We start from the raw sequence: 57671 nt of genomic DNA, 5'->3' as shown, positions 1-57671 counted from the left end.
AGGATGAGTTGATTGATTTTTGGATTAACTATTTAACGATGTTTGTGATTGTTGTCGTTTTGTATTGGTTGATGAAAAAGAGTGCCAAGCGTTGGTGGCTTTATGCCTGGTGCTTATCCGTGCCATTTACCTTGTTTTTAATGTTTTTGCAACCGGTTGTTATCGATCCGCTTTATAATGATTTTTACCCATTAAAGGATAAGGAACTGGAAGCGAAAATTCTTGCTTTGGCCGACAAAGCCAATATTCCTGCAGAGCATGTTTTTGAAGTGAATATGGCGGAAAAAACGAACGCTCTCAATGCATACGTTACTGGGATTGGTGGCAATTCGCGGATTGTGTTGTGGGATACGACATTAAAACGTCTTGATGATAATCAAATTTTATTTATTATGGCTCATGAAATGGCACATTACGTCGAGAAGCATATTTATATCGGTATAGCTGGGTATCTTTTGCTTAGTCTAGCCGGCTTATATATCGTTTACCGGATTATGAATTGGGCTATTCCGAAGTATGGCAAAGCGCTAAAAATTGAGGCTGTTCATGATGTTCGTTCACTCCCATTTTTCTTAATGGTTCTGTCGATGCTCATGTTTGCTGCCAGCCCATTAAGTAATTTGGTATCGCGCTATCAAGAAACACGAGCGGACCGTTATGCCATTGAAATGACGCAAAATCCTGAGGCTGCGATTGATTCGTTCCAGGAACTTACAAGAGCCGGGCTTAGCCAGGTCAATCCGCCCCTACTGGTGAAAATTTTCCGTTACGGTCATCCGACGATGCTAGAGCGGATTTCGCGTCTCGAGGAATACGAAATTAAGCAACATAATCAAAATCAATAACAAAACAAAACAAAACCCCTGTGGAAGCAGGGGTTTTGTTTTATGGTTTAACTACCAAATTGTTTATTAAGTTCTCGATACTGTGTTGATAAATGAACGAATGCTTCCTGGTTGCGGTCATCAATGGCCTGATCGATAAGGGTTAACAGTTTTTCTTTTTTCGAAGTTAAAAGCACCTCTGACAGTAACATCTCAATGTATAACTCCAAAACAAAGGACTCGCTAGACTTTTGTCTATTCATGGCACCGGACTTCATTAACTCTGAATAAGATCTCTCTTTCATCGTAATCACCCCTGCAACCTTTTTACTATTATATGGAGTTTCAATAAAAGAATCAATAAAATATTTAGAAAATTAGAATTATTATTTACCCAATTTATGAATAAATTAGCAATTTTGATAAAATTTCTCTTATTAGGGAAACGTTATGCTATGATAATTTTAGATTTTATTATAAGGAGATGAATGCAATTGAATCAAGACAAAACATGGATTGAGGAATACGAAATTAATCGTTTTACGATGCTGATTAGGCCAGTTAAGCGAGGAAAAAAGGTCTATTCAGAGGTTTTTGAACTTCAGGATGAATTTATTGCCCCCGATCGACCGACAGTGATTGTTGACAAAAGCTGCAAATACTTTGGCTCTAGCTTTCAAGGCAGAGTGACTGGGACTAAGCAAGTAACTCGCTATAATAAGAAAGTTCCAATTACAATTGATCCCACCTACAAAATTCTCTTCATGCCAACATCTTCGCCTACTAGCCATGATTGCACTTGGATATCTCTTGAACATGTTATAGATCATAAACGTGAAGAATCCGATAGCACACGTGTGCTCTTCAGAAATCATTCAACCCATATCATTCCAATGTCACATAGTTCTTTTATTACTCAATTAGAACGAACTTCCCATTTACAAATAAAATTAAAACAACGGCATGATCCCGATTATCGGTAATCATGAAGAAGAGCTCCACATGATAATTGAGGATGACTCAAAGTCATCCTCAATTTGGGGTGCTGTCTAGGTGGCGGCGATATAAATAATACTCCAGTAGCTCTTGTACCTTGTTGCGAATGCGCGGATTGAAATAATTATGATGCTCCTCATAGCCTTTATAAAGGAACATAAACATCGTGAACGCTTCGTCGCGGTGGATTTCTTCAACCTTTAGCTGCTCTTGCTTCATTGTTCGTTTGACCTCAGCTAACTCCCTTTGAATCACCTTTAATGTTTCCTCAACTAATACGGAGTAGGGTTTTTTAAGCTTAAATGGGCTTTTATCAATGACGTTTAAATCGCGGTTTAACACAGTTATCACCATTGGTAAATAAATAGCCTTCTCCATCAAGTCCCGCTCTTGTTCAGGAATTCTAGTCATATCCCATCCTTCTTTCGAAAAAATAGAACATTTGTTCGTTTTTTATTTTACTGAAAAACATCATTCAAATCAAGATACTCTCATTATTTATTTTTCGACTAAAAAAATTCTCCAAAAAATAGGAAACCTGATGTAGGATAAAAGAAGTCATATTGATAAAAAAATGAAAGGGCTAGGATGATGAGAGCAGAGAAGACAAAGAGGAGAAAATTAAGATTGAAGAAAAAGTGGAAGATCACCTTCAATCTTTTATTTGCTTTGATACTGGGAATAACGGTTTATTCCTACTATCAATACAAACAGGGTTTGCTAGTTTCCAAGGGCAAGGGCGAAGGAGAGCAGAAAACGTATCATTTTAACGGGAAGGTAGATCAGTTTGGTGGTACGAATATTTTGCTAATCGGTAGTGATGCTCGCGAAAAAGAGACTTCACGTTCCGATACGATTATGGTTGTGAACTATCATCCAGATAAAAAAACGTTTAAATTGATCTCAATTATGAGGGATACGTATGTGGATATTCCTGGACATGGAAAAAATAAAATTAATACCGCATTTGCCTATGGCGGCCCAGAGCTATTACGAAAAACGATAAAAGAAAACTTTGATTTGGACGTACAATATTATTCAATTGTTGATTTCCAGGGGTTCATACATGTGATTGATGAGGCATTTCCTGAGGGAGTTAAGATAAATGTTGAAAAGCGTATGGAAGAATACATCGATGTTAAGCTAGAGCCTGGCGAGCAAATGATGGATGGAAAGCATTTGTTGAACTATGTGAGATTCCGCCACGATGCAATCGGTGATTTTGGTAGGGTACAGCGCCAACAAAAGGTAGTGAATGCCTTGGCAAATCAATTTGCTTCGTTGGAGACGATTCCAAAGTTGCCAAAGCTGATTGGAGTAGTACAACCATATATTAGTACAAATTTATCAACAGGGAATATGATCTCGATTACAACAGATTATATGAGGAAAAAAGAAAAAATTGAAACATTAAGGATACCGGTTGATGGTGGCTACGAGGATCAGAGCATTAGTGGAGTAGGTGCTGTGTTGCGGCTAGATTTCGAAAAAAATAATCAGGCAATTTATAATTTTCTAAAGAAGTAATTGCTGTGATCAAAATTTTTATTTAATAGAAAAAAGTGTAGAATAGATTTATTGAGGGATGCAATCGGTAGATATTGCCAACCTCCCTATTTGAGTTGTTGTAATCAAGGAGAGGCATCGAATGGACTTTGATACATTAAAAGAATGGTTTACGATCGAAAATATTATGACGTTAATCAATGAATATCGATTGCTAGGACCACTACCAGGAATTTTACTTCCGATGTTGGAAGCTTTCCTTCCATTTTTGCCATTATTTTTGTTTGTGATGGCAAATGCCAATGCGTTTGGATTGTGGCTGGGATTCCTGTTTTCCTGGGTTGGAGCATGCTGTGGGGCTGTATTAGTATTTTTGTTTTTTAGGAAGTTTGGTCAACAAAAATTTTTGCATTTTTTACATCGGCATCCTGCAGTGGAAAAATTAATGAAATGGGTGGAGCAGCACGGATTTGGCCCGATTTTCCTATTATTGTGTTTTCCGTTTACACCATCAGCGGTTGTAAATATTGTTGCTGGGCTATCAAATGTCAGTATTGCTCAATACTTGCTGGCCGTTATTGCCGGAAAAATGGTAATGATTTTCACAATAAGCTTTGTAGGATATGACCTCAATGCACTGATTACTCAGCCAATACGGACAATCATTGTAACGATTGTGATATTTTTGCTATGGTTTGTCGGAAAACGGATCGAAATCCGATTGAATAAGGGCATTAAACGTGAACATAGTCGTGGATAAAAACAAAATCTTTCGAGGGTAATAGAGGAGGAGATGTCGTGAAGGAAGAATTAAAGCAAGAAAGCATTGAATGGCTTAAAGCACTAGTAGTCGGAATCATGATTTTTGCCTTCATCCGGACTTTTTTCTTCTCTAACTATGTAGTAGAAGGCGAGTCAATGAAGCCAACACTCGAGGATGGGAATAAGCTGGTTGTTAATAAAATTGGTTATCAGATTGGCGATTTTGATCATTTCGATGTAATTGTTTTTCATGCTAATAAAACTGAGGACTATGTTAAACGAATAGTCGGATTGCCGGGCGATGAAATTGAGTATAAAGATGATCATCTCTATATTAATAGCGAGAAAATTTCAGAGCCTTTCTTAGATATTTATCGTAGTCAGGCAATCGGCGGGCGGCTCACTGGTGATTTTACGTTATTGGAAATTACTGGAGAGAAAAAAGTTCCGGACGGAAAGTTATTCGTATTAGGTGATAACAGATTGGGGAGTTGGGATAGTCGCCACTTTGGGTTTATCTCCATTGACCAAGTGGTTGGAAAGGTAGATCTATGCTACTGGCCTCTAAACGAAGTCGCCGTAAAATTTTAAAAGTATTTTAGCGTTAAAAGCTTTGTTATTTGGAGCGGAAATCAACATACTTGATAAAAAGAGTCAGGATTATTTCGTAATACGACATAATCCTGACTCTTTTTTCGACCATATTTTTACAGGGGACATGATAAAGTGAAGGAAGATTCTGAAAAATGAAAGAGGGATTAGAATTGAATTCAATTCCACTCATCCAAACAAAACTCATGATACCTGCAACTAAACATACTGACTTACGTCGCGCAAAACTAACGAGAAAATTAAAAACGATTATCCGACATCCGTTAACGCTCATTCATGCCGGAGCAGGCTATGGTAAAAGCACAGCGATGGCTTTATATGTAGTCGATGAACAATGTAGCTGCTCATGGTATTCCATTTCGGCAATGGATGATGATATACAACCGTTTTTGACCTATTTAGTCGCAGCGATACGGACAAGTTTTCCAAAGTTTGGCGTCGAACTAGAAGCGTATATAAAGGAAATGGATCGTTATATCCGCGAACAGGAGTTGAATACACTTTGCTCAATTTTCATTAATGAAGTTTTAGCAATCGGTGAGGAGCTAGTGTTGGTTTTAGATGATTTTCAACAAATTGAACATTCTTATAATGTAAACAGATGGATGGAACTATTGCTCGAGCATATTCCGACAAATTTGCATTTAATTGTAATATCACGAAGTCGACCAACCTGGAAGCCAATTACGAGAATGAAAGCAAATCAGCTCGTTTTGGAAATTACAAAGGCAGACCTAATGTTAACAAAAGATGAAGTTGAGCTGCTCTTAAATGAAATATATTCAATGACGCTGCCGCTAGCTGAGTTAGAACAAATCTATCAACTCACTGAAGGCTGGGTGATTGCCTTAGGGATGATTGCGGGACAAACAGACAATTATCAACACTTAAGAAGTGGGATACATGAACATTCACAGTCATTAAAAGAGTTGTTTCAATATCTAGCGATGGAGGTATTTGCCAAGCAAGAACCAGAAATACAGAGTTTTCTTGAACAAACCTCGATTTTGGTAGAAATGAATGAAGAGCTTTGTAATGCGATTCTTAGAGCCAGACATTCCAAACAATTGCTTGAACAGCTAACTGCAAAGAACCTATTTATACAAAAGATTTCTGAACAGGACTATCGTTATCATGCTTTGTTTCGAGAATTCTTAGAAAAGCAGCTTCGTGCAAACTCAGATGAGACAGTTTATGGTTTGCACGAACGGGCTGCACGATTTTTTCAGGAAAACAGCATGTTGGAGGAAGCATTGTATCATTATGAAAAGATAAACAAGTCCGAATCGATTGCTGATTTGCTCAAGGAGCATGGGGTAAGATTGCTAGAAAATGGCAAACTAGAAGGACTATTAGAGCGACTGACAAAAATCCCAGTGTACCATAAGAACACTAGTTGTTATCTATGGTTATTAGAGGGGGAAATATACCGATATCGCTCAAGTTATAAGCAGGCCGAGGAATGTTATCAACAAGCCATAGAAATAGCCGAACAAAAGCAAGATCATATTGGAAAAAGCAAAGCGTTGGAAGGTAAGGCACGAATCTATTTGGATACGATTCAGCCTAATCTAGCAGAGCGCCTGCTATATCAGGCAATCGAGTTGCTGGAGCGAGATGAGCAGCAATCAAAAGCACAAATAGCTAGTCTTTATCAACTTCTTGCAGAAAATTTAATCAATTTGGGGCAAGGACAGAAGGCTGAAAAATGGCTAAATCGTGCGAAGCAATTAAATGTTCCGCTTGATAGCACCTCGCTCGAAGCTAGATTATCCTTGCGGACAGGAAAGTTCAACAGAGCTAAGCAACTCCTATTTTCAAACAGAACTCCTGAACAAATTGCGAAATCTAGTCTGCCACAGTCCCATCGGGAAACGGAATTGCTGCTATCGCTTATTGCTGCTTTCACAGGCGAAGGTGAACTAGCCAAGGAATTAGCGGAGGAAGGAATTCACCATGGCTTAAAACTAAAGGCCCCTTTTGTGGAAGCCTGTGGCTGGATTCGGATGGGCCATGCTGTTCAATTGATTAATCGCTATGATTCAGATCTGGCCATCAATTGTTATGAAACGGCATTAGAAATTATGGGGAATCTCCGTGTCGAAAAAGGAAAAGCTGAAAGCTTGATGGGGCTATGTTATTTATATGGGACAAAGGGCGAATACCAACGAGCACTTGAGGCTGGAAAACTAGCACTATTAGAAACGGAAAGAGTGAAGGACCATTGGCTGTCAGCCCTGATAACATTAAGCCTTGGAATTGCTAATTTCTATAGTGGGAGTTCTGCCGAAGCACTAGTGAATTTTGAGGATGCCAATGGGATGTTTGTGGAATGTGGTGATGATTATGGACAGATGCTTTGTCAGTTTTGGCTGGCGTTTTCTCACTTTCAAGTGGGGAATTCAAAAAGTTTCAGTCAACATTTTTCAACATTTTTGCAGAAACTAGAGTATGGGCGCTATCAGTTTTTCTTATCGAAGCGCACGTTGTTTGGACCAACTGACTTGCAAGTATATGCCCCGTTATTAATCGAGGCTCAAAAGCTGCAAATTCCATCTCCTTATGTTTCAAGACTTCTAAAAGACTTGAAATTAATCCGTATCGAGTCTCATCCTGGCTATTCGCTCCGTGTCAAAACACTTGGTCAATTTCGAGTTTGGCTTGGCGAAAAAGAGGTCGAGGGACGAAGCTGGCAAAGAGGCAAGGCGAAGGAACTGTTTCAGCTGTTTATTACAAATAGGCATAAACTCATTCCTAAGGAAGAAATCTACCAAATCCTGTGGCCGGAGCAGACTGAGGCAAATGCAGCTCGTGATTTTAAAGTTGCCCTAAATGCTTTAAACCACGTGCTTGAGCCAAATCGTAAAGCACGAGCTAATTCCTTTTTTATTTTACGTGAAGGGGCTTCCTATGGAATAAACCCGAATGCAGGACTAGAGATTGATAAGGTGTCCTTCGAACAATACATGCTAATCGGCATGGAAGAAAAGGATGTAGATAAGGCAATCAATTATTTGCGAAGAGGACTTGATTCCTATTCAGGAGATTATTTGCCAGATCGACTTTATGAGGATTGGTGTATCCAGGAACGTGAGCGTCTACTTGATTATTTTTTACGTGGAGCAGAAAAGTTGGCACAAGTATGTGTTCGAAATGAGGATTATGATTCTGCGATTGAATGGTGTTTGAAAATCATCAGCAAGGAACGAACTTGGGAGGAAGCCTATCGGTTATTAATGTATAGTTATTTTCGGAAAAATAATCGTCCTCAAGCGATTAAATGGTATAAAAAATGCTGCGAGATACTAGAACGGGAGCTTGGTGTGACGCCAATGGAAGCAACTGTGCACATCTATGAAATGATAGTAGCTGCAGATAGTAATTAGGAGGCTGTTGGGATTAACAGCCTCCGTTATGCTAATGCATATTATTATTTTGGTAATTTGAAATTCCAAAGCCGCCTGTTCCTGTATTTTGCTGGATTTGGGATGAACCTTGAGCAGGTGCGAAGGAATTGATAATTTGGGTCATATCCTGCTCGGAGAACTGTGGTACTTGGTAGCTATGATGCTTATTTTGATAAATCGATAATTCATAAGCCATTTCGACACAGTTTGGAATAGAGTCGGCAAGAACGCGGCGTACAACTGGATTAGTTGTTTCACAAGCAGCCATCGTTTTAGCAGCTGCATTATTTTTGCAGGTTGACAGCAGGCAGCCAGCAACAATTTCCTCCGACATTTCCATTTCAGATTGAATCGGCTTTTTCGGTTGTGTTGGTGTTAAGCCGTAAATAAAATCGTTATTTTGTCTCATTTGATAGCTTTGCGTTTCCTGAGCAGGGTTTTGCCCAGATTTGAAGCAATCTAAGGTAATATTGTATTCATTTTGCGTGAATTGATATTGGCGATCAATTATATCGATCAGCTCAGGATCCTTCACATATTTCCGTAATAATGAATATTGATTAAGGGCTCCGATTGTCCCTGAAAGAACCGCATGTACATCCATTACCTCATGTCCGCCGTGATTCAATTGTGGCGGCACAGTCCCCGTGTGCATATTTATATGAGTTTGTCCTGGTTGTTGATTTTGCATATTATGTTTACTCCCTCCAACTGGTATTTTTCATACTCCATTAGTTTGGTTTCATCATAAAAAAATATTCGTTCATGTAACTGAATTGTAACTCGCCCACTATATGATAGCCTTACAGCAATGATTGATGCTAAGACGAACTAAAAATCCAAGGGGGAAGAGCCAATTGAAAGCAAGTTCCCGTAATCTGCTAATTATCAGTGTACTAGCCGTATTAATGATTTTCACCAGTGCCTGTAGCTCTAATAAGACTGGAAGTGATGCCAATGATTCGGATAAAGAAAAGGCCCCAATCAAGATTGGTGTTCTTGCATCATTAACAGGTGGATTGGAGTCATACGGAAAACAAACGCTAAGAGGCTTTGAATTAGGTCTTGATTATGCAACAGATGGAACAATGGAGGTTGCTGGACACAAAATTAAATTTATTACAGAAGATACTGAAACAAAACCAGAAGTAGCTGTACAAAAGGCTACGAAGCTTTTAGAAGAAGATAAGGTTGATTTTCTAGTCGGTTCATCAAGTTCAGGGGATACACTTGCTGTTCTCCCGCTTGCTGAAGAATATGAAAAAATTATGATTGTCGAACCTGCTGCCGCTGATAGCATTACTGGCTCGGAGTATAATCCATATATTTTCCGAACAGCCCGAAATTCTTCACAAGATGCAGTTGCAGGTGCTGCAGCTATTGCAAAAAAAGGTGTGAAAATTGCCACGCTTGCTCCTGACTACTCTTTTGGGCGTGATGGTGTAGCAGCGTTTAAAGAAGCGGCAGTCAAACTTGGCGCTGAAATTGTTCATGAAGAATATGCCGATCCAGCAGCAACTGATTTCACCTCTAATATCCAAAAAGTAATTGATGCTAAGCCAGATTACTTATTTGTTGTTTGGGCTGGTGCAAATTCTCCTTGGAATCAAATTGCGGATATGAAGGTTCAGGAAAAAGGGATTAAAATTTCAACTGGTGCTCCTGATATTGCTGCACTGGCGACAATGGAACCGTTAATTGGCATGGAAGGCTTCACTGTTTATTACCATGACCTGCCGAAAAATGATATCAACAAATGGCTTGTAGATGAGCATAAAAAACGCTTTGATGGTGATGTTCCTGATCTTTTCACACCAGGTGGAATGAGTGCAGCTATCTCTATCGTAGAAGCATTAAAGAAAACAGAGGGCAATACTGATTCTGATAAGTTGATTAAAACGATGGAGGGAATGAGTTTTGATACGCCTAAAGGTAAGATGACCTTCCGTGGTGAAGATCACCAGGCACTTCAAACATTATATGCTATCAAATTAGAAAAGAAAGAAGGCGTTCCTTACCCAGTGCCTGTGTTAATTCGTGAGTTATCACCTGACGAAACGGAACCACCAATTAGAAATAAATAACCTAGCCTATTCTATGCTGAATGAACTTCGGTCGCTTAAGCGTCCGAGGTTCATTGTCTATATCCGAAAAGGTGGTGAATGACTCTGGATACGATAATCGAAACGGATAATCTAACGATTACATTTGGTGGCCATACAGCGGTTGATGGTGTCAGCATTAAGGTAATGCAACATCAATTCAAATCTATCATCGGTCCAAATGGTGCTGGAAAAACGACGTTGTTTAACTTGTTAAGCGGACAACTCCAACCAACAAAGGGGAAAATTTATTATCAAGGTCAGGATATCACTAAGCTTTCTCCTACAGCAAGAACACGACTTGGTATCGGCCGTTCCTTTCAAATCACCAATGTGTTTCCGAACCTTACAGTACTGGAAAATGTTCGACTTGCTGTTCAATCACAGGGAAAAGTACGTTACAACATGTTTCAATCTTATAAAAAATTTCCCCATTTTGAAGAACAAGCACTACAATGGCTTGAATTGGTTTTGCTGTCAGAAAAAAAGGAAGCCATAGCCAGGAACTTGGCACATGGTGAAAAAAGGAAGCTGGAAATAGCGATGCTTCTCGCGTTAAATACGAAAGTACTGCTCCTTGATGAGCCAACTGCAGGAATGTCACTAGAAGAAGTACCTGCCATTTTGGCGGTCATCAAGAAAATAAAGGAACAGGGTAACAGAACAATCGTACTAATTGAGCACAAAATCGATATGATTATGGAACTATCTGACTCCGTTATGGTGTTATTCAATGGTCAGTTGCTAGCCGATGGAACCCCACAGGAAATTATTGAAAATGAAACAGTGCAATCAGCCTATTTAGGAGGTTTATACTCATGAGCGTCCTCTTAAAGCTTGAAGATGTAGAAACGTATATCGGACAATTTCATATCTTACAGGGTGTTTCCATTGAAGTGAAGCAAGGGGAAGTAACGGTTTTATTGGGGAGAAATGGCGCCGGGAAAACGACGACCCTTAGAACGATCATGGGCTTAAATGCTGCAAGAAATGGCTCTATATTATATAAAAATAAACCTATCAAAGCGTTGCCTACCTATGTAATAGCTCAAAAAGGGATTGGATATGTTCCAGAGGACCAAGGCATATTTGCGGAGCTTACTGTGGAAGAAAATATGAAGGTGGCGATGAGGCATGATAATGAGCAAACAAAAGAGCGCCTTTTTTCAATATTAGAGTTGTTTCCTGATTTAAAAAGATTTTGGAAAAAGCAAGGTGGGCTATTAAGTGGTGGTCAGAAGCAAATGCTGTCAATCGCCCGGGCCTATGTAAACGAAAATGATCTACTCCTCATTGATGAGCCAAGCAAGGGTTTGGCACCGATTGTTGTAGAAAAAGTAATGGAATCGATTATGCAAATTAAAGAAAAAACAACGATTATTCTTGTTGAGCAAAATTACATGATGGCAAGTGGTATTGGCGACCATTTTTATATTATCGATGATGGACGAACGGTACTAGACGGGAGAATGTCCCTACTAAAAGAAGATGAACAACTACGACGTAAATACCTCGGAATTGCCTAAGAAAGGAGGAAAAAGCAATGGAGGTATTAGTCAATCTTACCTTAAATGGATTAGCGACAGGGATGTTGGTTTTTTTACTGGCTGCAGGGTTAACGCTTATTTTTGGCCTAATGGATGTTCTAAATTTTGCTCATGGTGGTTTGTTTGCTTGGGGAGCGTACAGCGGAATTTGGATTTACGCTGAAACAGATAGTTTTCTGTTCGGCATTGTTGGCGCGATTTTAACAGGCTGTTTGCTTGGCATTATCACTGAAAAGTGGATTATCAAGCCGGTATACGGGAATCATGTCCAACAAATTTTGATTACACTCGGGTTGATGCTTGTCTTATCAGAGATGCTCAAGGTTGTTTGGGGACCAAATCAAATTTCTGCAGCCCCACCAGATTATTTGGCAGGAAGTTGGGAGGTTGGTGGAGTCGTCATTATCAAATATCGCTTATTTATTATCTTCATTGGGCTCTTAGTTTACGGGCTAGTCCAATATATGTTGAAACATACAAAGGTCGGTTTAGTGGTACGTGCCGGAGTGATGAACCGAGAAATGGTGCAGGCTTTAGGAATTAATATTAAGAGGGTGTTTATGCTTGTCTTTATGGCTGGAGCGGGTATGGCTGCATTAAGTGGTGTGTTGCTTGGGCCGTATTCCGGTGTGATACATGCTGATATGGGAATGGAGTTTGCCATCTTGGCCTTTATTGTCGTAGTAATCGGTGGCATGGGCAATTTCTCTGGTTCGATATTGGCAGCGCTTCTGGTTGGACTTTCCGGTTCGTTCATGGCTTATTATGTTCCAGACCTTGCGCTTGGTGCGAACATGTTACTGATGGCGGTTGTCTTAATTTTTAAACCACAAGGCTTGTTTGGAATGAGAGGATGATATTCAATGCAATGGATCCGCAATAATCGCTCAACCTGTCTACTCCTCTTATGTGGGATTGGCCTTTTCATTCTTCCGTTTATTTATGAATCACGAAGTCTCTTGATTCTATTAACTCAAGTGTTTATTTTTGCGATATTCGCGATGAGCTATGATTTGTTACTTGGTTACACTGGGATCGTCTCATTCGGGCATGCGATGTATTTCGGTATTGGTGCGTATTCAATGGGGATTATGATGAAGAAATTCGAACCAACCGAAATGTATTTGCTTCTTGCCGTTATTGTCACAATTGGATTATGTGCCTTGGTTAGCTGGATTGTCGGCTTATTATCACTCCGCTTAAAGAGCCATTTTTATGCCATGCTAACGCTAGCATTGTCCGGATTATTTTTGGTGGTTGCTGAAAAATGGCGCACATTAACCTTTGGTAATGACGGCTTTACGTTTCGTGTCCCCGAGCTGTTAAAGGATCGGACTGATTTTTACTTAATTTGTCTTATTGGCATGGTGGTTGCGTTCTTAATTTTGAAGCGATTTACCAACTCGCCGCTTGGAAGAGTATTGCAAGCGATTCGAGAAAATGAAAAAAGAACTGAGTCACTAGGGTTTCAAGTCATTCACTATAAGATCATTGCCAGTATCACATCAGGAATTTTAGCTGGTATAGCAGGTTGTTTATATGCCGTTTCACTTCGCTTTGTTAATACAAGTGTATTTACAATGGATATCACGCTTGATGCGCTTCTCATGACGATCATTGGTGGAGTAGGGACTTTAATTGGCGCAGTCATTGGTGCTGGATTGATTGAATTTGCCCATCATTGGCTGACCGAGCTGGCGAAAACGCATTGGATATTTGAGCGTTGGATTATCTTTTTTGGGATTATTTATATTCTGGTTGTGATGTTTTTCCCACTTGGAATTATTGGAACTTTGCGGTCACTAACTTTTAGGCGCACGAGACGCACTTCAACCAAATCACAGCAAAAACTGACCGGCTAATCGATTTTAATATGAATAGACAATCAAGTGAGGTGGGGCGTATGCCGATCGGAATTGTCAGTACAGGAATTTACTTGCCAAAACGAACGATGACGGCACAGCAAATCGCTGATAAAGCTGGAATTCCTGTAAATGTGGTAGTTGAAAAAATGGGCATTAAGCAAAAATTTGTGCCAGGTTTAGAGGATCATACGTGTGAAATGGGCATCCGTGCAGCAAAACGAGCGCTTGAAAAAGCGAGGATGGACCCCTTAGAGATTGATGTGATTATCTATATTGGTGAGGAGCATAAGGAATATCCGCTTTGGACTTCGGGAATCAAACTGCAGGAAGCTATCGGTGCGTTCAACGCGTGGGCCTTTGATATTGCCCTACGTTGCGGGACAACAATCATGGGGTTGAAACTTGCGAAATCGTTAATGAACGGTGATTCGGCCATTAAAACAGTGTTACTTGCAGGCGGATATCGCAATGTGGATTTTATCAATTATGAAAATAAGCGAACAAGATTTATGTTTAATCTCGGTGCAGGAGGCGGAGCGGTTTTATTGAAAAAAGGACATCGTTCCAATGTGGTACTCGAAACAGATGTAATGACAGATGGATCCTTTTCGGAGGATGTGGTTGTTCCTGTTGGAGGAACGAAGCGGCCGTTAACGCCGGAAAATTTAGATATGTACATGTTGGATGTTACTAATCCTGAGGGGATGAAACAGCGCCTTGAACAAAAATCAATGGCGAACTTTTTAAAGGTGATCCGGGCTTCTCTCCAAAAAAGTGGATATCAGGAATCTGATATTTCCTATGTTGCCCTGCTTCACATGAAGCGTTCTGCACATGAGTTTGTATTGAATGAACTGTCATTATCACTCGATCAATCAATCTATTTGGAGGACTATGGCCATATTGGTCAAATTGATCAAATTTTATCCTTGGAGTTGGCAGAAAAGGCAGGGAAAATAAACAGCGGTGATATTGTCGTTCTTGTTAGTGCGGGTATTGGCTATGCCTGGGGAGCAACGACGATTCGCTGGGGGGAAGGATGATGCATATTTGAAAACGATCACGCTAAAAACTGTTGAGTTGCCAAATGGAGAAACCATTGCTTATCGCAACCGGCCTGGAGGCGAAAAAACGCTTATATTGGTACACGGTAATATGACTTCCTCGAAGCACTGGGATTTAGTTTTAGAGAATATGGATGAATCCTTTACGCTGTATGCTATTGATTTGCGTGGGTTTGGTGAATCTAGTTACCATCAAAAAATCTTTACTTTGAAGGATTTTGCTGATGATATCAAGCATTGGGTTGACGCACTGGGGTTAAGCGACTTTTCGATGATGGGCTGGTCGACCGGGGGAGGTGTGGCGCTGCAATTTGCAATCGATAATCCTGGCTATGCTAATTCCCTTGTTTTACTCGAGTCTGTCTCCACTCGTGGCTATCCTTGCTATGGTATCAATGAACTGGGAATGCCAGATTTCAGGCAGCGCTTTACTACTTACGCCCAAATTAAAGCCGATGCTATTAGGGTCATTCCAACTCAGGCAGCATATGATCAAAAAAATCGTGAGTATCTAAAAGCTGTTTGGAATGCTGTCATCTATCATCATCATCAACCAGAGCCCTGGCGATACGAGGAATATGTTGATGATATGTTAACGCAGCGTAATTATGCCGAAGTCATTCATGCCCTTAATGTGTTTAATATAAGTGCTATTGAAAATGACGCAGCAAAGGGCACCAATCAGGCAAAAGAGATTAAGGTTCCAGTGCTCGTCTTACGGGGTGAGCATGACATGGTTGTATCTGCAAATATGACCCAGGAAATTATCGATGATCTTGGCGAAAACGCCAAATTCATAGAATTGAAGAATTGTGGACATTCACCGTTGGTTGATGATTTAGGGCAGTTGTTAGGGGTTATTACTGATTTTCTAAATATCTAACTGAATGGAGTGGTAAGGATGAGATTAACTGGAAAAGTGGCTATCATCACGGGGGCAGCAAACGGGCTTGGACTTGCAGCAGCAGAGATTTTTGCAAAAGAAGGTGCCAGTGTCGCGATTGCTGATTTCAATGAAGAGTTAGGTCAGGCAAGGGCCCAAGAACTGGCCGACCAAGGGCATCGAGTCGCCTTTTTCCAAGTAAATGTTGCCGAGCAAGACAGCGTAAATAACATGGTAAAAAACGTGCTCAATACTTTTGGGAAAATTGATATTTTAGTCAATAATGCCGGTATTACTAGAGATGCAATGTTGAAAAAAATGACATTGGAAAACTTTCAGAAGGTAATTGACGTCAACCTCACCGGCGTATTCCTCTGTACACATGCTGTTTTACCGACGATGCTTGAGCAAGGCAGTGGCAGAATCATCAATACCTCTTCTGTTTCGGGAGTATATGGAAATATTGGCCAAACAAACTATGCAGCTGCAAAGGCTGCGGTTGTAGGAATGACAAAAACTTGGGCGAAGGAGCTTGGGCGTAAAGGTATCAACGTAAATGCAGTCGCTCCAGGCTTCATTGAAACAAATATGACAGCAGCCGTTCCAGAAAAAGTACTAGATGCGATCAAGCAAACCATTCCACTGGGGCATTTAGGGAAGCCAGAGGACATCGCCAATGCGTATCTGTTTCTAGCTAGCAATGAATCAAAATATGTTAACGGTACGACTCTTCATGTAGATGGTGGAATTATGATGTAAACAGAAAGAATCGGGGGCCAAGGCCCCCGATTCTTAATTTATATACTCTCGCTATACTCTTCCATTAGGCTTACACACATTCCAAATCCGAAGATGACCATGGCGCTGATAAGAACTCCGATTCCGGCGGCTGATATTGCGTGGGAGTGAATGAAATCGCTTACAATCATTCCGAAAATAAAAAGAACTAAGCCAAGCATAATTCCCCAAGTTGCAAACATTCTAAAATTCCCCAATGTCCTTTTTGATTTGCTTACCATAGATTTATCAACCCCCTTGTACTGAATATTCTAACAATTGTAACAAATTTGTCAAATATTTTTCGTAAAAAATATTGAACTGTGTGAAATTACCAATATCCACTTTGTATAAATGAAAAAACAGCATCGGTACTGTCCCCGACGCTGCCCATGATCCATTTATTGTTTAGCCAACTCTTTCCTCAAGTTCAGCTTCTTTGCGATATTTTTTATGAAGTCCTTTAATGTAATAGAAGGCGACCAGAATTCCTAGCCAAATTGGTCCTACAATTAAGGCAATTCTTGTGTCTGGGAAATAAGCCATTAAACCAGCTACTAATAATAAGAATGCTAGTGAGAAATAAGAAGTAAGCGGATAAAGTGGCATTTTGTATTTCAAACCATTTACCTCTTCTTTGTTCAAGCTTTTGCGATAACGCATTTGTGATAATAAAATCATTGCCCAAGTCCAAATAGCGCCAAAAGTTGAAATTGCCGTAACCCAAGTAAATACTTTAGCTGGTACTAAATAATTGAGAACAACACCGATAAGTAGAGCACCAGCCGTAGCTAAAACGGCATAGCTTGGTACGCCATTTTTATTTAGTTTTCCATAGGCTGGTGGTGCTTCACCGTGTTCAGCTAAGTTGTACAGCATTCTGGCGGTGCTAAAAATTCCTCCGTTGCAAGAAGAAAGCGCAGCAGTTAATACGACAAAGTTGATAATTCCTGCTGCGGCCGGAATTCCCAGTTGATCAAAAGTTAATACGAACGGACTGCCTTTCACGCCAATTTCTGTCCAAGGATAAATTGACATGATGACGAATAATGCTCCAACATAGAAAATTAGGATTCTCCAGAACACCGAATCAATTGCTCGAGCGAGCGTTTTTTCTGGATTTTTCACTTCACCTGCAGTAATACCGATCATTTCGATACCCAAGAAAGCAAACATGACCATTTGTAATGACATTAATACCCCGGTGATTCCATTTGGCAACATACCCCCATGCTCCCAAATATTACGAATACCTGTGGCAATTCCCCCATTTCCAATTCCAAAAAATATCATCCCAAGACCTGATACAATCATGAAAATAATCGTGACAATTTTAATTAAAGCGAACCAAAACTCTAATTCTCCATAGGCTTTGACGGCCATGAAGTTCACAGAAGCCATGATAACTAGTGCAGCCAGAGCCCAAATCCAGCGAGGAACATCTGGGAACCAGTATTCCATATAGATTCCAGCGGCAGTTATTTCTGCCATGCAGGTTACTACCCATAAAAACCAGTAATTCCAACCTGTTATGTAGCCGGCCATTGGGCCCAAGTAATCGCGGGCATATTGGCTGAATGAGCCAGAAACGGGCTTCTGTATTGCCATTTCACCAAGTGCTCTCATAATGAAAAACATGATCATTCCTGCAAATGCGTAGCCAAAAATAATCCCTGGTCCGGCTAGTTTAATCGCAGATGCTGATCCGAGAAACAATCCTACACCAATTGCAGCTCCTAATGACATTAGAGTGATATGTCGTTGTTCCAAACCTCTTTGTAGCTGATTCTTGTTTGTATGATGATTTGACTCCATGTTCTCTCTCCCCCCACTCTTTTCAATAACAGATCATGCTAATAGTACCGTTTGTTGATAACGCTTACATAAAAACTGTATATGCCTTCCAACAAAGTCTTTACAACTTTGTGATATAAATTTAACATATTAGTGAACGAATGTTTTTGTGAAATAATAAAAATACTAAATTATTTTTTTGTAAATTTCTACAAATAAGTTTTTTATTTCACAAATCCTATAAACTCTAAGACATCTATGTTAGAAAGGCCTGATATGCATGACGATTATTGATCCGTTTCGAGCCAGTTTTGATAGTTTGGAAGACTTTGCTGATGTTGTTAGCGAAACATTGCAATGTCCGATCACCATCGAGGATGCAAATCATCGCCTTCTCGCCTACAGCGCACATGATGAAAGAACAGACCAAGCAAGGATTTCAACCATCATCGGGCGACGAGTACCTGAAAAGGTTATCAATAACCTTTGGAAGGAAGGTGTGATACCAACTTTACTAAATAGTCGAGAACCGGTACGTGTAAAAATGATGGGAGAAATCGGTCTAGGAGACCGTGTCGCTGTGTCAATTTGGAAAAATGAAGAAGTACTAGGCTTCATTTGGGCGTTGGAAATTGATAAAGTCATACAAGGCGAGGATTTGGAGTTATTAAAGAAGGCTGCTGCTGCAACTAAAAATAAATTATTGCAAATGCAGCATCGAAAAAATAAGAAAGAAGAACGGTTCCAGGAGTTCTTTTGGCAATTACTAACCGATCACATACCTTCAAATGAAGAAATTATTAATCAATTTCATTCTTTGCAAATTACTCCTCCAGCAAGGTTTGCAGTAGTTGTTTTTCAATTTAACCAGGAAATCTCAAGTGAACTTGAAAAGCAGATTGCTTATTTATTAAAAACGATCCAACAGCCGAACATTCTTTTATATACAATTGACCATTCTCAGCTTATTTTGTTTATTTCACCACAACAATCGGATAGACAAATTCACAACTTAAATCAATTCTGTGAGATAACTGTTGAAAAAATGAAAGAGCGTTACGGTGTCACTGCGATAGTTCCGGCATTTAGTGGAATCTACCATGCTTATCAAAGAATTGCTAAAGCCTATCGGGAGGCATTAACCGTACTTTCGATTAAGGATAAATTTCCGAACGATGCAAATGAGCTTCATAGTTATCAAAACTTAGGAGTCTATAAATATATTGATGTGTTGTTAGATAAAAATACTGAAGACCAATACGAAAATGAAGCACTACGAGTATTATATGAATATGATCAAAAATATCACTGTAATTTAGTCGAAACACTAGAAGTATTTTTGAACAAGGATAGTAACGTAAATGAAGCGGCAAAGGTTTTAAATGTCCACGTCAATACCCTGAATTATCGATTAAAACGGATTTCAGAGATTGCTGAAGTCAATCTAAAAGACACCAATCAAAAGTTTACACTCTATCTCGACCTGAAATTTAAACGGTTTCGTTGAATTGTGATAACCCCCTCTCAAACATCAATGTGCAATTTTGAACGTTTTGTGGAATTTAACAAAAACAGATATACTCTTTCTCAATTCTCGACAATGAAAATGATGTTTGAATCTTTTATTCTTAAATCACAGAAACATACAACAAGTTTTCTAAGGGGGAAATAAGAAATGATTATTGGTGTACCTAAGGAAATTAAAAATAATGAGAATCGCGTGGCGTTAACGCCGGCTGGAGTAGTATCCTTCATAAAGGCAGGTCATAAAGTATTCATCGAAACAGAGGCAGGTTTTGGAAGCGGTTTCACTAATGAAGATTATCAAATTGCTGGTGCTGAGATCATCGAATTAGCAGCTGACGTTTGGGAAAAATCTGACATGATTATGAAGGTTAAGGAGCCGTTAGAAAGTGAATATCAATATTTCCGTCCAGGGCTAATTTTATTTACTTATCTACATCTTGCTGCTGAACCATTTTTAGCTAAGGCGTTAAAGGAAAGTGGAGTTATTGCGATTGCATACGAAACAGTTGAAGTAAATCGTACACTTCCTTTATTAACGCCAATGAGCGAGGTAGCCGGTCGAATGGCTGCCCAAATCGGCGCACAGTTTTTACAAAAAACCAATGGTGGTCAGGGCATTTTACTAGCTGGTGTTCCAGGCGTAAACCGCGGCAAAGTGACGATCATTGGTGGTGGAATCGTTGGAACTAATGCAGCAAAAATGGCAATTGGTCTGGGTGCAGATGTAACGATTATTGACTTAAGCGCAGATCGTCTACGTCAGTTAGATGATATATTTGGTAATCAAATTATAACGTTAATGTCCAATCCATTTAACATTGCAGATGCTGTAAGAGAGGCAGACCTGGTCATAGGGGCAGTGTTAATTCCAGGAGCAAAAGCTCCAAAGCTTGTCACCGAAGAAATGGTGAAGACAATGAAGCCTGGTTCTGTGATCGTTGATGTTGCGATTGATCAGGGTGGAATCGTGGAAACAAGTGACCATGTAACAACCCATGATGATCCAACCTTCATGAAACACGGTGTTGTTCATTATTCTGTTGCGAATATGCCGGGGGCAGTACCAAGAACTTCCACAATTGCGTTAACAAATGTGACGGTTCCTTATGCACTTCAGATCGCTAACAAAGGGGTCTTAAATGCAATTCAAGACAATCCTGCTTTAAAGCTTGGCGTCAATGTAGCTAATGGGGAAATCACATACAAAGCGGTTGCTACAGACCTCTGTTATGATTATGTGACCGTGGAAACGGCTTTTGAAAAAGAGCTTGTCGCTAACTAAACTGAATAAAGTCCCTCAAGAAACAGCTTGAGGGACTTTTTATATCCAAAAATAATCCAATCAGTGGGAGGAGAGTCGTGATGCAGCTTAGTTATCGTGATACTTGGGCAGAGATTTCTTTGGAAGCGATTAAACATAATGTAACTCAATATAAGCGGTTTATTGGTACAAATGTTCAGCTAATGGCCGTGGTTAAAGCAGATGGATACGGTCACGGCGCGGTCGAGGTAGCGTGGGGGGCTATCGAATCCGGGGCAAATTACTTAGCCGTAGCTATTCTTGATGAAGCGCTTGAATTAAGGGAGGCTGGAATTACTGCGCCAATTTTAGTGCTGGGCTATACACCCAATCGTTCGATAAAAGCTGCGATAAACGCCGATATTGAATTAACGGTATTTTCTCGGGAAACACTTTCTGAAATCATCCATCAGGCTACAACTTTAGATAAAATGGTGTCGATTCATCTTAAAGTGGACACTGGAATGTCACGAATTGGTTTGCAAACGGCTGAAGAAGTACTGCAGCTGGCTCTAACAGCACAAAAATGTCGGCATGTTTTTGTAAAAGGTATATTTACTCATTTTGCTCATGCAGATAGTGCGGATTCAACTTATACATATAAACAATTTGAACGTTTCAATAATATTATATCTTTTTTGGAAAATCGCCAGCTTTATGTGCCATTAAAACACTGCTGTAATACCGCTGCCACGATGAATTATCCTGAAATGCATCTTGATATGGTTCGGGTCGGAATTGGTTTGTATGGATTGTATCCTGATTCTGCTCTGAAGTCGCACCAAATTAAACTTAAGCAAGCAATGACCTTAAATACGACGGTGGCGGCCTTAAAAAAGATTCCGTTAAAACAACCAATAAGCTATGGCTGTACAAAACTTGCAAGCGAAGGGAGTATGCTTGCTACCTTGCCGATTGGCTATGCTGATGGACTATCACGTTCACTCTCAAATAAGGGAGTATTTTTGTTGAAAGGAAAACGGGTGCTGGTTGCGGGTCGAGTTTGTATGGATCAAACGATGATTGAGGTACCGGAGTCTGTAAAGTGCACAGAGGGAGATATTGTCACGATTTTTGGCTATCATGAAGAAGTGTTTCAGTCTGTTGATGAAATTGCTATATTGATAGGAACAATTAATTACGAGGTGGTTTGTTTAATTGGAAAAAGAGTCCCACGCATTTATTTAGAAACCTGCAATTTGAAATCCATCAATATCTGTAATGGAAAATTGATAAAGACAGCATCTTTGCGCGTGTAACTCACCTGTAACTTTCCTCTTTTATGATAAGAGCATTAATAAAGAAGGAGAGATTACGATGGGGTGGGAAATGGACTGGATTAATAACAGAGCAAGATTGACTCCAGATCGGGTTGCGATTATTGATGCTGATCGAAACGATACCTATACCTATGCAGAGGTTAATGATAGAGCATGCACACTTGCCAACTGGTTTTTGAATCAAGGAGTCCAAAAGGGCGACCGAGTTGCACTGTTGTCCCCCAATCATTTAGCTTATTTTGACATACTGTTTGCTTGTGCCAAAATCGGCGCAATATTTGTTCCGTTAAATTGGCGATTATCAAATGAGGAATTACATTATATATTAGGTGATTGTACTCCAGTTTTGATTGGATACCATACCCAATTTTCAGGAAAAATCGGACAGCTTTCTCGAGACAATGACCGATTTTTTTGTATCGATACAGCGGAGTATACAGCAGTGTTTCATAATAAAAGCAATCTAGAGTTTGAAGCCATTCTCATCGAAGAAGATCCTTTGGCGATGATTTACACCGGGGGGACAACCGGTAAACCAAAAGGGGTTGTCCTCGCTCATCGATCAATTATGTATAACGCAATTAATACAGTATTAAGCTGGAATCTAAACGAAAGCGATTGCACATTGTCAAGCATGCCAATGTTTCACACCGGGGGACTTAATGTTTTATCTATTCCACTTTTATTTATTGGAGGAAGAGTGGTTATTACAGCAGCATTTGATCCGGTAAAATCTATTGAGTATCTTAATCGGTACAATTGTACGGTTGTGATTTTTGTGCCAACGATGTACCATATGATGTTTCAAACCGAAGAATTTAAGCTGAGCACATTTCCGTCGATTAGATTATTTCTTTCAGGTGGAGCCCCATGCCCGCTTGAGGTGTATGATATGTTCCAAAAGAAGGGGATTGCCTTTAAAGAGGGCTATGGTTTAACGGAAGCAGGTCCAAATAATTTTTATATAGAACCTAGTGTTGCTAACAATAAAAGAGGCTCAGTTGGCAAACCAATGCTTTTTAACATGGTTAAGCTAGTTACCGAGGATGGACGTGAAGCTGGTCCACATGAAGTGGGTGAAATTTTAATTAAGGGAAAACATGTCTTTCGCGAGTATTGGAATAATCCAGATGCGACAGCTGAAAGCTTGCAGGATGGCTGGTTGCATACAGGTGACTTAGGGCAAAAGGATGAAGAAGGATTTTTCTATATTGTAGGCCGTAAAAAAGATATGATTATTACCGGTGGTGAAAATGTCTATCCGCTTGAAATCGAGCATTGGCTTGAATCACACCCGGAAATTGACGAAGCGGCAGTAATTGGTCTCCCTGATCTAAAATGGGGCGAGGTGGTGACTGCATTCGTAGCAGTCACCAATCCAATCCTAAATCAAGTGGAGCTAGCAGCTTTTTGTCAACAAAAGCTGGGGAAATATAAAATCCCGCGTAAATTTATTTTTGTAGATGAACTGCCGAAGACCCATGTTGGAAAAATTGATAAAAAACGATTAAAAGAAATAGGACTCGAGGCAACAAAAGTAAATGAATCTCGTTGATCTGGAAGCTGCCGAGCTGTATCGGCAGTTTTTTTAACATTCAGATATTGAAGTGTGGGACTACTAGCTATATATTAAAATCAGCATTTAAGAATATTCATTGTCATTTTGTGGAACTATTTAGTTTGTAAGTTATTGTTGAAGGGAGCTTTTTACAAATGTCAGAAAATCTTTATGAAAAATTAGGTGGGGAAGCTGCAATATCCAAGGTGGTCGATTATTTCTACAATGAGAAGGTATTAAAGGATGAAACGGTAAACCATTTCTTTGATGAAACAGATATGGAAAAACAACGTAGCCATCAAACAAAATTTATCAGTTATGCTTTAGGTGGACCTAATCAATACTCTGGCCAGTCAATGGCAAAGGCGCATGAAGGCATGAATCTCAAGCCCGAGCATTTTAATGCGATTGTAAGTCATCTACATGACGCCTTAGCACATTACGGTGTGAGTTCAGCTGAAATTGACCAAGCTTTAACAAAGGTTGCTTCATTAAAAGATGATATATTATATAAATAAATATGAAAAACAAAAGCGATCCAACTTATGGGTCGCTTTTGTTTGTATATCAATAATGTAAACGCTTAACAAGATCGTTATTTTTCAAGTGAATTGAATAATTTACAGAATATTAAAATTTAGGCCGTTGACAATAAATATCACTGGTGATATCCTTTTGTTAGAAAAGCTAACATCAAATGTAAATAAAAACAACGCGATTATTGAAATTTATAATTTTTAGGACAAATCTACATTTTTTAATTCAATTTAATTGTTAGGAGTTCTGACATCATTCTTGTTTTTACGACAAAAAATGTAATCTACAAATTCACATATAAAGGATTTTAAGGAGGATGAAAATGTTTTCACAATACGATTTTGCTTCAGGCTTTGATGAAATGTTCGATGAACAAGGGGAGATACGAAAGCATTATCAAAAAATCTATGATCAATTATTGGAAATGGGTCAATCTGAATTAGTAGAAATAAAAACCTCCATGCAGGATTATATGATGAAGCAAGGGGTGACCTTCACGTTATACAGTGGCGAACAAGGAAATTCATTGGAGCGAACTATTCCAGTAGATATTATTCCGCGAGTCATTCCAACTGATGAATGGACATTGATAGAAAAAGGTGTCAAACAAAGAGTGATGGCGATAAATCAATTTATCCGCGATGTTTATCATGAACAGGTCATTCTCCGCGAAGGGATTATTCCTAGGAAAATGGTAGTCTCAAATCCGTATTTCCTTACTGAAATGATGGGCGTTAAAGTCCCTGGTGATGTTTATATCCCATTAGCGGGAATTGATTTAATCCGTGATGACAAAGGACAATATTTTGTTTTGGAAGACAATTTAAGAACCCCATCCGGACTTTCTTATATTTATAAAAATCGAACTTGGATGAAGCGACTGTTCCAGGATTTGATGACAAATCATAACGTGCGTCCAATCGATAAAAGCTTAGATTCCTTGTTAACCATACTTCGAAGTCTTTCTCCAACTAATAAAAAAGATCCGATTGTCGTTTTGTTGACTCCGGGTTGCTATAATTCTGCTTACTTTGAACATACATTTATCGCCCAACAATTGGGGATTCCACTTGTTGAAGGCAAGGATTTGAAGGTCATTAACCAAAAAGTTTACATGAAGACGATAAAAGGATTGCAGCAAGTCGATGTTGTATACCGCCGTGTCGATGATGAGTTTCTCGATCCGCTATGTTTTAGGGCTGACTCCGTATTAGGTGTTCCAGGAATCATGAACGCTTATCGCGCTGGTAATGTTGCAATTGCAAATGCACCAGGAACTGGTATTGCAGATGATAAGGCAATGTACACCTATGTACCAGACATGATTCGTTTTTACTTAAATGAAGAACCGATTTTGAACAATATTCCTACATATGTTTTGGCGCGCGAAAAAGACTTACAGTATGTACTAGCCCATTTACCTGAAATGGTGGTAAAGGAAACCGCTCTATCAGGTGGATACGGTATGTTGATTGGACCTTGCTCAACTGAACAGGAAATCACCGAGTTTAGGCAAAAAATTATTAAAGATCCTGCAAAATATATTGCGCAACCAACTATTAATCTATCGAGTGTACCGTCACTTGTTAGGGATGGAGTCCAAGGACGACATGTAGATTTAAGACCGTTTGCGTTTATGGGAGTAAATGAAATTGAAGTGTTGCCTGGTGGTTTGACAAGAGTAGCCTTAAAAGAAGGCAGTCTAGTTGTGAATTCTTCCCAAGGCGGCGGAAGCAAAGACACTTGGGTGTTAAATTATTAGACTGAGTTGATGTTTAGTGTTGATTTTTCGCAAGTTGATTGGAGCGGAAGGCACGAAGACTCCTGCGGGAGTAGCTGGTATGGGAGACCCCACAGGCGCGAATGCGCCGAGGAGGCTCCCAACTAGCCCTTAAGGTGCGCGAAGTGCCTGAAGCGGAAATCAACATTTTGTATAAACAGCGAATAAGTATATAGGAAAGAAGTGAAGGGTATGTTAAGTCGAATGGTTGCATCATTTTATTGGATTGGTCGGTATACAGAAAGAATTGATTATACTGCACGACTCGCAGATGTGAATTTATATGGGCAGCATCAGTTAAAAGAACAAGAAGACTATTGTCATTCAATCATGAACTATCTTACTTATGCCAGAAACAATGTTCGTGAGGTAAGACAGTATGCTAGCAATCGGATGTGGGATTCAATTAATAGCTTTTATTTATGGTTAGCAGAGCAAAAAAATACCAAAGAACAACAAACACCATTTAAACTATTAAATCGTGTTCGTAATGAAGTATCGTTATTTCAAAATGTCACGGATTCATCGATGCTCCATGAAGTTGAGTGGGGATTCTTAAATGCCGGCGAATATCTAGAACGTGCGGAAAATACAGCCCGTATGATTCTGTTGTTTTTAGAATCGCTTGATGAAGTTGAAGATGACTTACGAAGCATTGATTATCATCGGCTCTTTACATTGCTAGAAAGTGTTGATGGAGTTGAGGCGTTTCGCAAGATATATGCTAATCAATTTACACTGGATAAAATCGTTGAATTTCTTCTATTAAATTCAGTTTTTTCGAGATCAACCTATTTTTGTTTATTTGCAATTGAAGAAAATTTAAAGGAAGTAAAAATTGAATATCAATTGGATCATCTTGCAAAAGTAATTCGTTTGGTGAATCGATTACGAGCGCTTCTATTCCAAGCGCTGGATTTAAACGGGAAAACCATCAGTGAGTATCGTGAATTTATTCACGCCATTATCTTGGGTTGCAGCCAAATCAGCCAGGAAATTGAAAGAAGTATTGCTTATGATCCAGAGGTGACTGTTGCAGAAAATTTTCCCCGGAAGCTGGCTGAGCTTGTATGAAGCTAGAAATTATACATCAAACGAATTATTCATACGAGGGCAATGTTGGATACAGTGTCAATGAGATTCGCTTAACTCCTAGAACGAATTTTCGGCAATCGTGTGTCAATCACACGATTACAACCTATCCATCGGCGGAGTTATTTTCCTTCCAGGACTATTTTGGAAATATTGCTCATGGCTTCACAGTCGCAATGCCGCATCAAGAGCTCGTGATAAAGTCTCATTCGATTGTTGATACCCATGAAAAGGATCGCAATGAATACAATCTATTTCCATTTAAAAAAGAGCAGGAATTTTTACAAAGTGATAAGTTTATCAATCACTATGCTGAATATTTAGTGGCTACACCTTACACAATGATTACGGAAGATATAAAGAAATACGCGATGACACTCCCTGATCTTGAAAAGGCAGGGGGCGTCTTTCATCTATTAAGAGATATTTCCGAAACGATTTACACGACGTTTATCTATGATCCAAATGCAACTCATGTACATACTACAGTTGAAGAAACGTTAAAGCTCAAACGGGGGGTTTGTCAGGATTTTGCTCATCTGATGATTTCGATTTGTAGGATTAAAGGGATTCCGGCCCGCTATATAAGTGGTTACCATTTCATTGGTGATCTTCAAGGTGACCACGCTGACTATGAGCAAGCCTCGCATGCGTGGATTGAAGCGTATGTACCGGGGATTGGCTGGGTAGGGTTTGACCCTACTAATAATGGGTTAATCAATTGGCGCTATGTGAAAGTTGGGCATGGTCGTGATTACCGTGATATCGTTCCGGTAAAAGGCATTTACCAAGGTATGTCGAGTCAAACGATGACAGTAGAAGTAGATGTAAAGGTAGTAAAAGAATAGGTTGACGTGAAAAACAAACTTCATCAACGACGATGAAGTTTGTTTTTACATATAAGGATATATTTCATTGACACTATATAACGAACATGATATTTTATAAGAAACATATCGTTCTGTATACAGAACTAATAATAAGGCTGTTTTAAAGCTTAGTATTCATTTTTAACATAGCCAATGATAAAGCAATATTTATATGGATCTTATAAAAAGAGCAGTTTTTTTTTGAATTAGATGTTCTTTAAAGTGAACAAATAATCCTGGACGAGGTAGAGTGAATGATTGGTAATATAATTAATGAACTTCGAAAAAAGAGAGGCCTTTCCTTATCAGAATTGGCTGATCGTGCAAGAATCTCCAAATCCTATTTGAGTAACATAGAACGAAATTTAAACCAAAATCCTTCGATTCAAGTGATGCAAAAAATTGCTTTCGTGCTTGATGTTGATTTGAATACCTTGCTCATCAAAGATCACAGAGACCAAGATGAAGATAACAATGAAAAGGAATGGGAGACTTTTGTTAATGAAATTAAGGACTTAGAAAGAGAACAAATTAAGGAATTTAAAACGATTGTCGACTATATAAAATGGAAAAACAATGTGAAGTGATACCATGAGTTATATATAATGACCAAATCTTAATAAAAGTGGTGGGAATGTGGATAAAGAAATCAATATAAAAAAGCTGGTATATGTCATTCGAAAGCGGATTTGGATTGTTATTGCCCTCTCTATATTGTTTGCTTTGTTAGGTGGAGTTTACAGCATGTTCTTTACCAAGCCTCTTTATGAATCATCATCACGACTTATTGTGAATGCTGAGCCTGAGTTAATGAATACGCTAATGGTAATGATTGAAGAGCCATCATTTTTGGAATATGTTGTCGGCACTTTAAACTTGGATACAACCCCCGAAAATCTCAGTGAACATATTTCTGCTGAAAGTATTGAGGGTTCCTCGATAGTGAAAATCTCTGTCGTTGATGAAGACCCCAAAATGGCAAAATTAATCGCCGATACGACGGCAATGGTATTTCAAAAAGAGATTCCAAAGTTGCTTGAATTCAAAGATATATCAATTTTTTCGACTGCAAAGGTAAGTTCTGATCCGATTAATGATGATCACGAGACTAGGATATTACTAGGTTTAGTCGTCGGAGCATTATCCGGGATTGGCCTCATTTTTTTAATGAACTTCTTTGATAATACAATTAAATCTGAACGTGAAGTGGAGCTTTTGTTGAATTTACCGGTGTTTGGTAGTATTTCGAAAATGGATTCACGCAAATCTTCAACATCGAAGTATAGTCGCTATAAAGTTCTTGATAGGAGAGCATCTCATGGAGCAATTAAGTAGGAAACCATCCACTGTTAGAAGGAAAATAAATCTAATCTCATCTACAAATTTTTATAGTAAAGTATTGGAGCAATATCGTTCGATTCGGACCAATTTTCTGTCTTTTACAAAAGGACAGGATTATCGAAGTCTATTGATTAGCTCGCCAAATAGTGACGAAGGTAAATCGACGATAGCTGCCAATTTTGCCATATCATTGTCTCAGCAAGGAAAAAAAGTTCTGCTTATTGATGCTGATTTAAGAAAACCAACCTTACATTTGTCGTTTAAAACGGATAACACCTTTGGTCTCTGTGATGTATTAAGAGGGAATATTAGCTTGAATGATTCGATAAGTAAAACTGATATCAGTGACTTGGATTTATTATCAAGCGGTTCAATTCCATTTAATTCTTCTGAACTATTAAGTTCTCACGAAATGTCAAAATTAATAGAGAGGGCAATAGAGATTTACGATGTAACAATAATTGATGCACCAGCGTTGTTGGAAGTTGCTGATGCAAAAATCCTTGCCGGTCAATGTGATGGATCGATTCTGGTGTTGAAGTGGGGGAAAACAAAAAGTGATGAAGCCCTTGAGGCAAAGAAATCACTTGAATCAGCAAATGCAAAGGTTTTAGGGGTAATTTTAAACGAAAAGGATTAGGGGTCTCTTTCCTTGAAAGATTATCCTGTTTTTTTACTTGGGTTGTTCTATATAAAGTACAGTATTTTCGCAATAATGAATTTTTTGGGTGATGTCTTCTAACCGGTATCAATGGAGGCACTCGGTCATGCTGTGGGTTGTACCAGACCTTAGACGTGAGTCGTCAGGAGTGTGATGTGAGGCGGGGTTAGATGCCCTAAACTATATATGTCATTTGAAGGAAAATATGAATCGTTGAAAAATTTCATTATATCGTCTATCTAAGTTTAGATTATATAATGAAATTTTTTAATGATTATTTTAAAAAAAGGAGCGATATACTGGCATGAATTAGTGGTGATGCTGGTAAAAGAACGATGAGAAAAATACTTTATATTACAACGGTCAGTGACACGATTAATTCTTTCCTTGTACCGCATATTGAAAAGTTGAAGCTTGAGGGAAATGTTGTTGATTGTGCCTGCTTTATTGATGAAGAAATTGATCCTAAGCTGCCTCGTTTAGGGGTACTGGTCTATAATGTCCCATTTACGAGAAACCCACTTGACCCAATAAATTACAAGGCATTTAAGCAATTAATTAAAATTCAAGAAGAATATTGCTATGATATTGTCCATGTTCATACACCAATTGCTGCTTTATACGGCAGGTTATTAAAATTAAAATTTCCGCAACTAAAAACGATATATACTGTACACGGCTTTCATTTCTACAAAGGTGCTTCATTAGTAAACTGGAGTCTGTATTACCCAATTGAAAAACTGATGGCACATTTCACAGATACGATCATTACAATTAATTCCGAGGACCACAAGCAAGCGAAAAAGCTTAAGTGTAAGGAAACGCTCTTTGTCAATGGCGTCGGTGTTAATCTATCAGTCTATAACAAGGATTTATTTGATCGGAATCAGGTTAGAAGGAAGCTTGGACTAGATGTGGATGATTTTGTTCTGATTATGATTGCTGAGGTGAATAAAAATAAAAACCATCTGCAAATGATTGAAACAGTTCAATTATTGAAGCGGAGAGGAATTGAAGTCAAGGTTATTTGTGCCGGAGGCGGACCGTTGTTGAAGGAACTTAAACAGGAGGTTGTTGAACGAAATTTGGATAACAATATCCTATTTTTAGGTTCACGAACAGATGTGAATCAATTAATTGTTGCTAGTGACCTAGGGATTCTAGTGTCCTATCGCGAAGGTTTGCCGAGGAATATTATGGAGATAATGGCCTGTCAGAAGACGATGATTGGTACTAATATTCGTGGGATAAGAGACCTAATTGATGATGGTGTGACGGGTTTTTTAGTTAATATCGGGGACAGTAAGGCGACTGCTGCTAGAATTGAAGAGCTTTTTCATCATCGTGAGAAGCTTCGTCAAATGGGAGCAAACGCCTATGATTCTATTAAAAAATATGATGTCAGTACCGTGATGAAAAGTATGGAAAGGGTTTATCGTTAAGTATGGAACAAAAATATGTAATGTTTAGCATACAAAATATTCTCATCTTAACAATGGTTCTTTTCTTTGGATTTACCTCGTTAAGATTTGGTGGCTTTGGAATGGGTGAAATCATTCTATTGTTTTTTTGTACATTTCAATTAATTGGACAAAGGACAATAATCCTCACATTGGAGAAACATTTGTTTTCTATGTTTTGGATTAGTTATCTTTTTGTCATTACGATTGGCTATTACGTCAATCGTTTTTTTGATATTTATACCCAGTTTGTTTCATTTGATTATAAAGCCTATATTGTTGTGCTTTTTTTGTGTTTGACTTTTGAGACGTTGTTTAAAGAGAGTAGTTTCGTTCAAGTATACAGCATTATCCGTTTTATCTATTTTTGGGGATTAGTTGTGATAGGTTGTTTGTTTGTATTGTATTTGGAAGGGTATCGGGTTTTGTTTGGCTATTACATTACTTATGCCGGATCTGATATTTTCTCGCCATTCGCAAATGATTATCATCAATTTGCATATTTTATAGCACCACTTCCATTTGTGGGCTTATATATTTTTACAAAAGAAAACAATTTCACATTGAAAATTCTGGCAATCCTCGGTGTGTTTTTAAGTGTCGATATTGGTCTATCAACAACCTCATCAACGTTGTTAGCGGCTTGGCTATTGGCCTTTATGGTGATGATCTTGTTTACGGTAACATCTGGTTTAAAAAAGATGAAAGATGATGCAAGTCTGTTGATTTTCCTCATATGTATTGTCAGTATTGTGGTGATCTTCAATTATGAGCAGATAATCGAGATGATAGATGAATTTTTTCACGCTGATTCCAACGGTGGTAGCAGATTGGTAATCTGGACAAATGCAATTAGAGCCTGGCTATATTCTCCCATTTTTGGACTTGGGCCTGGCTCATATAGCGGTGACCATGTTTTTGGAGGATATGAAGCGCATAATACATTTCTGCAAATTTTAACTCAAGGTGGAATCGTCGCTGGCATCGTTTATATCCTTTTTATTTTCAAATTGATCAAAATGACACATCAGAACCTGTTTCTTTTATGCGCCGTGGTTTCGTTAATAGCTTATGGCTTTGGTATCAATGATTTACGCAGAACGGTACTATGGTTTTATTTTATCTTATTCTATTATTTAAGCTTTAAAAGTAAAGGAGAAGGCAATTGATGGAGCTTCCATTATTATCAATTATTATCCCTGTTTATAATGCCGAAAAAACAATTGGAAGGGCAATATTAAGCGTGATTGAACAGACGGAGGTTGATTTTGAATTGCTATTAGTGAATGATGGTTCAACCGATAATAGCTTGGCTGTTATGACGCAATTTGCCGAAATGAATCCAAGAATTAAGCTGTTTTCAAGACCAAATGAAGGGGTTAGTGGGGCAAGGAATTTTGGGATTGAGCAAGCAAAGGGGAAATTCATTAGCTTTCTGGATGCTGATGACTATTATGCTGAGAATGGGCTCGGGAGTTTTATGAAGGAGCTTGATGATCATACCCAGCTCGTGATTTATGGCTATGATATTGTCTATGATACAAAGACGATTGAATGTAGTCCGCCAGTTAAACCTTCCTTGAGCTTTACCGAGAAAGAATCTTTTCGTGATTATTGTCTCTTATTAATCGAGGATGAAATCATCAATGCGCCGTGGAACAAGGTTTATTTAAAGAGTTATTTGCTTGAGCATCAAATTTTGTTCCCAGCCGACTTAGATATGGGTGAGGATCTGAAGTTTAATCTAGACGTCCTTAAGGATGTTCAATATGTGAAAGTAATCCCAAAACCTCTAGTGAACTACACAGTTAAAAAGGGAGCTGGCCTTGTTTCTAAGTTCAGAGCGAATCGCCTTGAATTACGGTACATGCTCATGATGGAGTTGAAAAAACTAATCTTCACTTGGGGAAAACTTGATAAAACGGAAGCCTTGATTGATCGAATGTTAATGAGAGATATCATGGCTTTTTTTATGGACTTTTATAAACAAAATTGCCCGTATAAAAGCGCAGAACGCAGGGAGATTGCCGGAGTGATCCTTAAGCAGGAAGAGATAAGGGAAATCATTATGAGACATCAGCCAGACGATTTTATCACAAAGTTGCTGAAAATAATCTTAATTACATACAATAGCAGGCTGATTTTATTATCGGCAAAAATATTAAATATTGGGCGGGGGTTTCGATGAACATAACGGTAATTGTTGCTGCCTACAACGTTGAGAATTATATTGAAAAATGCCTGCAATCAATCATTTCCCAAACTTTTGAAAACTTACAAATTATCGTCGTTAATGATGGATCGACTGATGGGACGCTCACGAAAATTAACAATATCGCTACGAGCGATAGGCGATTTTTGGTAATCAATAAAGAGAATGGCGGACTTAGCTCTGCTAGAAATGCAGGTCTGGATATGGCGAGTGGTGATTACATCGGCTTTATTGACGGAGATGATTATATTTCTCCTGGGATGTATGAAAATCTTATCAAGCAAATAGTTGATTATGATTGTGATATTTCAATGTGTGCAGTTCAAAAGGTTTATAACAGCTATGTAGAAAATGATTGCCTAAACGAGTCTTCCGCAATCCTTAGTAGACAAGAAGCTCTTCAGGCGCTTGTAGATGAGGAGTTTGTTAAGCATTATGCCTGGAACAAACTTTACAAAGCGAGTTTGTTTGAAAAAATTCGTTATCCTGTTGGAAAATTATATGAAGATATTTTTACAACTTATAAGTTGTTTAGTTTGGTTGACAAAGTAGCCTATTCGAATCAAATAGGCTACTACTATCTGCAACGACAAGGTAGTATTCTACGGTCCAAATTTGATGAAAAAAAACTGGATTGCATTGCTGCATTTGCAGAGTTTAAGGACTATGTAGATCATGATTTTCCTAGTCTTAGCAGTAAGCTGAATTGGCGAGTGAACCTGTCAGTCATTAATTCGCTGTTTGATATGTTGAAGTCAGAAGCAATTTACCCGGATTGTCAGTATACGAGCCTCGGTCGAAAGCTCGTAAGTCATGTCCGTAAAAACCTCTTGTTTTATGTCATAGGACGGGATATTGCTCGGGAATATAAAGTTTTGGCGCTACTTTCCTTAGGCGGCTATCGATTTATGAAGCTGTTGTTTCATACCTCAGCTATTAAAAGAATCATCCTTAAGAAGACGGCGGAATTGGCATAGGGGTGTAGTGGATGAAGAAGATTCTATTTGTGATCGATCGCATGGTTATGGGAGGGACAGAGAAAATTTTAATTGACATTGTCAACCATCTTCCTGTGGATCAATATGAAATAACGGTATTTTCACTGTTTGCCGGTGGTGATTTGGCTAATCAGTTTAATAGTGGAGTCCGACATTATAGTTGGTTTAAGAAACAGTATAAAGGAATTTACCGGGTGATTCGTTTTTTTAACCCTGCTAAAATCTATCAAAAATATATAACGGAAACCTATGATACTGAAATATCCTTTAAGACCGGAATGCCTGAGAAAATTATCGCTGCATCACCAAATCCAAATTCTAAGAAAATTGCTTGGATTCATGGTGATATGGAGCATCAAAACTTTGGTTTTGAAAGTCATGTGACTAAAGCAAATCAGCTTCAATGTTACTCGCAGTTTGATGAAATTGTCACCGTTTCAGAGAAGTGCAAAAGAAGCTTTCAGCGAGTTGTAGCTAATTTTGATAATGTGAATGTGGTGTATAACGGTGTCGATATTAACAAAATTAGTCAGCATGCAGAGGAAAAGTTTGATTTAGTCAAAGCGCAAAACTTGATTCATTTTGTAACGGTAGTGCGTCTTCACCATGACAAAGGGATAGATCGTTTGATTTTAGCAGTAGAAAAACTAGTTAACGATGGTATAAGTGGTTTTAAAGTATGGGTCATTGGTGATGGCGATTTACGTACAAGATTACAGAATATGATTGCCGAAAGAAATCTGGACGAAGCCATAGTGTTATTAGGGGGACAAGTGAATCCATATAAGTATTTGAAGCAAAGTGATATTTTTATTTTGCCGTCAAGAACGGAACCGTTTGGTATTTCGGTCATTGAGGCAATGAATCTGGGGCTTCCGGTCATCAGCACCAAATGTGGCGGTGCCGAGGAAATTATCGGTGCCAATGAGTTTGGTAGGTTAGTAGAAAATAACGTTGCCGGTATTTATGATGGTCTAAAGCAGGCTATCATCAACTATGAACTGGAACAAGAAGTTTGGGTCCAAAAGAGTCTGGAACGAGGAAAACAGTTTAGTATTCAAACCATGATTGAAAAAGTAGAGGAGGCATTGTTTTCAACATGCTAGACCAAGCTTTAGTCAGTATTATTATGCCAATTTATAATGCCGAAACGTATCTTGCGACTGCGATAAATAGTGTGCTAAACCAATCCTATCAACATCTTGAATTGTTGTTGATTAATGACGGTTCAGATGATGGCAGTGCGATGATTTGCGATGATTTTGCCAAGGTTGATCGACGGGTTCGGGTTTATCATACAATAAATAATGGACCGGGTGCCGCACGCAATTTCGGCATTTCTCTGGCAAACGGGGAGTATATTCAATTTATTGATAGTGACGATTTTGTTGAGAGAGACATGATAAAAGAGATGCTTGCAAGTTTGCAGCGAAACAATGCTGACTTAGCTGTGTGTGGAATGAAGCGGAGCTTTCCTAAAGAAAATCTCGAGGAGTTGTTCTTTATTCCGAAAAAAATTTCCTATTATCACGAAATAAAGAAGGATTTTATGCATTTGTTAAAGCAGGGGTTAGCATATTCCTCGTGCAATAAATTGTACAAGAAAAGCATTATTGAAAAGCATAACATCCGCTTTGATACTGAAATTTTGCATGGTGAAGATGCTATCTTTAATATCGACTATCTGTTTCATTGTCGTAAGATTAAGATTCTTGACACACCCTTTTATGTGTACCAGCAAAGGCAAGGAAGCCTGATCAATCATTATTACGAAGATAAGGAGAAAGCTCAGGTTTTATTGTTTAATAAACTAAATAACTATTTATCGAATCATATTCACTCGGATATCAAAAAAGAGTTGCATGCTTATTATTTAATGGAATTTAGCTATGTCATTTTTCAAAATTGCACGAGCATAAATAGCATGAGTGACTTCGTTAACGCTATCAAGAATACTCGAAAATTTGTAAAAACTCCTGAATTCTTGAACGTGTTAAATCATACTTACTCGTATAGTTGGATTCAAAGGCTGGTTTTGCTTTTAGCGAAATTCAAGGGTGTGCCGTTAATTGTTGTGATTTTTTATTTATATGACAGGCTGAGAAATCGTAATTATGTGGGCTCATTTATTGAATTGTTGGCGCTCAGAGAACTTGTAACCCTTGGAGGATAAAAATGAGAACGATCAATTCAATGAAAAATATAGCTGTTAGCATCTTTTTACAAATCATCATTATCTTGCTTGGCTTCATGTCGAGAAAAGTGTTTCTTGACAGTCTTGGGACTGAATATTTGGGGGTAAATGGTGTACTTACCAATATTATTGCAATCCTGTCATTGGTCGAAGCTGGAATTAGTGGTAGTCTAACCTACAATCTTTACAAGCCATTGGCGGACAATAATCGCGACAAAATTATTGCGCTTGTTCAATTGTATAAAAAAGTATATAAAGTGTTGGCATTGATTATCTTTGGCGTGAGCCTTATGATCTACCCATTTTTAGACAATTTGTTAAAAGGCAGTGAGTCAGTCACATTTGTGAAGCTCGCTTTTTTTATTTTTGTCATAAAAAATATTGTTTACTATTTTTACGAGCATAAAGTGGCAATCATCGTCGCCGACCAAAAGGAATACGTCTTGACACGTATCTACATGATGTTCCATGGCATCACGACTATTGCCAAAATGATCATCTTAATTTTAACTAGGGACTTTATCCTGTTCTTGGTAATTGAACTCGTCACCAACACATTACATTGCTTGATAAATAATCAGGTTGTTAAAAAGCGTTACCCCTATTTGTTTACCAAGGAGCAATACCAACTTGAGATCCAGGAAAAGTCTGGATTAATTACTCAGGTTAAGGCCTTATTTTTACATAAGGTTGGAACGTACTTTATTTATGGAACAGACAATATCCTCATTTCCTATTTTCTAGGCGTGACGACCGTTGGCCTTTATGCCAATTATTTAATGATAATCGGGCAGGTGGGGGCATTGTTTACGCCGATATTAAGCGGAATGACGGCCAGTGTCGCCAATGTGATTACGGTTGAGGGCAAGGACAAACAGTATTCGGTCTTCAACATGGTTTACTTAATTAATTTTTGGCTTTATTCAATTGGTATTATTTTCCTGTTTAACCTGCTTGAGCCGTTTATTGATTGGTGGCTTGGAACCGGCTATGTTCTGGATCGACTCACGTTTATTATTTTATTGGTCAATTTCTATTTAACAGGGATGCGAGCATCGATAACCACTTTTAAAGAAGGTGGCGGGATTTTTGTGCTCGATAAGTACACCCCGATGATTGAAGCGGGCTTAAATGTGGGTGTTTCGGTGGTGTTAGTCCATTATTTAGGGTTGGCCGGCATCTTTATTGGAACAACGATTAGCTTATTAGCTGTCTTCTGGTATGCGCCAAGGTTGGTGTATAAGAATATCTTCGCCAAAAATGTGAGCACATATTTTGTGAAGTACGGTTTGTATGGCGCGCTTGCATTGGGGACTTGTGCGATAACGACCTTTGTGGTGGATGCACTGTTTACAGGAAACAGTTTTTTCTTGTTGATAGCGAAAGGTCTTGTATGTCTAATTGTTCCGAATTTGCTTTACCTGACTATATTTCATAAACGCCCGGAGTTTCAATACTTAAAGGATATAACTGAAAATATATTCCTGTCGATAAAAAATAAAGTCGCACCTTCAAATTAATCTTTGAAAGGTGTTTTTTTGTTAGAGGTGTAGAATGAAAAGATTATTTGATCTGGCGGTTGCGGGTGTCGGGTTGACCTTGTTATCGCCAATTATTTTAGTGACCGCGTTGCTGATCAGAGTGAAGCTTGGGTCACCGGTCGTATTCAAACAGGAACGCCCTGGACTGCATGGGAAAATCTTTACCGTATATAAATTTCGAACGATGACCGATGAGTGCGATGACCATGGCGAATTACTGCCAGATCAGCATCGGTTAACCCGATTTGGGAAGTTGCTTCGCAAATTCAGCTTGGATGAATTTCCCCAACTATTGAATGTTGTGAAAGGGGATATGAGTTTAATAGGTCCAAGACCATTATTAGTTGAGTATTTACCGCTATATTCGACAGAGCAGAATAAGCGTCACAATGTTCGCCCCGGCATAACGGGTTGGGCCCAAGTGAATGGGCGAAATGCGATTACCTGGGAAGAAAGGTTCAAGCTGGATGTCTGGTATGTTGAAAATCAAAGCTTTTGGCTTGATATGAAAATCATGCTATTAACGATAAAAAAAGTCATCGCTTCTGAAGGCGTCAGTCACCAAAATCACGTCACGATGCCAGACTTTATTGGTAACTCACCAAATCAATCAAACTAGTTAACCAACTTAAAGACCAAGAAGGGAGGAATTAGTAATGGTGCCGCAATTGTTACAACGATTTCGTGAGAGTAAACTAGTCGATCCGGTTCGAACAATAAAACGGCAATATCAAGCAAAACGGTATTGGAAGGAAATCATCGCAGCTTTAAAGGAACAAAACCAGCACTGTACTAAACAGACTCCGTTTCAAAAACCAGGGATCGCCTTTTCATTTGATGATAGCTTTCGAGTCAACGATTGGTATCGATATGGGAAGGAATTATTCGGCTTCTTTGATGTGAAAGTGACTTTTAATATTAATGCGTTTCATCACTTTGAAGGTCAAAGGGAGCACAGCCAAGCTGAGATAGATATGCTGCTTGAACTGCAGGCAGACGGACATGAGATTGCTCATCATGGCTATACCCATCAAAACTCGCTTGAATATGCCAATGAGCATGGCTTGCGCAAATGGATTGAAGCTGAGATTGAACCATTAATAGACTGGATGGAGCGTCAAGCCCATTCCATTACAAAGGAAAAGTTTAAAAGGCCAGTTAGCTTTGCCTATCCGTATACCTTGTATTCTGAAGCGACAAATGCCGCATTAGTTCCGGACTATTTTAATGTAGTCAGAGGAGGTTTTGATCATTATTCGTTACCACAACGCGGTGTTACAGGTTATGTGCCGTCCATTTGCATTGACCAGAAGGAACTGTTTGATTTTTCCTACTTTAAACAAGCTCTGAAACTTGCGAGAAAAAGTGGAACAAATTTAATCATCATGTGCCATTCGATTTTGCCTGATGAAGTGAACTGGAATGATTTTGGCTGGGGTAAGGAGGCGGTGGAGCCAGGTAAATATCGCACTGCACCGAAGACATTACAGGCAATTATTAATGAAGCAAGAAAGCTTGATATGGTCTTTTATACAACGGCAGAACTGGCAGGTATTGCTACTTTTATCGATTGCAATTTTGAAGACTTTCTTCGCCGAGAAGTTCTTAAGACAACTGATAAATGGATTAACATTAGGGATTTAGAAAGCGTTAAGGAACTTGATTTACGCAATCTTCATATCACCAATTTAGCCGGGATAGAATACTTCATCAATCTTGAAAAATTGTCCTTGGGTGACCATGCTATCAATGACCTTCGTTTACTCAATAGGTTGCCAAAGCTAGCGATAATCAAATGAAAAAAAGACAGCTAATCATGGCTCAGCTTGGTGTTTTGCTATTAATAGTGGCGATTATCTGGATTAAGATAACAACTCATTTCGACGCGACAGGGTCTCCTGACATTCTTGTCAATGTTAATGAATATGGGGCAATTGGTGATGGAGTGCACGATAATACGAAAGCATTTCAAACGGCAATTGATGATGTATTTCAACAAGGTGGCGGAACTGTATTCGTGCCGGCGGGAATGTATAATCTCAATCCGATTTATCTAAAAAAAAATGTCCATTTACTTGGTGAACAACGTGATACCGTCATTCTAAAGCTTGCCGATGATGCTCCTGATGATTATACACGAATAATCACGACAGCTGATGATACAAGCATTCAATCGATAACCTGTGATGGGAATTATCAAAACCATCCAAATGGAATTGAGCACATGCACTGCATCTTTATTGATGATAACGAAAATGTGTCCATAAAGAATAATAAAATCATTAACGCGGTCGGTGATGGAATCTCGGTAACTGGCTCAAGTAAAACAAGTAAAAATATCACCATTGAAAACAATATAGTCAAAGAAAACCAACGCTCACAAATTGTGATCGAACAAGTAAATCATCTACAGGTCACAAACAATGTGATCGAGTCAAAAACAGGGCGACCAGCACTTCATTTTGAGCCGTGGGAAGAGCAGCAATACGAGGATGCAACAATCAGCATGAATAAGATTGAATCAAATGTTAATGGCAATTGTGTCTTGCTTGCCGGTGCCGATAGTGAACAAGCGGAAAAGGATGAACCAGGTTATTTTTTTAATCATATAAAGTTTTATCAAAACGAGGTTCATTGTCCAAAGGGTGCCTTGCTATTGATGGATACAAGTAATGCTAACGTATTTGACAATCAGCTTACAGTGAAAGAGATTCATGTTTGGCGTAAAAATCAACAGGTTAGGATTGAGGGCAATCATATTAACGCAAACATTGGAATTCGGATTGAAGGTGGCAAGGATGGTAAGCTAATCTCAACTGGTACTGTTATCATTGGGAATGCAATTAACACCGAAAATGATGGAGTAAACATTCATGCTGGTGGAAACGAAACCTATATTTCTAACAATCATTTTACGGGATCAAACAAAGCATCTGGAGTGGCGTTATTTGCCTCGGATGATATCACGAATACGGTCATTACAGATAACACCTTTCTGCACTATCAGACAGGTGTTTTTTTAGATTACGACTATTATGCAGCTACTAAGATAGAGCGAGTGCGTATTACCAGTAATCTTTTTTTTATAAGTAAAAATAAGGCGGTAGTGCAAACGAATCATAACAGAAGGCTTATTAAAGAGTTAGTGATTTCAAACAATCAGTATTACTAGATTAATAATTTACAAAAAAGGAGATTTACCAATATGAAGGATCATTCGAAACGGAAGCATTTAAACTTGATCCAGTTCTCCCGGGCGCTTGTCCCGCTATTTGTATTGCTGTTTCATGCGGAAGCATTCATGCACATCTATTTTGATTATGATTTTTTGAAGTTACAGGATGTGCCGAAGTCAGGTGGAGTGTATTATTTCTTTGCTCTATCCGGCTTTATGATTTATTACATTTATCAGAGTGATTTTGGCAACCCGAAGAAATTGAGGGACTTTTTGGTAAGTCGATTTATCCGTATTTATCCAATTTATTGGATTTTATCTTTGTGTGTTCTACCTGTTTATTTTATGTACCCAAGCTTTGGGCAAGGAAATGAGCATGAATTGAACACGATTATTACCTCGTTTCTGTTGTTTCCAAATGAAAATGAGCCAATTTTAAGCGTTGCCTGGTCTTTGGTTTATACGGTCTTTTTCTACCTTGTGTTCGGGATAAATTTTATCAAAAATAAAACCGTCTCACGGTTGGTTCTGTTGTCGTGGGCACTAGTTTCGCTAGGTTTTAGTGCAAAGTTTTTTACCTCTGCTAAATACTATATCAATTTCTTATTTAATGGAAATAATTTGGTGTTTTTGGTTGGGGTTCTTTGCGCGTTTATCGTGATGAAAATTAAACTACCAAGATTAGTAGCTTGGTCGATTGTGATAATAGGAATTTTTGGCTTTCCGTTTGCATGGTTTAACACACAATATCAACTGTCTCACTTAAGTCTGCAGTTCATCACGAGTCTCGCCTCAGGATTACTCATTTTAGGCTTATCGTCAATTGACCTACAATCGGAAATCAACATTCCGACGTTTGCGAAATACTTGGGAGATGCATCGTTTTCGATTTATTTAACACATTTTTTAATCATGTCAGTGCTGTGTAAGTTCTTTAGCTCAACATCGATATTAGCAGGTCATTATTTTTTCATCAGCGTTTTGCTCTTGTGTGTGGCAACGATTGGAGGCTGCTTCGTTTACACTTTCCTAGAAAAGCCACTGAATCGGAGCATAAAAGCCTTTCGTTCGAAGCGGGCTTTCAGGGTAAATGGTAATGAGTTACCAGTAGTCGAAAGGACCTAATAGTAGTCACAAAGACCTGAAAAATCGTTGACTTGTTCTTTATATAGAACTATAATAAGGGAAATGTTTCTTAAAGTGAACGATATTTTGTAAAAGCGTCGTTAAAAGGGGATAAGAGTATGAATTCTATGCCACGGACAGCCTATATGCTGCAAATTCATAAAAATCCGGAGCAGGTGAATATGTTCATTCATCAGTTGATCGCCACAGACGATGGAGATGTTTATGTTCATATTGATAAAAAAAATGCTGAACAAGTAAGCGGAAAGATAATTGAGCATCCTAGGGTGAAGGTTCTTGGTACCAATATTAATTGTGAATGGGGCGACATCAGTCAGGTAGATACGACAATTCTGTTGTTGCGCGAAGTACTAGCCTCTAAAAACGAATATGATTTTGTAGCTTTAAGAAGCGGACAGGATTTATTAGTAAAGCAAGGATTTAATCAATTTTTAACGGAAAATAATGATAAGGCATTTTTCCATTATAAGAAAGTAAGCGATGAAAACCTTGGTTTCATGAAGATAAGTTGGCCGAAATTTGCCCGGAAGCGTTATACGACGACACACCCAGTCAGAGTTTATCGGCGCGTTCTTTTGAATTGCTATAAAAAAGGATTCAATCTATCACCGAATCGTAAAGCATGGCCGAAGGATTATTCTTTTTATAAGGGCTCGCAGTGGTTCACGGTCCCAATTGCGGTTGCCGAATATATAATCAAATTTTTAGACGAAAATCCTTGGTATTATCAATTCTTTAAACATACTTTAGTTCCGGATGAAAGCTTTTTCCATACGTTAGTTTTAAATTCTCCTTATCAAAATCGGGTCGTCAATTCCAATTTAATGTTTCTTAAGTGGGGAGAAACATTAAGCGAACGGAACTCACCGCAAAATTTAACGAGTGACGATATTCCCTTAATAGAGGCAGCAAATGAGTTTTTTGCCCGCAAGTTTGATGAAACAATTGACCGCAATGTCATTGATTATTTTCTAGAAAAAGTGGGTGTAGGGCTAAATGAAGTCGAGAGTCACAGCTAAATCGGGAACATTGGATTCACATAATGAGCTAAATAAACGGTTATCAAATCATCATTCATTGACCGAACTTGAGCGGCAATTTGGCACTTCCTACTACATTTTTGATGTTGAGCAGCTGCGGGAGAATTACTGGAAAATCGAAACCGCCTTTAAGAGTCGCTATGAAAACTTCATCATCGGATATTCCTACAAAACTAATTATTTGCCGTATTTATGCAAAGAATTATCTAGATTAGGTGCATATAGTGAGGTGGTGTCAAGGCTCGAGTATGATTTGGCTTTAAAAATCGGCGAAAATCCAAATCGAATTATTTTCAACGGTCCGTTAAAAACGAAGGAGGATCTGTTTTTTGCCTTGTCTCAGGGAAGCATGATTAATCTGGATTCACTTTATGAAGTGGAGTTTGTGAAAGAATATGCCGAGCTGAATCGAAGTCACATCATTAAACTAGGCTTGCGGCTTAATTTTGACATCGCAGAAAATGGGGTGAGCCCACTTCAGGAAGGTTACCCAATTAGCCGATTTGGAATCTGTGTTGAGAGTGGAATGTTCGAGCAGGTGATAAAAGAGCTTTCCGATTATGAAAATATTAAAATTGTTGGTTTACATGGTCATTTTTCAACAAGAAGACGAAATATCGAAGCCTATCAGAAAATCACCGAAACGCTTTGTGAGCTTGGAAAACGCCACTTGAATGAGTCGCTTGAATATATCGATATCGGCGGCGGAATTTATGGGGAGTTACCTAAGTCTTTCAATCTCAAGACGCCGACCTTTGATGATTATGCTTCAACTGTTTGTGAGATTATGAATAGGGAGTTTGCCAATTGGCCGAACAAGCCAGCATTAATATTGGAGCCAGGGATTTCGATGGTGGCTAATACTTTCAAATTTGTTGCTAAGGTGATCGAGACAAAGATGATTCGCGGTCAGCAATTCGTCGTCGTCGATGGAAGTGTTCATAATGTTAAACCGACGATGCACCGAAACAATTTACCAATGGAAATCATCAGGCGAAACCCGGGGAGTGCAGCAACACATTCCTTTCACATTGTGGGGTATACATGCATGGAGAAGGATTATTTAGCACATGAACTCAAATGTGAGCTTCCGCAAATTAATGACTATATCATTTTTGATAATGTCGGCGCCTACACGATTGTTTTCAATCCTCCTTTTATAAAAGAAAGACCGAGTATTGTCGCAGCAGTCGATGACGAGTTTTTTAGCGTTAGGAAGCAAGAAACGCTAAAGCAATTTTTTAATGAGGAAATCTACATTTTCTAAAGGGAGAATGAAACATATGAATATATTAATTTGCAGTGCTGGCCGTCGCGTTAAATTAATTGAATATTTCAAAAACGAACTTCAGGCCGTAAGCGGAAAGGTGATTGCCGTGGATTGTGATCCAACTGCCCCAGCATTATACCATGCTGATCTATTTGAAATCGTACCGCGGATTGATGCCCCTGATTATATTCCTCGCCTAAAAGAGCTATGTAAAAAGCATCAGGTAACGGGAATCTTGTCACTAATCGACCCGGAATTATCCTTATTGGCAAGCGTAAAAGAGGAGCTAGCACTGGAAGGGATTCGCGTCATTGTCTCTCAGCAAGCAGTCGTTGATCTTTGTTTTGATAAATATATGACAGCCCAGTTTTTACAGGAACACAACCTTCCTGCCGTACCGACTTTTATTGATTTTAGCGAGGTTATGGATGCTTTAAATGTCGGAGAATTACAGTTTCCGTTAATTGTGAAACCAAGGTTCGGAAGTGCTAGTATCGGGCTTCACAAGGTCACGACATTAAAGGAATTAATGGTATTTCAAAATGACGGTGGTGAGTGGATTGTTCAACCGTTTATTGACGGTGAGGAGATCGGTTGCGACTGCTATATCGATTTATTATCCGAGAAAACGACCAATATTTTTATGAAAAAGAAGATTCGGATGCGAGCGGGTGAAACCGACAAATCGATTGCGATGAAAGATTCTAGCTTGAAACGGGTGATTGAAAGACTAATTGCTGTCCTTAAGCCACATGGTCCAATTGATATTGATTGTTTTAAGATTGGAGCGGGCTACCACATTTCTGAAATCAATCCACGCTTTGGCGGTGGTTATCTTCATGCCCATGAGATGGGGCAAAATTTCGTGAAAAACATCATTCGAAATTTAAACGGCGAGTTCAATGAGCCAAATAGCTGCGACTATCAGGAAGGTTCCACGCTCATTAAATTTGACCATTTTATCTTATTATGATTTTGTATTTACCTAGTTTGGGAGAAATCGAATCTAGGCAAATGCAAAAGTGAAATGCATTTACCTGGAGTGCAAAAAATGTGACCAGGTAAATGCAAATCAAAATTAACTTCAGAATAAATCCTCCTTCACTAGTTTTCCCCATCCTGACAATATTTAACGAAACATCCACCATCAAAACTTCCCTTAAAAATGATAAGATAAAAACATTGTTTAGCTTCGATTCAGACAAAGGAGGAGCATATTATGTCTGTTCGATTTTTAATTGGGCGCTCGGGAAGTGGCAAGACTGAAACTTGCCTCCGCGAAATCAGCGAGCGATTACAAGCGAATCCGGGTGGCGACCCGATTATATATTTAGTTCCAGAACAAATGACGTTCTTATCGGAGCAGCGCCTTGCGACAAATCCTGAGCTACTCGGAATGATTCGAGCACAGGTGTATAGTTTCACGCGCCTTGCCTGGAGGGTGCTTCAGGAAACGGGTGGTTTTAATCGCTATCATCTAACTAGCACCGGCATCAGCATGTTAATTAGAAAAATCATTGAAGATCAGAAGGGGGAACTCACCCTTTTTCACAGAGCCGCAGATAAAAATGGCTTTATCGAGCAGATGGAGCAGATGTTAACCGAGTTTAAGCGCTATTGTATCAAGCCTGAGGAGCTGGCCGAAAAGCAAGGTGAAATAGCAAGTCAACATTCACTTGCTGATAAGCTCCATGATTTAGAAAAAATCTACCAACATTTTGAAGAAGCATTATTGGATAAGTATCTTGATTCGGAAGATTACTTTCTTCTTTTAGCGGAAAAAGCTGGAACATCAACGTTCTTAAAAGAAGCAGAAGTGTATATCGACGGTTTCTACAGCTTTACTCCAATTGAATATTTAGTCCTGCAGCAATTGATGAAGCATTGTAAGCGCGTCACGATTACGTTAACGCTTGATGAGATCTATACCGATATTCAACCTGATGAATTGCAGCTATTTCGGATGAGCGGTGATACATGTCAAACACTCCACGATATGATTCGAGCCGAGGGGATTGTCTTTGAGGAACCAATATTACTCAACGAACCGCTCAGATGGGAAGATGCATCTTTCTTACATCTTGAAAAATACTTTGATATGCTACCGGTTCAAGCCTATCAGGATACCCCGGCAATTCATATCGTCCAAGCAGCCAATCGACGGGCAGAAATTGAAGGGATTGCTCGTAAAATCAATCAGTTGGTTGCAAATCATAACTACCGTTACCGCGAAATCGCGATTTTAGCACGTAACACTCATGAATACCGCGATGTGCTTGAGGCAACCTTCACTGACTATGAAATTCCAGTTTATCTCGATCAAAAAACATCGATGCAGCATCATCCATTAATTGAATTGCTGCGCTCTAGTCTTGAAATACTAAATGGATATTGGCGCTATGAGCCAATCTTCCGTGCCGTTAAAACAGAGCTGTTATTTCCGTTTAAATCAGACCACGAGAAGCTGCGTGAGCAAATGGACCGCCTCGAAAATTATGTGCTTGCCTACGGAATTCAGGGTGATAAATGGACACGAAAACAGCCGTGGACTTATCGGAAGTTTCGTGGATTAGAGCTTGAGAATGTTCCGCAAACAGATGCAGAGCAAAAAACAGAGGCTGAGCTTAATGAACTGCGTACCTTAATTACCACTCCATTATTACAGCTATCACGCCGGCTTAAAAAGTCGAAAAACGGTCGTGAGCAAGCAGAGGCACTATATTTATTTTTAGAAGAATTAGAGATTCCGAGGAAGCTTGAACGATGGAAGCAAGTTGAAGAAGAACGAGGTAATTTGCTGAAAGCGCGTGAGCATGACCAGGTTTGGAACGGGATTATTGAATTACTCGATCAATTTGTCGAGATGCTAGGTGAGGAGAAAATACCACAAAAGCAATTTGCGGGAATTATCGATTCAGGGATTGAGTCTTTGCGTTTTTCACTTGTACCACCAGCGCTTGACCAAGTCATTGTTGCTGATTTGGAAAAATCACGCTTAGAGGAAATCAAAATTGTGTTTGTGATTGGCTTAAATGAAGGTGTGCTTCCGGCAAAGCTTAATGATGAAGGAATTTTAGCAGACGAGGATCGTGAGGTATTGCTTGGTCGGGGTATAAAAATTGCCCCATCAAGCAGGATACGCTTGCTTGATGAAAATTTCTTGGCATATAAGGCGTTTACTTTACCGAAGCAGCAGTTGTTTTTAAGTTACCCGCTTGCCAATGAAGAAGGCAAGGCGCTAATGCCATCACCATATATTAAACGAATGCAGGAGCTATTTCCAAAAGTGGCCATGTATACTTTTGTCGTCGACCCATCCGAGTTGAGCGAAAAAGAGCAATTAGAATACGTGGGGAACGAAAACACGACATTGGCCTATTTGACAGCTCAATTGCAGTTGAAAAAGGAGCATTATCCGATTTATGATTTCTGGTGGGACGTATATAACCACTATATCAAAAATGAACCTTGGCGCAGGGGGGCAATTAAGGTACTATCGAGTCTGTTTTATGATAATAAAACGGCTAGGCTCAGTGAGCAAGAAAGCCTTGAGCTATATGGTGACCATATTCAGGCGAGTGTGTCACGGATGGAAATGTTCCATAGTTGTCCATTTTCACACTTTGCCCATCACGGTTTGAAGCTGCGTGAGCGCCAAGTTTTCCGCCTCGAAGCACCTGATATTGGTGAGTTGTTTCATGCGGCGTTAAAGCATATTGCCGATACCGTGAATGAAAAGAATCTTTCTTGGGAAAAAATGACCGAGTCGGAATGTGCGCTTCTCGCGGGTGAGGCTGTCGAAATTCTTGCGCCGAAGCTGCAGCATGAAATCCTGTTGAGCTCTAATCGTCATGCTTATTTAAAACGTAAGCTTGAGAAGATTATTAAGCGAGCTGCTGTCGTGTTAAGTGAGCATGCTAAAGCAAGTGGCTTTGCCCCAATTGGCTTAGAACTTGGCTTTGGTCCAAAAGGAGATCTGCCGCCAATTGGTTTTAACTTAAAAAATGGTACGAAAATGGAGTTGGTCGGTCGAATTGACCGTGTCGATAAGGCAACCAGCGGTGACGATGTTTACCTGCGGGTCATTGACTATAAATCGAGTGAGCGCGATTTGAATTTGAGCGAAATGTATTATGGTTTGTCGCTACAAATGCTCACTTACCTGGATATTTTGATTACGCATTCTAAGCAACTGATTGGTCGTCAAGCGACTCCTGCTGGAGTATTGTATTTTCATGTTCATGACCCCGTCATCAATGCTAAGAAAATGCTCACGCTTGAAGAAATTGAGCAGTCAATCTTAAAGCAATTTAAGATGAATGGATTGATTTTAGGAGAACAAAATGTCATTCAGTTAATGGATAAGACACTTGAGACAGGCGATTCTCAAGTGATCCCAGCTGGAATTAACAAAGACGGCAGCATTCGCTCACGCTCTAAAGTCGTATCAAAGCAGGAATTCGAACAGTTTACACATTATGTACGCAATACGTATGTGAATTCTGGTGATCAGATGCTTTCTGGTGCAGTGGAAATTGCTCCTTATAAGCTGAAAAATAAACAAGCTTGTACATTCTGTTCATTCAAATCGATATGCCAATTTGACCCAAGTTTAACCAATAATGAATATAGACATTTACCGATTTTATCAAAGGATGAAATTTTGAATAAAATTCAAAAGGAGGATGTATCAATTGGTTCGCTCGATAATACCTCCAAAACCGAATAATGTAACCTGGACAGATGATCAATGGAAAGCGATTTACGCCAAAAATCAAGACATTCTCGTTGCCGCAGCAGCAGGGTCAGGGAAGACAGCCGTTCTCGTTGAGCGAATGATTCAACGGATATTAGCATCTGACGAGCCTATCAATGTTGACGAGTTGTTAGTGGTGACGTTTACGAATGCTTCAGCTGCTGAAATGCGGACGCGAATCGGAGAAGCGTTGGAAAAGGCAATCCAAGTCACGCCGACTTCGATCCACCTGCGGAAACAGTTGACATTACTAAATCGTGCTTCGATATCAACTTTGCACTCATTTTGTCTGGATGTCATTCGTAAATATTACTATTTGATTGACCTTGATCCAAGCTTTCGGATTGCCAATGAAACAGAGGTTCAACTCCTTCGCGATGAAGTGATGGACGAACTGTTTGAGGATGAGTACGGAAAAAACGATAATGAGCCATTTTTTGCCTTAGTTGATGCATTTACAAATGATCGCAGTGATGACGCTTTGCAGTCAATCATTCGCGATGTGTTTAATTTTTCCGTGTCCAATCCAGCCCCTGATTTATATTTGCAATCAATGATTAGAATGTATGAGGTTGATGAAGCTACATCAATTGAAACGTTACCGTTTGCGGAAATGATTCTCGAGGATATTGAACTGCAGCTAGAAGGCGCTAAAGGTTTACTTGAAGAGGGTTTGAGGCTAACGAAAGAGCCGGGCGGCCCAGCGCCACGCGCCGAAAACTTTATCGGTGACATTCAATATGTCGAGGCATTGTATGCTGCGAAAAATCAATCCTGGTCAGCGCTTTATGAGCTAATGCAAAAAATCCCGTTTGCCCGTGCCAAAACGGTTAAAGGAGACGAATACGATCCGGAATTAACTGAACAAGCACAAGAACTTCGCAAAAAAGCGAAAAAAATTCTGACTGATTTGCAAAGTGAATTTTTCATGCGTAAGCCTGCGAGCTTCCTAAAGGACATGGTGGAAATGAAGCCACATGTGGAAACGATTGTTGGACTTGTTCAAGCGTTTGCACTACGATTTGCAGCTTTAAAGCAGGAAAAGGGATTGGTTGACTTTTCTGACCTTGAGCATTACTGTCTCGAAATATTAACAGATGAGTTGTTAGCTGATGGCACCCGTTTACCATCACAAGCTGCTTTATTTTACAAAAATCGCTTCAAAGAAGTTCTTGTCGACGAATATCAAGATACGAACATGGTGCAGGAAGCAATTTTACAATTAGTGAAAAGTGGCGATGAACAGTCCGGTAATCTGTTTATGGTTGGTGACGTAAAGCAATCGATTTATCGTTTCCGTCTTGCTGAGCCGAATTTGTTCCTTGGCAAATATCGTCGTTTCTCGGTTGAGGGTGACGATGGTGGCTTAAGGATTGATTTGGCGCAAAACTTTCGGAGTCGAAAAGAAGTCTTGGATGGAACGAATTATTTATTCAAGCAAATGATGGGTGAGCGTGTTGGTGAAATTGATTATGATCAGGCTGCTGAACTGAAATTGGGGGCAAGTTACCCGCTTTCAGATCCGTTTCCGGTTGAGTTGATTTTAATCGATCAGGGGGATAAAGCAAATGCGAAGCCGAGCGGAGAGACAGACGATGATAATGATCAATCGGAAATAAATGAGGAAGCCGTTTTTGATTTGGCTGAATTGGAACAGTCGCAATTGGAAGCACGGGTGATGGCGAAAAAAATCCGCGAGATGATTGAAGAACGAAAGCCTGTCTATAATCCAAAAACAAAGCAAGCAGCTCCGGTGAAATACCGGGATATTGTAATTTTATTGCGTTCATTCGGCTGGGCAACCCAAATTATCGAAGAGTTTAAGCAGCAGGGGATTCCTGTTTATGCAAATCTTTCTTCTGGCTATTTTGAAGCGACAGAAGTGTCTATCATGCTGTCATTATTAAAGGTTATCGATAATCCTTACCAAGACATTCCATTGGCAGCTGTTTTGCGTTCGCCTTTGGTAGGTTTGTCTGAAGCGGAATTGGCACAAATTCGGATTGCCAAGAAAAACGGTGCCTTTTATGAAGCGTTAGTTGAGTATTCTGAACAAGCACCTTCATTGTTTGTGGCGGAATTGTATGAGAAAGTCCGAATGTTTTTGGAACAGCTAAAAGACTGGCGTACGCGGGCCCGCCAAGGCGCATTATCACAATTTATTTGGCAGCTGCTAAAGGAAACGAAGTTTTATGAATTTGTTGGCGGGATGCCGGGGGGCAAACAGCGTCAAGCTAATTTACGGGCCCTGTTCGACCGTGCCAGAGCCTATGAAGCAACCTCTTTCCGTGGCTTGTTCCGCTTTTTGCGGTTTATTGAGCGAATGCGGGAGCGTGGTGATGACCTTGGGACAGCAAGGGCGCTGGGAGAACAAGAGGACGTTGTCCGGATCATGACGATTCACAGTAGTAAAGGGCTTGAATTTCCTGTTGTGTTCATTGCCGGTACGAATCGTAATTTTAATAAAAATGATACAAAAAAAGCATACATGCTTGATAAGGAATTCGGGTTTGCTGCAAAGTTCGTCGACCCGGTTAAACGAATTGCTTATCCATCGCTGCCGCAAATGGCCTTTAAGCGAAAAATGAAGATTGAAATGCTTGCCGAAGAGATGCGTGTTCTATACGTTGCGTTAACTAGGGCAAAGGAAAAGCTGTATATTCTCGGAACAGCAAAAAACTTAGCAAAGCTTTTTGATAAATGGTCAGCTGTAACGACGCATTCTGATTGGCTTTTACCGGATTATAAACGGGCTACCGTGTCTACTTATTTAGATTGGATTGGTCCTGCGCTTGTGCGTCATCAGGATTGTCAGTCTGCGCTTGGCTTCTTTGGAAGTGTTTCTGAATTAGTTCCAAAGGAGATTGTTGCTCATCCATCAAGTTGGAAGATAAAGACTTTGATGGCAGAGGAAATTGCTGAATTTGATGTCGAACATCCTAAAGAAGAGTCAAATTTAATGGAGTTTGTTAAAGATGGCACTCTTGTACCGATTTCAACCGATGCTGCTCAGACAATTGCGCAGCAGTTGTCGTGGAAATATCCATTTGCTGAAGCGACAGCGCACCGTGCCAAACAATCTGTTTCGGAAATGAAACGGCAGCTAGAGCTGTTTGAAGAGGGAAGCGGATCGGAATTGAAGGGAAAGTTTGCGAAGCCGCTCTATAGGCGGCCACGGTTTATGCAAGAGAAAGCATTAACACCTGCTGAGCGCGGTACAGCGATGCATATGGTGATGCAGCAGGTTGATTTATCGAAGTCAATTAATGAAGTGTATTTGGCAAACTTGCTGGAAGAGTTATTGGAACATGAGTTACTGTCTCTAGAACAAAAGGAAGCGATTGACATTCCACAAATCAGTGCTTTCTTTGAAACTGAGTTGGGTAAACGGATGGTGCACTCAAAAAGGCTCCAGCGCGAAACTCCGTTCAGTGTATCGTTACCGGGACATGAGGTATATGCTGATTGGCAAAGTGCGGATGAACGAGTGCTTGTACAGGGAATTATCGATTGTTTATTTGAGGATGAGCATGGACGAACGGTTCTCGTTGATTACAAAACTGATTCAATCGAAACGCGTTTTAAAGGTGGGTTTACAGAGGCTGAACCAATCCTGCGCGAACGCTATCGACTGCAGCTTGAGCTTTACAGCAAAGCAGTGGAACAAATTCTGAAGAAATCAATTGATGAGAAGTATTTGTTCTTTTTTGATGGCGGACATGTGTTAGAAATGTAATGATAAATAAAAAATGACGTGAACGATGAGGGGGTTCACGTCATTTTTTTATCTTGCTCCTGGGCAAGCCATTTGCGTTTTTCTAGTTATTCCCTACTGTTGGCTGATCAACAAGATTTGAATCGAGGACATTTGTTCCGTTGACTCCATTATTTGTTACGACAAGCCCTCCAGTGTTACCGGCTCCTGCGCCTGAAAAGGACTTGGAATTACTTTTTGGTGAAATAAACATCGTATCTCCAAATTGTACGACTCCGCCACTTACATTGACAATTTGTACTGGTCCAACGAAAGCTGGCATATTCAACCTCCTTTGCCTCATTCAGTAGATACCATATCCTTGTTCACTTCGGTTTCCTCACCGAATGGATATTCACTTGGAAATAATAAATGGCGAATGTGCTTAATGCGTGCTTCCATCTGGACAATTTTACTATTGCCAATATGAACAAGAGAAGATGAAGAGACCCCGATAATATCAATAGTTCCCACTTTTATACCGCAAGCACCATGATTATTCCTTTCAATCCCCAAGTGCTCAGTAAGCAGTGGTAGAGGGATGGGCTCTGAAAAAACGCGATAGCGGCTAAAATCGCCTTCCTGCCCGAAAAATATTTCTTCCTCACGTTGTTCAGCCAATGCAAGGTTGGTTCCTCTAATATAATGAGAATCTCCCAATTGAATGATGGAGCTAAATTGCAGAGAGTCCACCTTAAGTGAATCAACAAAAGAGGAGCGTTTAAACATGATGGCACCTCCTTAAGGGGCGAGTGGAACAAATGGACCAATAATTAACGATTCTGCAGGGGTATCAAACGTGGAAGCCAATTGGATGGTATCCACATCACCAACCATTAGCACGGAAGAACTGGACACCCCGATAATTCTAATATGTCCCACGCAGAGCTCACGATTGTAGACGTGGAAGTTCATTCGTTTTTCATTCCCTTCATCAAGTTCGGTAGGTTGTTAATAAAGGTACAAATTCCGTTCTCCATTTCCTGAAGGAGCTTACTAATGATACTTTGTTTCCAGGTTTCCTGGTCTCGTTCATCCCCAGAAAATGGTGTTTGGCGAACGTGATGCTGTACCCGAGCTGGAACCTGCATTTTAATATCATCTTTTATGAAATCAATATATTGTTCATTAAGCTTTTGATTGACCCTTGCTTCTGCATTGGCAATTAATGTCGGCAGTTCAGTTTCTAACGTTCTGTATACTTCTTCTTCAAGCTCAATTGTACTTCGAAACAAGTCCTTAGGATCCTTTGGGGTGCCATTTTGCTTGCCATCAGCTTGATTGATTTCCAAATTATCGATACCTTGTAAATCGGAAGGATTCAAGCCGATGTTCAGCGTCCCTTCAAGGGTCTCTACTTTTAATTGATCAAACTTATATTCAATTTTTTCGACGTTAATTTTTGGCTTGTCTTTCAGTTCAGCCAACTCTGATTTTAACTGTGAAACAGTTTCTTCAAGCGCTTGAATCCGCTGTTCTTGCTTCTGCATGGATTCATGTAATTGCTGAAGATAATATTGAAGATCCTGATACATTTAACCACCTCGCAGTTGGCCGATTCATCAGCTTGGCAAAAAATGTGAATTGTGAATGTTACGTTAATGGAACTGAAGGAGTTGAGACCGTTGTACCTTCTGCTATTCCATTTGTTTTTTTGGCTTTTGGTGCTGGTGCCGTGAATCCGCCGGTATTATATAGATGGGAAGCAGGTTTAATGATCCCAGAGCTGCCTATTTGTAGGACAGATGAGTTGGAAATTCCTTCAACCTTCAAAAAATTAATATGAATTGACTGTTGGATATAAAAATTCATCATATCACCTAAACATTCATGTAATTTCCTTGATCTAGTAAATCTTGATCATACGTATTCGTTGAACTGTAATGGTTTGATACATTGAGCCCATCTCCGGTATTAAAGGAGCCTGCGCCTGAAAAAGTTTTGGCTGTGGCAAATGGCATAATTTTATAGACATCGCCAATGTTGAAGACAGAACTGCTACCGATATTCATCACTTGAACAACTCCAACAATTGCTGGCATAAGAAACACCCTTCATAGATTACTTCTTTAATATTCTATGTACTAGGCAAAGAAAGGTGATTAATTAGCCTAGATTCACTAAAACTAGACATATATTTTCATATAAACTGGAAAAACTGTCGAATAGTGTTATATATCAAGGGAATTTAGCAAATTTCATTTCGTCAAATAAAGACAGAATCGTGCTAAAATAAATTATATTTTGAAAATTAAATCAAATTACAATAATCAATCAAGAGGTGGAACGGATGAATGTACCTTTAGTATTAACAAGCTTTCTGGATCGGGCAGTTTCCTTATATGGATCAAAACCGGCAATTTTTACTGACGACAGAGTGTATACATATGCTGAAATGAACGAAAGAGTTAACCGTTTATCACATGGTTTAAGAGATTTAGGTGTACAGAAGGGTGACCGTGTTGCATACTTGGCGCCAAATAGCATGGAAATGTATGAAGGTTTTTACGGGATATATCAACTTGGGGCGATTATGGTGCCGCTAAATACCCGACTAAAACCAGAAGATTACTTATTTATTTTAAATCATAGTGAATCAAGAGTCCTTTTTGTTGATCAGGACCTTTATGAACTAATTGTTCCAATTAAGGACAAGCTCGAGACAGTTGAATCTATCATCGTGCACTACAAAGAATCGGATACTCCTGAATTGGATTATGATGCTTGGTTGGAAAATCAATCAACACTTCCATTCGATCGCGCGGAATTAGATGAAAACGATGTTGCGAGTCTTTTATACACGAGCGGAACTACAGGAAATCCAAAAGGTGTTATGCTCACTCATCGCAATAACTACCTACATGCATTAAGTGCTCAGCATCATTTACGCGTATATGATACCGATGTGTTGTTACATATCCTGCCAATGTTCCACGTGAATGGTTGGGGTTCACCATTTTATTATACAGCTAATGGAGCAAGTCAAGTTTTCTTAAGAAAAGCAACGGCTGATTCAATTTGGGCTGAAATTCTAAAGCATAAGGTAACCATTATGCACATGGCTCCAACCGTATTAAATGCTCTAATCCAATATTATGAGAAGAATGTACCTGAAGTTGAACAAGATGTGCGCGTTGTCGTTGCTGGTTCTGCTCCACCACCTGCATTCATTACTAGGGTTGAAGAGGAACTTGGTTGGGAGTTTATTCAAGTATACGGAATGACAGAGCTTTCACCGTTTGCGACTGTATCTACAATTCGTTCACACCTTCTAGATTTACCTAAGAAGGACAAATATCGTCTGAAGGCCAAAGCTGGATACGCTCAAATGGGTGTTGAAGTAAAGCTTCTTGATGATAATGGTGAGGCTGTTGCTCATGATGGTCAATCGATTGGTGAAGTTGTTGTGAAAAGCCATGGTGTCATGCTTGGATATTGGAAAAATGAAGAAGAAACAATGAAGACCATCAAGAACGGCTATCTTCATACTGGAGACATGGGAACGATTGACGAGAATGGATACGTTGACATCGTTGACCGCAAAAAAGATATCATTATTTCAGGTGGAGAAAATATTTCTTCTATTGAAGTTGAAGGTGTACTTTATGAGCACCCAGCAATCCTTGAGGCTGCTGTTATTGCTGTCCCACATGCAAAATGGGGTGAAACTCCACACGCCTTTGTTGTTGTCAAAGAAGGTGCTAGTTTAACAGAAAAAGAGGTTATTGCTTTTTCTAGAGAGAAATTAGCTCATTTCAAGGCAGTTACTGGGGCAACATTTGTTGATGAATTACCAAAAACTGCATCAGGAAAAATTCAAAAAATCCATTTAAGAAATGATTATTGGAAAGAGAACAAGAGTGAAGAAGAAGTAACTCGTTTCGTTAATTAATGCCCACTATATAATTTAAATACATGATAAGAGGATGGATTAGCCACAGGTTGATCTGTCCTTTTGTCATTTCAGTGGAGAATTCGGTATGATAAATAAAAGTGCAGTAGGGAGGTGAGGCAGTGGCTAAGCTAAATGACGAACGACTT

The 57671-nt window shown here is 39.3% G+C and carries 54 protein-coding genes (2 of these 54 cut by a window edge); 43 read left to right on the top strand and 11 right to left on the bottom strand.

Annotation, left to right across the window (positions count from 1 at the left end; translation table 11 throughout):
- Positions 1–845 carry the 3' portion of a M48 family metallopeptidase gene (locus HHO41_RS11375; protein WP_169098611.1) on the top strand. The gene continues 433 nt to the left of window position 1, outside the view, so only the last 845 of its 1278 coding nucleotides appear in the window; its start codon lies beyond the left edge, outside the window; the stop codon is at positions 843–845.
- A 47-nt stretch (positions 846–892) separates the two neighbouring features.
- Here the strand turns inward: HHO41_RS11375 and HHO41_RS11370 are convergent, their stop codons facing one another.
- Positions 893–1129: an IDEAL domain-containing protein gene (locus HHO41_RS11370; RefSeq protein WP_169098609.1), complete on the bottom strand. Its 237-nt coding sequence runs from the start codon at positions 1127–1129 to the stop codon at positions 893–895.
- A 189-nt stretch (positions 1130–1318) separates the two neighbouring features.
- Between HHO41_RS11370 and HHO41_RS11365 the strand changes: the two genes are divergently transcribed.
- Positions 1319–1807: a competence protein ComK gene (locus tag HHO41_RS11365; RefSeq protein ID WP_169098607.1), complete on the top strand. Its 489-nt coding sequence runs from the start codon at positions 1319–1321 to the stop codon at positions 1805–1807.
- A 49-nt stretch (positions 1808–1856) separates the two neighbouring features.
- Here HHO41_RS11365 and HHO41_RS11360 read toward each other — a convergent pair whose 3' ends face one another.
- Positions 1857–2231, bottom strand: coding sequence for a YhjD family protein (locus HHO41_RS11360; RefSeq protein ID WP_169098605.1), 375 nt, complete (start codon positions 2229–2231; stop codon positions 1857–1859).
- A 177-nt stretch (positions 2232–2408) separates the two neighbouring features.
- Here HHO41_RS11360 and HHO41_RS11355 point away from each other — a divergent pair, with 177 nt between their 5' ends.
- From HHO41_RS11355 to HHO41_RS11340, 4 genes are all read left to right on the top strand, one after another.
- Positions 2409–3347 carry an LCP family protein gene (locus HHO41_RS11355; RefSeq protein ID WP_481747092.1) on the top strand — a complete coding sequence of 313 codons (939 nt, stop codon included), beginning with the start codon at positions 2409–2411 and terminating at the stop codon, positions 3345–3347.
- A 121-nt stretch (positions 3348–3468) separates the two neighbouring features.
- Entirely contained in the window at positions 3469–4086 is a 618-nt protein-coding gene (locus tag HHO41_RS11350; RefSeq protein WP_169098603.1) for a TVP38/TMEM64 family protein, read from the top strand.
- Positions 4087–4124: 38 nt separating this feature from the next.
- The gene (gene lepB / locus HHO41_RS11345; RefSeq protein WP_169098601.1) at positions 4125–4679 is read left to right on the top strand and encodes a signal peptidase I; all 555 of its coding nucleotides are present in this window, start codon (positions 4125–4127) and stop codon (positions 4677–4679) included.
- A gap of 173 nt (positions 4680–4852) precedes the next feature.
- Complete coding sequence (locus HHO41_RS11340; protein WP_248278430.1) at positions 4853–8086, top strand: AfsR/SARP family transcriptional regulator; 3234 nt, start codon at positions 4853–4855, stop codon at positions 8084–8086.
- 31 nt (positions 8087–8117) lie between these two features.
- Here the strand turns inward: HHO41_RS11340 and HHO41_RS11335 are convergent, their stop codons facing one another.
- Positions 8118–8798, bottom strand: coding sequence for a spore coat protein (locus tag HHO41_RS11335; RefSeq protein WP_169098597.1), 681 nt, complete (start codon positions 8796–8798; stop codon positions 8118–8120).
- 217 nt (positions 8799–9015) lie between these two features.
- Between HHO41_RS11335 and HHO41_RS11330 the strand changes: the two genes are divergently transcribed.
- From HHO41_RS11330 to fabG, 8 genes are all read left to right on the top strand, one after another.
- The gene (locus tag HHO41_RS11330; RefSeq protein WP_248278434.1) at positions 9016–10191 is read left to right on the top strand and encodes a substrate-binding domain-containing protein; all 1176 of its coding nucleotides are present in this window, start codon (positions 9016–9018) and stop codon (positions 10189–10191) included.
- An 84-nt stretch (positions 10192–10275) separates the two neighbouring features.
- The gene (locus HHO41_RS11325; RefSeq protein WP_169098664.1) at positions 10276–11031 is read left to right on the top strand and encodes an ABC transporter ATP-binding protein; all 756 of its coding nucleotides are present in this window, start codon (positions 10276–10278) and stop codon (positions 11029–11031) included.
- The gene (locus HHO41_RS11320) at positions 11028–11735 is read left to right on the top strand and encodes an ABC transporter ATP-binding protein (protein WP_169098593.1); all 708 of its coding nucleotides are present in this window, start codon (positions 11028–11030) and stop codon (positions 11733–11735) included. Before HHO41_RS11325 ends, HHO41_RS11320 begins: the two co-directional genes overlap by 4 nt.
- A 17-nt stretch (positions 11736–11752) precedes the next feature.
- Positions 11753–12613, top strand: a complete 861-nt coding sequence (locus HHO41_RS11315; protein WP_169098591.1) for a branched-chain amino acid ABC transporter permease — start codon at positions 11753–11755, stop codon at positions 12611–12613.
- A 6-nt stretch (positions 12614–12619) separates the two neighbouring features.
- Positions 12620–13618, top strand: a complete 999-nt coding sequence (locus tag HHO41_RS11310) for a branched-chain amino acid ABC transporter permease (protein WP_169098589.1) — start codon at positions 12620–12622, stop codon at positions 13616–13618.
- 41 nt (positions 13619–13659) lie between these two features.
- Positions 13660–14664 (top strand): 3-oxoacyl-ACP synthase, encoded by a 1005-nt coding sequence (locus HHO41_RS11305; protein ID WP_169098587.1) that lies wholly within the window; start codon positions 13660–13662, stop codon positions 14662–14664.
- 7 nt (positions 14665–14671) lie between these two features.
- Complete coding sequence (gene phaZ, locus HHO41_RS11300) at positions 14672–15568, top strand: intracellular short-chain-length polyhydroxyalkanoate depolymerase (RefSeq protein ID WP_248278429.1); 897 nt, start codon at positions 14672–14674, stop codon at positions 15566–15568.
- An 18-nt stretch (positions 15569–15586) separates the two neighbouring features.
- A complete protein-coding gene (fabG, locus tag HHO41_RS11295) occupies positions 15587–16327 on the top strand; it encodes a 3-oxoacyl-ACP reductase FabG (RefSeq protein WP_169098583.1) in 741 nt (246 codons plus the stop codon).
- 38 nt (positions 16328–16365) lie between these two features.
- Here fabG and HHO41_RS11290 read toward each other — a convergent pair whose 3' ends face one another.
- Together HHO41_RS11290 and HHO41_RS11285 are read right to left on the bottom strand one after the other, a co-directional pair.
- A complete protein-coding gene (locus tag HHO41_RS11290; protein ID WP_169098581.1) occupies positions 16366–16548 on the bottom strand; it encodes a hypothetical protein in 183 nt (60 codons plus the stop codon).
- 205 nt (positions 16549–16753) lie between these two features.
- Complete coding sequence (locus HHO41_RS11285) at positions 16754–18160, bottom strand: amino acid permease (RefSeq protein ID WP_169098579.1); 1407 nt, start codon at positions 18158–18160, stop codon at positions 16754–16756.
- A 523-nt stretch (positions 18161–18683) separates the two neighbouring features.
- On the opposite strand from HHO41_RS11285, the gene HHO41_RS11280 reads away from it, so the two are divergent.
- From HHO41_RS11280 to addA, 27 genes are all read left to right on the top strand, one after another.
- On the top strand, positions 18684–19646 hold the full coding sequence (locus HHO41_RS11280) for a PucR family transcriptional regulator (protein WP_481747093.1): 963 nt from the start codon (positions 18684–18686) through the stop codon (positions 19644–19646).
- A 168-nt stretch (positions 19647–19814) separates the two neighbouring features.
- Positions 19815–20948, top strand: a complete 1134-nt coding sequence (gene ald, locus HHO41_RS11275) for an alanine dehydrogenase (RefSeq protein WP_169098575.1) — start codon at positions 19815–19817, stop codon at positions 20946–20948.
- Positions 20949–21028: 80 nt separating this feature from the next.
- The gene (gene alr / locus HHO41_RS11270; RefSeq protein ID WP_211171128.1) at positions 21029–22225 is read left to right on the top strand and encodes an alanine racemase; all 1197 of its coding nucleotides are present in this window, start codon (positions 21029–21031) and stop codon (positions 22223–22225) included.
- 58 nt (positions 22226–22283) lie between these two features.
- Positions 22284–23801 carry an acyl-CoA synthetase gene (locus tag HHO41_RS11265; protein ID WP_169098570.1) on the top strand — a complete coding sequence of 506 codons (1518 nt, stop codon included), beginning with the start codon at positions 22284–22286 and terminating at the stop codon, positions 23799–23801.
- 158 nt (positions 23802–23959) lie between these two features.
- Entirely contained in the window at positions 23960–24322 is a 363-nt protein-coding gene (locus HHO41_RS11260; protein ID WP_169098568.1) for a group I truncated hemoglobin, read from the top strand.
- Positions 24323–24663: 341 nt separating this feature from the next.
- Positions 24664–26103 (top strand): circularly permuted type 2 ATP-grasp protein, encoded by a 1440-nt coding sequence (locus tag HHO41_RS11255; RefSeq protein WP_169098566.1) that lies wholly within the window; start codon positions 24664–24666, stop codon positions 26101–26103.
- 210 nt (positions 26104–26313) lie between these two features.
- Positions 26314–27195: an alpha-E domain-containing protein gene (locus tag HHO41_RS11250; RefSeq protein WP_169098662.1), complete on the top strand. Its 882-nt coding sequence runs from the start codon at positions 26314–26316 to the stop codon at positions 27193–27195.
- The gene (locus tag HHO41_RS11245) at positions 27192–28061 is read left to right on the top strand and encodes a transglutaminase family protein (protein WP_169098564.1); all 870 of its coding nucleotides are present in this window, start codon (positions 27192–27194) and stop codon (positions 28059–28061) included. The genes HHO41_RS11250 and HHO41_RS11245 overlap by 4 nt, the downstream gene beginning before the upstream one ends.
- 275 nt (positions 28062–28336) lie before the next feature.
- Positions 28337–28669: a helix-turn-helix domain-containing protein gene (locus HHO41_RS11240; protein WP_169098562.1), complete on the top strand. Its 333-nt coding sequence runs from the start codon at positions 28337–28339 to the stop codon at positions 28667–28669.
- Positions 28670–28718: 49 nt separating this feature from the next.
- A complete protein-coding gene (locus HHO41_RS11235) occupies positions 28719–29417 on the top strand; it encodes a Wzz/FepE/Etk N-terminal domain-containing protein (RefSeq protein WP_169098560.1) in 699 nt (232 codons plus the stop codon).
- The gene (locus tag HHO41_RS11230; protein WP_169098558.1) at positions 29401–30063 is read left to right on the top strand and encodes a CpsD/CapB family tyrosine-protein kinase; all 663 of its coding nucleotides are present in this window, start codon (positions 29401–29403) and stop codon (positions 30061–30063) included. The genes HHO41_RS11235 and HHO41_RS11230 overlap by 17 nt, the downstream gene beginning before the upstream one ends.
- Positions 30064–30419: 356 nt before the next feature.
- Positions 30420–31526 (top strand): glycosyltransferase family 4 protein, encoded by a 1107-nt coding sequence (locus tag HHO41_RS11225; RefSeq protein ID WP_169098556.1) that lies wholly within the window; start codon positions 30420–30422, stop codon positions 31524–31526.
- A 191-nt stretch (positions 31527–31717) separates the two neighbouring features.
- Positions 31718–32713 carry an O-antigen ligase family protein gene (locus HHO41_RS11220; protein ID WP_348981264.1) on the top strand — a complete coding sequence of 332 codons (996 nt, stop codon included), beginning with the start codon at positions 31718–31720 and terminating at the stop codon, positions 32711–32713.
- Complete coding sequence (locus HHO41_RS11215; RefSeq protein ID WP_169098552.1) at positions 32713–33732, top strand: glycosyltransferase family 2 protein; 1020 nt, start codon at positions 32713–32715, stop codon at positions 33730–33732. The genes HHO41_RS11220 and HHO41_RS11215 overlap by 1 nt, the downstream gene beginning before the upstream one ends.
- On the top strand, positions 33729–34733 hold the full coding sequence (locus HHO41_RS11210; protein WP_169098550.1) for a glycosyltransferase family 2 protein: 1005 nt from the start codon (positions 33729–33731) through the stop codon (positions 34731–34733). Before HHO41_RS11215 ends, HHO41_RS11210 begins: the two co-directional genes overlap by 4 nt.
- Positions 34734–34744: 11 nt before the next feature.
- Complete coding sequence (locus HHO41_RS11205) at positions 34745–35860, top strand: glycosyltransferase (protein ID WP_169098548.1); 1116 nt, start codon at positions 34745–34747, stop codon at positions 35858–35860.
- A complete protein-coding gene (locus HHO41_RS11200; protein ID WP_169098546.1) occupies positions 35854–36927 on the top strand; it encodes a glycosyltransferase family 2 protein in 1074 nt (357 codons plus the stop codon). Before HHO41_RS11205 ends, HHO41_RS11200 begins: the two co-directional genes overlap by 7 nt.
- Positions 36928–36929: 2 nt before the next feature.
- Positions 36930–38468: a lipopolysaccharide biosynthesis protein gene (locus HHO41_RS11195; RefSeq protein ID WP_169098544.1), complete on the top strand. Its 1539-nt coding sequence runs from the start codon at positions 36930–36932 to the stop codon at positions 38466–38468.
- A gap of 34 nt (positions 38469–38502) precedes the next feature.
- Complete coding sequence (locus HHO41_RS11190) at positions 38503–39108, top strand: sugar transferase (protein WP_169098542.1); 606 nt, start codon at positions 38503–38505, stop codon at positions 39106–39108.
- Between the two features lie 37 nt (positions 39109–39145).
- The gene (locus tag HHO41_RS11185) at positions 39146–40288 is read left to right on the top strand and encodes a polysaccharide deacetylase family protein (protein ID WP_169098540.1); all 1143 of its coding nucleotides are present in this window, start codon (positions 39146–39148) and stop codon (positions 40286–40288) included.
- On the top strand, positions 40285–41661 hold the full coding sequence (locus HHO41_RS11180; RefSeq protein ID WP_169098538.1) for a glycosyl hydrolase family 28-related protein: 1377 nt from the start codon (positions 40285–40287) through the stop codon (positions 41659–41661). Before HHO41_RS11185 ends, HHO41_RS11180 begins: the two co-directional genes overlap by 4 nt.
- Before the next feature lie 33 nt (positions 41662–41694).
- Positions 41695–42789, top strand: a complete 1095-nt coding sequence (locus HHO41_RS11175) for an acyltransferase family protein (RefSeq protein WP_169098536.1) — start codon at positions 41695–41697, stop codon at positions 42787–42789.
- 119 nt (positions 42790–42908) lie between these two features.
- Positions 42909–43829, top strand: a complete 921-nt coding sequence (locus tag HHO41_RS11170) for a beta-1,6-N-acetylglucosaminyltransferase (protein ID WP_169098534.1) — start codon at positions 42909–42911, stop codon at positions 43827–43829.
- Positions 43807–45117 carry a type III PLP-dependent enzyme domain-containing protein gene (locus HHO41_RS11165; protein ID WP_169098532.1) on the top strand — a complete coding sequence of 437 codons (1311 nt, stop codon included), beginning with the start codon at positions 43807–43809 and terminating at the stop codon, positions 45115–45117. Before HHO41_RS11170 ends, HHO41_RS11165 begins: the two co-directional genes overlap by 23 nt.
- A 16-nt stretch (positions 45118–45133) precedes the next feature.
- Positions 45134–46093, top strand: coding sequence for an ATP-grasp domain-containing protein (locus HHO41_RS11160; RefSeq protein ID WP_169098530.1), 960 nt, complete (start codon positions 45134–45136; stop codon positions 46091–46093).
- Positions 46094–46339: 246 nt separating this feature from the next.
- Entirely contained in the window at positions 46340–49849 is a 3510-nt protein-coding gene (gene addB, locus HHO41_RS11155) for a helicase-exonuclease AddAB subunit AddB (protein WP_169098528.1), read from the top strand.
- On the top strand, positions 49806–53612 hold the full coding sequence (gene addA / locus HHO41_RS11150) for a helicase-exonuclease AddAB subunit AddA (RefSeq protein WP_169098526.1): 3807 nt from the start codon (positions 49806–49808) through the stop codon (positions 53610–53612). Before addB ends, addA begins: the two co-directional genes overlap by 44 nt.
- Before the next feature lie 82 nt (positions 53613–53694).
- On the opposite strand, the gene HHO41_RS11145 is transcribed toward addA, so the two are convergent.
- The 6 genes from HHO41_RS11145 to HHO41_RS11120 are packed head-to-tail and all read right to left on the bottom strand — an operon-like array spanning position 53695 to position 55672.
- A complete protein-coding gene (locus tag HHO41_RS11145) occupies positions 53695–53913 on the bottom strand; it encodes a spore germination protein (protein ID WP_169098524.1) in 219 nt (72 codons plus the stop codon).
- 17 nt (positions 53914–53930) lie between these two features.
- A complete protein-coding gene (locus HHO41_RS11140) occupies positions 53931–54359 on the bottom strand; it encodes a spore germination protein GerPE (protein ID WP_169098522.1) in 429 nt (142 codons plus the stop codon).
- Positions 54360–54371: 12 nt separating this feature from the next.
- On the bottom strand, positions 54372–54545 hold the full coding sequence (locus HHO41_RS11135) for a spore gernimation protein GerPD (protein ID WP_169098520.1): 174 nt from the start codon (positions 54543–54545) through the stop codon (positions 54372–54374).
- Positions 54542–55165 carry a spore germination protein GerPC gene (gene gerPC / locus HHO41_RS11130; protein WP_169098518.1) on the bottom strand — a complete coding sequence of 208 codons (624 nt, stop codon included), beginning with the start codon at positions 55163–55165 and terminating at the stop codon, positions 54542–54544. The genes HHO41_RS11135 and gerPC overlap by 4 nt, the downstream gene beginning before the upstream one ends.
- Positions 55166–55223: 58 nt before the next feature.
- The gene (locus tag HHO41_RS11125) at positions 55224–55442 is read right to left on the bottom strand and encodes a spore germination protein GerPB (protein WP_169098660.1); all 219 of its coding nucleotides are present in this window, start codon (positions 55440–55442) and stop codon (positions 55224–55226) included.
- Positions 55443–55450: 8 nt separating this feature from the next.
- Positions 55451–55672: a spore germination protein gene (locus HHO41_RS11120; protein WP_169098516.1), complete on the bottom strand. Its 222-nt coding sequence runs from the start codon at positions 55670–55672 to the stop codon at positions 55451–55453.
- 248 nt (positions 55673–55920) lie between these two features.
- Here HHO41_RS11120 and HHO41_RS11115 point away from each other — a divergent pair, with 248 nt between their 5' ends.
- Together HHO41_RS11115 and HHO41_RS11110 are read left to right on the top strand one after the other, a co-directional pair.
- Positions 55921–57522 (top strand): long-chain-fatty-acid--CoA ligase, encoded by a 1602-nt coding sequence (locus HHO41_RS11115; RefSeq protein WP_169098514.1) that lies wholly within the window; start codon positions 55921–55923, stop codon positions 57520–57522.
- 122 nt (positions 57523–57644) lie between these two features.
- Positions 57645–57671, top strand: the beginning of a protein-coding gene (locus HHO41_RS11110) for a DUF418 domain-containing protein (RefSeq protein WP_348981262.1). Its footprint extends 1152 nt past the window's final position; only the first 27 of its 1179 coding nucleotides appear in the window; it begins with the start codon at positions 57645–57647; its stop codon lies off the right edge, out of view.

Source organism: Bacillus sp. DNRA2 (assembly GCF_012843265.1).
Classification (GTDB): domain Bacteria; phylum Bacillota; class Bacilli; order Bacillales; family Cytobacillaceae; genus Bacillus_BU.
The sequence above is the reverse complement of the archived record's forward strand: the minus strand, read 5'-3'. Positions and strand labels throughout refer to the sequence as shown.

What these genes read in the sequence shown, in the direction of transcription:
- HHO41_RS11370 (WP_169098609.1), bottom strand. Translation starts at nt 1,129, where the DNA reads ATGAAAGAGAGATCTTATTCAGAGTTAATGAAGTCCGGTGCCATGAAT.
- HHO41_RS11360 (WP_169098605.1), bottom strand. Translation starts at nt 2,231, where the DNA reads ATGACTAGAATTCCTGAACAAGAGCGGGACTTGATGGAGAAGGCTATT.
- HHO41_RS11355 (WP_481747092.1), top strand. Translation starts at nt 2,409, where the DNA reads ATGATGAGAGCAGAGAAGACAAAGAGGAGAAAATTAAGATTGAAGAAA.
- HHO41_RS11350 (WP_169098603.1), top strand. Translation starts at nt 3,469, where the DNA reads ATGGACTTTGATACATTAAAAGAATGGTTTACGATCGAAAATATTATG.
- HHO41_RS11335 (WP_169098597.1), bottom strand. Translation starts at nt 8,798, where the DNA reads ATGCAAAATCAACAACCAGGACAAACTCATATAAATATGCACACGGGG.
- HHO41_RS11330 (WP_248278434.1), top strand. Translation starts at nt 9,016, where the DNA reads ATGATTTTCACCAGTGCCTGTAGCTCTAATAAGACTGGAAGTGATGCC.
- HHO41_RS11320 (WP_169098593.1), top strand. Translation starts at nt 11,028, where the DNA reads ATGAGCGTCCTCTTAAAGCTTGAAGATGTAGAAACGTATATCGGACAA.
- HHO41_RS11315 (WP_169098591.1), top strand. Translation starts at nt 11,753, where the DNA reads ATGGAGGTATTAGTCAATCTTACCTTAAATGGATTAGCGACAGGGATG.
- HHO41_RS11310 (WP_169098589.1), top strand. Translation starts at nt 12,620, where the DNA reads ATGCAATGGATCCGCAATAATCGCTCAACCTGTCTACTCCTCTTATGT.
- HHO41_RS11305 (WP_169098587.1), top strand. Translation starts at nt 13,660, where the DNA reads ATGCCGATCGGAATTGTCAGTACAGGAATTTACTTGCCAAAACGAACG.
- fabG (WP_169098583.1), top strand. Translation starts at nt 15,587, where the DNA reads ATGAGATTAACTGGAAAAGTGGCTATCATCACGGGGGCAGCAAACGGG.
- HHO41_RS11290 (WP_169098581.1), bottom strand. Translation starts at nt 16,548, where the DNA reads ATGTTTGCAACTTGGGGAATTATGCTTGGCTTAGTTCTTTTTATTTTC.
- HHO41_RS11285 (WP_169098579.1), bottom strand. Translation starts at nt 18,160, where the DNA reads ATGGAGTCAAATCATCATACAAACAAGAATCAGCTACAAAGAGGTTTG.
- HHO41_RS11280 (WP_481747093.1), top strand. Translation starts at nt 18,684, where the DNA reads ATGATGGGAGAAATCGGTCTAGGAGACCGTGTCGCTGTGTCAATTTGG.
- ald (WP_169098575.1), top strand. Translation starts at nt 19,815, where the DNA reads ATGATTATTGGTGTACCTAAGGAAATTAAAAATAATGAGAATCGCGTG.
- alr (WP_211171128.1), top strand. Translation starts at nt 21,029, where the DNA reads ATGCAGCTTAGTTATCGTGATACTTGGGCAGAGATTTCTTTGGAAGCG.
- HHO41_RS11265 (WP_169098570.1), top strand. Translation starts at nt 22,284, where the DNA reads ATGGGGTGGGAAATGGACTGGATTAATAACAGAGCAAGATTGACTCCA.
- HHO41_RS11260 (WP_169098568.1), top strand. Translation starts at nt 23,960, where the DNA reads ATGTCAGAAAATCTTTATGAAAAATTAGGTGGGGAAGCTGCAATATCC.
- HHO41_RS11255 (WP_169098566.1), top strand. Translation starts at nt 24,664, where the DNA reads ATGTTTTCACAATACGATTTTGCTTCAGGCTTTGATGAAATGTTCGAT.
- HHO41_RS11250 (WP_169098662.1), top strand. Translation starts at nt 26,314, where the DNA reads ATGTTAAGTCGAATGGTTGCATCATTTTATTGGATTGGTCGGTATACA.
- HHO41_RS11245 (WP_169098564.1), top strand. Translation starts at nt 27,192, where the DNA reads ATGAAGCTAGAAATTATACATCAAACGAATTATTCATACGAGGGCAAT.
- HHO41_RS11240 (WP_169098562.1), top strand. Translation starts at nt 28,337, where the DNA reads ATGATTGGTAATATAATTAATGAACTTCGAAAAAAGAGAGGCCTTTCC.
- HHO41_RS11230 (WP_169098558.1), top strand. Translation starts at nt 29,401, where the DNA reads ATGGAGCAATTAAGTAGGAAACCATCCACTGTTAGAAGGAAAATAAAT.
- HHO41_RS11225 (WP_169098556.1), top strand. Translation starts at nt 30,420, where the DNA reads ATGAGAAAAATACTTTATATTACAACGGTCAGTGACACGATTAATTCT.
- HHO41_RS11220 (WP_348981264.1), top strand. Translation starts at nt 31,718, where the DNA reads ATGTTTTGGATTAGTTATCTTTTTGTCATTACGATTGGCTATTACGTC.
- HHO41_RS11215 (WP_169098552.1), top strand. Translation starts at nt 32,713, where the DNA reads ATGGAGCTTCCATTATTATCAATTATTATCCCTGTTTATAATGCCGAA.
- HHO41_RS11210 (WP_169098550.1), top strand. Translation starts at nt 33,729, where the DNA reads ATGAACATAACGGTAATTGTTGCTGCCTACAACGTTGAGAATTATATT.
- HHO41_RS11205 (WP_169098548.1), top strand. Translation starts at nt 34,745, where the DNA reads ATGAAGAAGATTCTATTTGTGATCGATCGCATGGTTATGGGAGGGACA.
- HHO41_RS11200 (WP_169098546.1), top strand. Translation starts at nt 35,854, where the DNA reads ATGCTAGACCAAGCTTTAGTCAGTATTATTATGCCAATTTATAATGCC.
- HHO41_RS11195 (WP_169098544.1), top strand. Translation starts at nt 36,930, where the DNA reads ATGAGAACGATCAATTCAATGAAAAATATAGCTGTTAGCATCTTTTTA.
- HHO41_RS11190 (WP_169098542.1), top strand. Translation starts at nt 38,503, where the DNA reads ATGAAAAGATTATTTGATCTGGCGGTTGCGGGTGTCGGGTTGACCTTG.
- HHO41_RS11185 (WP_169098540.1), top strand. Translation starts at nt 39,146, where the DNA reads ATGGTGCCGCAATTGTTACAACGATTTCGTGAGAGTAAACTAGTCGAT.
- HHO41_RS11180 (WP_169098538.1), top strand. Translation starts at nt 40,285, where the DNA reads ATGAAAAAAAGACAGCTAATCATGGCTCAGCTTGGTGTTTTGCTATTA.
- HHO41_RS11175 (WP_169098536.1), top strand. Translation starts at nt 41,695, where the DNA reads ATGAAGGATCATTCGAAACGGAAGCATTTAAACTTGATCCAGTTCTCC.
- HHO41_RS11170 (WP_169098534.1), top strand. Translation starts at nt 42,909, where the DNA reads ATGAATTCTATGCCACGGACAGCCTATATGCTGCAAATTCATAAAAAT.
- HHO41_RS11165 (WP_169098532.1), top strand. Translation starts at nt 43,807, where the DNA reads ATGAAGTCGAGAGTCACAGCTAAATCGGGAACATTGGATTCACATAAT.
- HHO41_RS11160 (WP_169098530.1), top strand. Translation starts at nt 45,134, where the DNA reads ATGAATATATTAATTTGCAGTGCTGGCCGTCGCGTTAAATTAATTGAA.
- addB (WP_169098528.1), top strand. Translation starts at nt 46,340, where the DNA reads ATGTCTGTTCGATTTTTAATTGGGCGCTCGGGAAGTGGCAAGACTGAA.
- addA (WP_169098526.1), top strand. Translation starts at nt 49,806, where the DNA reads ATGTATCAATTGGTTCGCTCGATAATACCTCCAAAACCGAATAATGTA.
- HHO41_RS11145 (WP_169098524.1), bottom strand. Translation starts at nt 53,913, where the DNA reads ATGCCAGCTTTCGTTGGACCAGTACAAATTGTCAATGTAAGTGGCGGA.
- HHO41_RS11140 (WP_169098522.1), bottom strand. Translation starts at nt 54,359, where the DNA reads ATGTTTAAACGCTCCTCTTTTGTTGATTCACTTAAGGTGGACTCTCTG.
- HHO41_RS11135 (WP_169098520.1), bottom strand. Translation starts at nt 54,545, where the DNA reads ATGAACTTCCACGTCTACAATCGTGAGCTCTGCGTGGGACATATTAGA.
- gerPC (WP_169098518.1), bottom strand. Translation starts at nt 55,165, where the DNA reads ATGTATCAGGATCTTCAATATTATCTTCAGCAATTACATGAATCCATG.
- HHO41_RS11125 (WP_169098660.1), bottom strand. Translation starts at nt 55,442, where the DNA reads ATGAATTTTTATATCCAACAGTCAATTCATATTAATTTTTTGAAGGTT.
- HHO41_RS11120 (WP_169098516.1), bottom strand. Translation starts at nt 55,672, where the DNA reads ATGCCAGCAATTGTTGGAGTTGTTCAAGTGATGAATATCGGTAGCAGT.
- HHO41_RS11115 (WP_169098514.1), top strand. Translation starts at nt 55,921, where the DNA reads ATGAATGTACCTTTAGTATTAACAAGCTTTCTGGATCGGGCAGTTTCC.